The organism is Mesorhizobium sp. M0185, from assembly GCF_040322175.1.
In the GTDB taxonomy this organism is placed as follows: domain Bacteria; phylum Pseudomonadota; class Alphaproteobacteria; order Rhizobiales; family Rhizobiaceae; genus Mesorhizobium.
Map to the genome: position 1 here is coordinate 169,671 of NZ_JAMYSY010000002.1, position 54,997 is coordinate 224,667.

Here is a 54,997-nt window from a genome sequence, read left to right on the forward strand (position 1 = left end):
GCAGCGTTACGGCATATGCTTCAATGCGTTCGCGCTCGGCATCCTGCCTGCGCTGGATCATGGACTTTGCCATGGCCGTTCTTCCTGATTGGAACCCTGTCAGCCGCACGCAATTCCAGCGTCGGCACGGAATGTGTCGATCTGGATCGCCGGGTCATTGACAGGTCTCCTTTCAGGACGACGGATCAGAATGGGCGGCTTCTCTAAGCTCGCCGCCAATTTGACGCAAGAGCCATTCTTTCCATGCCCGCGATGGTCTGACGGGTGTTGCAAAGGTGCATCGTTGTCGCCATCACCGTGTCCGGCCGACGCGTTTCCAGTAGATGAGGGTGCCTGTCAGCCCGCCATGCGGCTTCAGCGCATAATCCGGTATTTCGCCGGCCAGCGTGAAGCCGAGCTTTTCATAGAGGCCGGAAGCTCCCTCCTCTTTTGCCGTGTCGAGGACCAACAGCGTGCGGCCTTTCTCCACGGCAACGGCTTCCGCCGCCTCCATCAGGCGGGTTGCGATGCCCTTGCCGCGATAATCGAGGCGGGTCATCAGCTTGGCGATCTCGGCCCGGTGCGGCTGGTTGGGAGGGCAGTCGAGCAGCAAGGTGACGGTGCCGACCAGAGCCTCGCCGTTCCAGGCCCCAAGCACCGCCCTTTCGCCTCTGGCGGCCGCATGAAGCGACCTGTTCCAGAAGGCCGCGGCCATCTCCGGCGCCAGCGGATGCATGAAGCTGACCGAGCCGCCGGCGGCGACTGTCCCGATCAGCAGATCCGCCAGCATTTTTTGCGTTCCGTCAGTCCTGGTGAGTGGCCTGATTTCGATCGAACTCATGTGGTTCCCCTGCGCCGTCCGTCAATCGAAATGACTGATCCGCTTCCGCTTCCTGGCCCGCCGGATTTCCGCGATGCGATCGGCGTCTTCCTCTTGCAGATGTCGCCCGCGTTCCAGCAGTTCGAGCATGTATTCCTCATAGGTCAGGCCCAGCCGCTCGGCCTTGTGCAGCCGCATCAGCATGATCTCGCGGCTCGGCGCTTTCCATGCCTGTGCATGGGCGGTGCGCCAGGCAAGAAAGACATAGGGGTCGCCCTTGCCCCAGGGCGGACCGTCATAGTCGTCGAGCGGCGGACCGCCATTGTCGGAGCGTTTTGGACGGCGCGCCTTCACCTCAGCTCCTGGCCAACGCAACCAGATAGTCGGCGGCGTCCGGCCCCGGAGCGTGAAAGACGCAATCGGATGGCGCGCCGAGCGCCAGGCAGTCGCCCGGTTCGAGCCGGTGAACGATGTCCCCCTCGGTGAATTCCAGCTCCCCGGAGATCAGCCATATCTGTTGGCTGATGAAGGCATAGGACGCCGCCGGGAAACTTACCTTGGCGCCGGCCGGCAACTGGATCCGGATCAGTTCGAGGGGTATGTCGGAGACCGGCGAAAGATGCCGACGCACATAACCCGTAGCCGGATCGCGCCAGAGCGGCTGGTCACGTTCGCGAAGCAGGCCACCGCCCTGCAATTCCGCCCTTGCGATCAATGTGGACAGCGTCATGCCGAAGGCGGCCGCAATGCGCACAAGGAGTGCCGCCGTCGGGCTGGTCATGCCGCGTTCTACCGTGCTCAGCATGGCTTTCGAAACATCGGACCGCTCCGCCAGCTCTGCCAGGGACCAGCCTCGAGCCACTCTTTCGGCATGTATTCTTCTGCCGATGGTCGAGGAGATGTCGTTCGCTATATCATCCATTAATCCAATATATCGACATTTTTCTACGGAGCAACGGCCGTTTCGTCCAGTTTTCGCAAACTCCTTAATGTCCGCTAAACCATCCGGCCTCATCCCACCTTAACCCCGTTCGCCTAGACTCATCGCTTGGGAAAAGGGATCGGCGTGTCCATGCTCGTTGAACGCGAAGCCTCCATTGGGGAACCGACTTTGCTGGAGCGCCGCAGGGCGGAGCAGAACGACAAGCGCATTCTGGGCAATGTCGTGCAATGCGACGGCGCGCGCGCCACCATCAGCGCCTATGCCGACGATATCGAAGGCACGGTCACCGGCCTGTGGAGCGTCGGCAAGATGATCTCGATCAATCTCGGTACATCACGAACCGTCGGCCTGGTCTATGAAATCGGCAAGTCGGATCGTGCCTGGAGCAGCGAGGGCCAGAATCCGATCGAGGTCAGCATCGAATTGATCGGCGAGGTGCGCGACGGTGCCGAACCCGGCGCGAAGCCGATCTTCGACCGTGGCATCACAACCTACCCGCATATCGGCGCCATTGCCCATCGTATCCGCAGCCGCGACCTGCAGGCCGTCTACGATCTCGCCGGTCGTCATTCGATCACCATCGGCACGCTGTCGCAGGACGAGGCCATCGCCGCCAATATCGCCATCGACGATACGCTGGCGCGCCATTTCGCCATTGTCGGCACCACCGGGGTTGGCAAATCGACCGCCGTGTCGCTGCTCTTGCGCAAATCGATCGCCGCCCGGCCCGACCTGCGCGTGCTCATCCTCGATCCACACAACGAGTTCGCCGCGTCGTTGCCCGAATATTGCGTCAGGGTCGATTCGACGACGCTCGACCTGCCCTTCTGGATGTTCAAGCTCGAGGAATTTGCCGAGGTGCTGTTTCGCGGCCGCGAGACGGTTCCGGAAGAGGTCGACGCCTTGCGCGATCTCATTCCCGCGGCCAAGAACCTCTACCGCAATCCGAACTCCGGCAACTATCTACGGCGCAGCACCGATGTGCTGACCGCCGACGCGCCGGTGCCCTATCGCATTGCCGACCTCATCAAGCTGGTCGACGAACGCATGGGATTGCTGGAAAGCAAGAACGATCGCCCGACCCTCAGGTCACTGAAGACACGTATCGAATCGGCGGCATCCGATCCGCGCTACCGTTTCATGTTCAACTCGCGCCTGATCGAGGACACCATCCACGAGACGATCGGCAACATCTTCCGCGTGCCGCATCACGGCCGCCCTGTGACCTGCTTCGAAATGGCCGGCATGCCGTCCGAGGTGGTCAATTCCGTATGCTCGGTGCTGGCGCGGCTGGCCTTCGACCTGGCGTTGTGGAGCGAAGGCCGCCTGCGGCTGCTCTTCCTGTGCGAGGAAGCGCATCGCTATATGCCGGCCGATCCGCGCCTCGGTTTCGCGCCGACGCGGCACGCGCTGTCGCGCATCGCCAAGGAAGGCCGCAAATATGGCTGTTATCTCGGCGTCGTCACCCAGCGCCCGGGCGAACTCGACCCGACCATCCTGTCGCAGTGCTCGACGTTCTTTGCCATGCGGCTCGCCAACGAGCAGGACCAGGCGATCATCCGCTCGGCGATCGCCGACTCCTCGGCTTCGACGCTGGCGTTCCTGTCTTCCATGGGCCAGCGCGAGGCCATTGCCTTCGGGGAAGGCGTGGCGACGACGATGCGGATGAAGTTCGAAAAGCTCTCCGAGGATTTGATCCCCGGCACCGCCAAGCGCGCAGACGCCTTGCGGTCCGAAACCGGCGACGAGGTCGACCTCGTGGCGATCGTCGAACGGCTGCGCAACGTGCCGAAATCACAGCAGGCAATGCCTTTCGCGGAAGTCGTCGATCCGGGCCGGCAGTCCGGCGATTCGGACTATCGCAAGCCGTCGGCCGCACGCACCCAGCGAAACGACGATTTCGACTTGCGCTACGGCCTCAAGCCGGCGACCTTCGGCCTGCGCCCCCCAGAATGATTGAGCCGAGCGACTTTTAGGCAGCGCTCGCAGATATCAAAGCTGAGTTTCGATGGCTGTCTTGTCTATAACTGACCACACTTGGCGAATTTTCCCTCTCTGAAACTCATAGAATACGTTCTCGGCAAACGAAATTCTCTTCCCGCTTACATCGAGCCCAAGGAACGTTCCCCTTGGCGCGCAGTCGAAGCTTAGCCGGCTCGCTATATAAGGCGGATCGGCAACCAATAGCTGAATGTCGAAGTAAAGGTCCGGAATTTCGTCGAAGTCTCTCACCAACATTTCGAGATAGCCGGACAATCCGAGCTTGCGACCGTTGTGGGTCACTTCATCATGAACAAACCGCCCCAGATTTGGCCAATCCTGCTTGTTCAGGCATGCAATATAGCCTCGGTAAAGACCGGAGAGATCGGATTTAGTCACGGCAACACCTCTATTTCCGGCAAGCCCCGCAAAGGCAGCATCTCGGCTTGACTGGGTGACGTCGGTCTGCGTGCACCGGAAACGCAGAAAACGATACCAGACGGCCGGCATCACGAATTCAATGACGGAATTTCAGGCACAGACGCGGTTGCGCCCTTGCCTCTTCGCCTCATAGAGCTGGCGATCGGCGCGGCGATAGAACTCCTCGGCGGTTTCCTTGCGATCCCAGACGGCAAGCCCGACGCTGGTGGTGATTTTCAGTCGGACATTGCCCGTCAGCACCGCCATGTTGGCGATCGCCTTGCGGATGCGCTCCGCGAATTTGGATAGCAGCTCGGCGTCCATATTGGGCGTGACCACCGCGAACTCCTCGCCGCCCAGGCGCGCCACCACGTCGTGATAGCGTGTCATGTCCTTGAGACAGTTGGCGACCGCCCGCAACACCTCGTCGCCGACATCGTGGCCGTGGCTGTCGTTGACCTGCTTGAAATGGTCGAGGTCGAGGATCATCAGCCCTACTGGTTTCTCGATGCGACGGAACTCTTCGAGATATTCCTTCAGCGCATCGTCGAAATAACGCCGGTTCTGCATGCCGGTGAGGCTGTCGGTGAGCGCCGCATGCTCTAGCGTCTCCGAACGCGCGCTGAGCGAAACGGTCATGGCGCGCAGCTTGCCTTCTTCCGTCGCCTGCTTTCGGATCAGCGGGTAGATGAAGAAAATGCCGAAGAACAGCGCAGTCGCCAGCAGCACGCCCGTCGCAAACAGCAGCTTGTTGAGATAGACGATTTCATCGAGTTCCGAAGGCGTATTGCTAATGTCGGCGGCCAGGGTTTGCAGGAGCCCATAGGCGTAAAGCGTCACCAGGCCGGCGGCCAGGATCACAAAAATAAAGACGAAAAAGGCTGATTCCGCCTTGTGGAAACGCATCTGCTCCCCGTTGGAAAGTTCGTAACGATCTTATGGCATGCGGGAACTTACGGACAGTTAACCTGGACAACTTCAACGCGAAATGTCCCCTCGGTGTCGACTTTTCAGGTTGCGCTCGAAGGAGGGAGTGAGAGCATCGAGTCGATCCCCTCACCAGGACGCAATCTCTGCCATTCCGGGCCCAATTGGTGCCTGAACCAGGTCGCCTGCCGTTTGGCATATTGCCGCGTCGCGATTTTCGCGCGCTCGATGGCCTCGGGAAAACTGAAGGCGCCGGCCAGCGCGGCCTGAAGCTCGCGAACACCGATTGCTTTCATCGCCGGCAGGTCGGGATCGAGGCCGAGCGCTGAAAGCTGTTTCACCTCGTCCAGTGCCCCCTTGTCCAGCATGCGGTCGAAGCGAGCATCGATCCGCTCCACCAGCGCCGCTCGCTCCGGCTCGATGACGAAAAAGCGCGCGCTGCTCCTGTCGATCGACGGCCGGCCACGCGCGGCCTGCCAGTCCAGGATGGAACGCCCCGACGCGTCGAGCACCTCCAGCGCCCGCACGATGCGCTGGCCATCCGTCGGCTTCAGCATCATGCCGGCCGCAGAATCCTCGCGCAACAGGATGCGGTGCAATCTCACTGCGCCCTGTTCCTGGAGCTCGTAACGCCAGCGATCGCGGATCGACTTCGGAATGTCGGGCATCTCCGAGATACCTTCCGTGAGCGCCCGGAAATAAAGCCCGGTACCGCCGACGAAAATCACTGGCCGCTCCGAGAGCGTGCCGTCGTCGATCAGCTTCGTGACATCACGCAACCAGGCGCCGGTGGAATAGGCGGTGGACGGATCGACGTGTCCATAAAGAAAGTGGGGGACGCGGGCGAGTTCGGCAGGACCAGGCCGCGCCGTCAGCACGTCGAGCACCGAATAGCCTTGCATGGAATCGGTGTTGACGATGACACCGCCATTGCGCTCGGCGAGGTCGAGTGCGAGCGCCGACTTGCCGCTGGCGGTCGGCCCGGCTATCAGGATCGCGTTCTTCACGCGGCCTTCGCCCGCCTGTCCGCTGGAATTTTCGATGCCGCTGATCGCCACGCTTCTATCCCATCCCGCCGGCCGCGCATTGACGCCGACGCTAGCGAATATGGCCTCGCGGTCGGTCGGCGCAAGCGCTGTTCGCTGGCTGGCCGAAGGCATTGCCTGCGAACTCGACTTGCCGGAGACCGCCGACGCTTCCGAAATAACGGCGCGCCTGCAGGCCGCGCTTGCTTCCGAACCGATCGACGTGGCCGTCCAGCCGGCTGAGAACAGGCGCAAGAAGATCCTGATCGCCGACATGGATTCGACGATGATCGACCAGGAATGCATCGACGAGCTTGCCGACGAGATCGGCGTCAAGGATCGCGTCGCCGCCATCACGGCGCTATCCATGAACGGCGAGATCGCATTCGAGCCGGCCTTGCGCGAGCGCGTGGCGCTGCTCAAGGGTCTCGATGCCGCAATCATCGACCGCATCATCGACAATCGCCTGACGCTAGCCTCCGGCGGCCGCACGCTCGTCCAGACAATGGCGGCCAATGGCGCCTGGACGGCGCTGATCTCCGGTGGTTTCGACATCTTCACCACCCGCATCGCAGCATTGCTCGGCTTTCACGAAAATCGCGCCAACCGCCTGATCGAGCAGGATCGCCGCTTCACCGGCTTGGTCGCCGAACCGATCCTCGGCCGCGCCGCCAAGGCCGAAGCCCTTATCGAGATTTCCGCCCGCCTCGGCCTGACGCCTGCCGATGCCATTGCCGTCGGCGACGGCGCCAACGATCTCGACATGATCCGTCTTGCCGGCATCGGCGTCGCCTTGCATGCCAAGCCGGCCGTGGCAGCCGAGGCAAAGATCCGCATCGACCACGGCGACCTCACCGCCTTGCTTTATCTGCAGGGTTATCGCCGGGAGGAATTTGTCGAATGACGCCGATCCGCACCGAGCGCCTGATCCTGCGCAACTGGGGAGATCGTCACCGCGAGCTCTTCCATCGCATCAATTCCGACGAGTTGGTCATGGAATTCTTTCCGTTTCGGCGCGACCGTGCCCAGTCGGACGCCAAGATGGAGGAGTTGCGCGCGGCTATCGATCGCGACGGCTTCGGCTTCGCGGCCGCTGAGATCGCAGCCACAGGTGAATGCATCGGCTTCGTCGGCATAACCCGAACCGATCATTTGCCATTCCTGCCGCCCGGCACGATCGAGATCGGCTGGCGGCTGGCACCCGAATTCTGGGGCCGCGGCTATGTCACCGAAGCAGCCGAAGCCTGGCTCACCTATGGCTTTGAAAGACTTGGCCTCGACGAAATCGTGTCCTTCGCAGTCGAGGATAACAGCCGGTCCACTGCCGTCATGGAGCGCCTGGGCATGATCGCCGAGCCGCCTCCGACTTCGACCATCCCGGTGTTCCGGACAGCCACACCGCACTCAGGCGACATGTTTTCTACAGGCTGCCGCGCACAGACTGGCAGGCAAGAAAAAGGGCGGCCCGCTAGCCGCCCTTTTTCGTTTCAACATCAGTGTGTTGCAGGCTCTTCCGGACTCAATCCATCCGGATTGTCACAAACCTCAGCTCGCCTGTCTTCGACGCCAGCATCAAAAGCGCGTTCTTGCGCCCCTGCTCCTTCAGCGCGCCGATCCGGTCCATGACGTCCTTGGGCGTGGCGACCGATTCCTGCGCGATCTCGGTGATCACCTCGCCCGGCTGGATGCCGCGTTCGGCTGCCGCCGAATCCTTGGCGACGTCGGTCACGACGACGCCGGAGACATCGGTGGCAATGCCGAATTTCGTGCGCGTCTCGTCGTTGAGCTCGCCGATCGTCATGCCGAGCACGGCAGCCGTCGAAACCGCAGGCGCCTTGTCGGCATCGTCCTGGTCGGTGTTGCCGTTTTCACCGCCGCTGGCAAGCTTTTCGCCGTCCTCGAGCCGGCCGAGCGTCACCTTGACGGTCTGCTCGACCCCTTTGCGCACGATGATCACGTCGACCGCCTTGCCGACCGGGCTCTCCGCCACGACGCGCGGCAGGTCACGCATTTCATGGATGTCCTTGCCGTCGAATTTGATGATGACGTCGCCGGCCTGGATTGTGCCGTTGTCAACCGGCCCGCCCTTGATGACGCCGGCGACCAGCGCGCCCTTGGCGGTCGCCATGCCCAGGCTTTCGGCAATGTCGTCGGTCACCGGCTGGATGCGCACGCCGAGCCAGCCGCGCCGCGTCTCGCCGAACTGGCGAAGCTGGTCGACGACGCCCGAGGCAAGCTGCGACGGGATCGAGAAGCCGATGCCGATCGAGCCGCCCGATGGCGAGATGATTGCCGTGTTGATGCCGATGACCTCGCCGCTGCTGTTGAACAGCGGTCCGCCGGAATTGCCGCGGTTGATCGCGGCATCGGTCTGGATGAAGTCGTCATACGGGCCGGAATTGATGTCGCGATTGCGTGCCGAGACGATGCCGACCGTCACCGTGCCGCCGAGACCGAACGGATTGCCGATCGCCATCACCCAGTCGCCGACACGCATCGTGTTGGAATCGCCGAACTTCACCGCCGTCAGCTTGTGCCCTTTCGGATCGACCTTCAGCACCGCGACATCGGTCTTGGTGTCGGTGCCGACCAGCGTCGCCTTGAGCGTCACCCCATCGGAGAAATTCACCTCGATGTCGTCGGCATCGGCAATGACGTGGTTGTTGGTCACCACGATGCCCTGCTCGGCGTCGACCACGAAGCCGGAGCCCAGCGACTGCACCTTTTGCCCGCCGCCGCCCTTGTCGCCGCCACGGTTCTTGAAGAAATCGTCGAAGAAGTCCTGGAAGGGCGAGCCCTCCGGCAGCTGCGGCATCGGCACTGCGCCCGGCCCCTCAGTGCCTTTAACAGTCTGCGACGTCGAGATGTTGACCACGGCGCCAAGCAGGCCGGCGGCGAGATCGGCAACCGAGGGCGGCCCGTCGGCTGCCATCGTCGGCGCCACGAACGACGGAACGGCAACGGCGCCGACCAGAAGCGCAGCGGCCCCGGCGATGAACGTCCGCCTCGCTGCACGCAGAAGGATGGTGGATGTCATCGAAAGGCCTCCGGGTGTTCTGAAAAAAACCGCTTCGGCAAAAATGCCGGTCCGCGTCATGTTGGCAAGAAATAAGGCACGTTTGCGGCTATGGCTACCGCCAGAGGATAAATCCTCCGTTACGCCGGCGCCCCTGCACCGGCCCTATTGGCCGGTGCCTGGCTGTGCCGCCGGTGCGGCGGGAGCGGTAGGTGCTGGCGCTGGTGCCGCCGGTGCCACAGGCGTTTCCTTGCTGTTCGGGTCGCGGAAGAAGCGGAAGAACTCGGAATTCGGCGACAGCACCATCGTCGTTCCGGCGCTGTTCAGCGCCGTGCCATAGGCATTCATCGACCGATAGAAATCGAAGAAGGCCGGATCGCGCAGATAGGCCCCGGCAAACGTGGCACTGCGCTGGGCTTCACCTTCACCGCGCAGGATTTCAGACTCTTTTTGCGCTTCGGCGACGATTTCGACCACTTCGCGGTCGGCGCGAGCCCTGATCCGCTGCGCTGCCTCATTGCCTCGCGCCCTCAGCCGCTCGGCTTCGGCGAGACGTTCGGCCTTCATGCGGTCGAAGGTCTGCTGCGAGACTTCGGCCGTGAGATCGGTGCGGCGGATGCGGACATCCTCGATCTGCAGGCCAAGCGAGGTGGCATCAGGCCTCAGCTGATCGCGCACCTCGCGCATCATCACGGCGCGCTCTTCCGAGAGTGCCGCCTCGAAGTCGCGCAGGCCGTAGACGCGGCGCAAGGCGGCGTCGAGACGCGTCCTCAGCCGGGCCTCGGCCAGTTCGATCTGGCCGGAAACCGCGGCGCGGAACACACGCGGATCCGAGATACGATAGGCGATAAAGGCATCGACCTCATAGAACTTGCCGCCCGAAACCTGGACGCGGATGTTGTCGAGGTCGAAGCGCAGCACCCTGTTTTCGATCAGCTGCACGGTGTCGGCATCGAAGAAGGAGAATGGCGCCTTGAAATAGATGCCCGGCTGGTTCTTGACGTCGACGATTTCGCCGAACCTGAGCACCAGCGCCTGCTGGCGCGCATTGACGACGAAGACCGACGAATAGAGCAGGAACAGGATGACCGCGGCGATGACCGCAATGACGGGAAGACGGTTGGCCATCACTGGTTTCCTCCGGTGGCCGGTGCCGGCGCCTTCTGCTGCAATGCCGGCAGCGGCAGGTAGGGAACGACCCCTTGCCCGTTGCCTTGCTCGACGATGACCTTGCTCGAATCCTTCAGCACCCGCTCCATCGTTTCCAGGTAGAGTCGCTTGCGCGTCACCTCCGGCGCCTTGGCATATTCGTCATAAACCGAGATGAAGCGCTGCGCCTCGCCTTCGGCCTCCTGCACGACCCGGTTTTTGTAGGCGGCCGCGTCTTCGCGGATCTGTGCGGCCGCACCGCGCGCCTGGCCGAGCTTCTGATTGGAATACTGATTGGCCTGCTCGACGAACTTGTCCTCGTCCTGCTCGGCGCGCTGCACCTCGTCGAACGCGTCTGCCACCTCGCGCGGTGGCGCGGCGTCCTCGATCGAAATGGCGTTGACGTTGAGGCCGGCCTTGTAACCGTCCAGCGTCGTCTGGATGATCTCACGCACCGACGCCGCGATGCCTTGCCGGTCGTCGCGGAAAATGTCTTGCGCCGGGCGCCGGCCGACCGCTTCGCGCATCGCGCTTTCGGCGACCTGCTGCAGCATGCCGTCCGGGTCGGACACATCGAACAGATAGGCCTTAGGGTCGGAGACCTGATAGGCCACAGAGAACTGCACATTGACGATGTTCTGGTCGCCGGAAAGCATCAGGCCATTGCCGCTGGAACTGCCGCCGCCGATACTGACAAGCTGCTCGGCGATGTTGGCGGTCTCGACCGTTTCGATGGGCCACCAATGGAAATGCAGGCCAGGCTGCGACAGCTCCGCCTTCGGCTTGCCGAACCTGAGTTCCACCGCAACTTCGTCGGGCTGCACGGTGTAGACCGCCTTGAACGCCCATAGCACCACCAGCGCCGCGGCAATCAGCCCGAACACGGCAGGGCTCGCGCCACCGCCGCCCGGCAGCGCGCGCCGCAACCTGTCCTGCCCGCGCCGGATGATATCCTCGAGATCGGGAGGCGAGCCCTGCGGGCCGCTGGGTCCTTTTGGTCCCTGACCCCAAGGCCCCTGATTGTTGCCGCCGCCCCACGGGCCGCCGCCGCCGCTCTTGTCGTTCCAGGGCATAAATGTCCTTTCGCTTGGAATTCCCTCAAGCGCCGGCTCACCGGCGCAAAATCCAATATTATTCTTCTATAGGGATGCAACGGCACGCTTTCAACGCGATCGGCTGCCGCCACTGTCCGCTTTTGGGTCCATCTAGACCTGTCGCGACCCCTTTGTCGCCTTCAATGCACGTCGCGCCGCCGCTCGTAAACCGAATAGCGTGTCGCATGGCTGTCCTTTTCGCCAGCCTCCACCTCCTGCGAGCGGACGATCCGCCACAGCGCCGGATCGATCGGCGGGAAATGGGCATCGCCGTCGACCGCGGCCAGAACATGGGTCACGTGCAGCCGATCGGCCAACGGCAGCGCCTGAGCGTAGATCTCGCCGCCGCCGATGACGCAGATCTCGTCGGCGCCGGCCATGCAGCGCCCGCGCACCGTCGCCAGCGCGATTGCGTCCTCGATCGAGTGCGCGACTTCGACGCCCTCGGCGCGCCATGCCCTGTCTCGTGTCACCACGATATTGAGCCTGCCCGGCAATGGGCGGCCGATGCCTTCATAGGTCTTGCGGCCCATGATGATGGGCTTGCCCATCGTATCGGCTTTGAACCGCTTGAGATCGGTGGACAGCCGCCACGGCAACCCACCCTCGCGCCCGATCACGCCGTTCTCGGCGATGGCGACATAAATCGCGAGGTCCATCAGCCGCCGTTTCCGCCATCGGATGGCTCCAGCAGCAATATGTCGATGTCGTGCTCGGGGTAGAAGTTCTGCGCCTTCATCTCGAACGTCGTCGGTCCGACCTTCCTGACGTTTTCGCCGCAAAACGAGACCAGGTTCTTCGCATCGCCCTTGTCGACGGTCAGCTTGAACGTGCCGATGTTTCCCGACGCCCAGTTGCCACCCGTGGTCAGGATATAGGCGATGCGGTTCTCGAAATATTTGGGGTAGCCGTCGGGATCGTCCTTGGCTGCCTTGCGCACGGCATTCTCGAAGGCATCGTCCATGCAGTAGCGTGTCTTGTAGGCGGCATACTGAGCCTGGAACTGGCCGTCATAGAAGAAGCTGACCGAGGAGGTGCCGCCGACGCTCGGCTTGTAGCGATGCGAGACATGGACCGCCTTGTTGGCCGGAAACGTCGAGCGCCACCAATAGGTCGAGCGCAATTGCCAGAACGGCGTATAGACGGTCTTCATGCCCGAACCGTCGTCGGCAGTGTCCTCGATGATGATGCCGCGGTTGACCCAGTCGTCGGCGACCGCTTGCGGCAGCTTTGCCAGCGCTGCCTTGGCCGCATCGCCGAACGGATAGAACGGCACGCCCTGCGCCTTCAGGTCAGCGCCGATGTCGATGCCGAGCGCGAACACCTTCTGCTCGAGCTGCGGCTTTGCCGGCACCCCGTCGATCGTCACTTCGAAGCCGAGGAAATTGTCGCTCTGCGCCTCCGGAATCGCCGGTATTTCTTCGGGGTCGCCTTCGATGTCGGGCATCGGAAAGGCGACGATCGCATCGACATCCTTGTCGGTGTTGTTGCGGAAGACGTAACCGACCATCACTTTTTCCGGCGAGATGTAGAGATCCTCGCTTTCCATCGCCACCGCATCGCTGCGCGAAAGGATCAGCCCACCGGTGCCGAGTTCGGCGACCGAATCATTGGCGAGCGCAGGCGTAGCCGAGAGCGCCAAGGCTGCGGTCAGGACGTAACGGAACATGGAAACTCCCCCGGCGAGAATGCCAACATGACTCTAGCTGTTCAATGTGGCGTTTCAAAGCCTTTCGGCAAATGCGCCGGCGCCTGCCGGCATGTCGTGTCGGTCTGGACACGCCGGTCCCGATCGGGCAGGAGTTCGCCCATGCGCAAGCTTCTCGTCATCGGCATCGGCGCCGGCAATCCGGAACACATGACAGTCCAGGCCATTAACGGTCTCAATCGGGCCGACGTGCTGTTCATTCCTGACAAGGGCGCCAAGAAGAACGATCTCGCCGAATTGCGCCGCCAGATCTGCGACCGCTTCGTCATTAATCCGAACTCGCGCCGTGTCGAATTCGACGTGCCGGTGCGCGCCGAGCCGGCGCCTTCCTACCGCTCGACCGTCGACGACTGGCACGAGGCGATCGCCGCGATCTACGAAGGCCTGATCCGCGACGAACTCCCTGAAGATGGCTGCGGCGCCTTCCTGATCTGGGGCGATCCGTCGCTCTACGACAGTGCGCTGCGCATCCTCGAGCGCGTGCGCCTCAGAGGCAATATAGCGTTCGAGTTGGAGGTCATCCCTGGCATCACCGCCATCCAGGCACTCGCAGCCAGCCACAAAATGGCATTGAACCGGATCGGCGACGCCATTTTGATCACCACCGGCCGCCGGCTCGCCGAGGAAGGTCTGCCCGAAAACGCCGGCAGCACCATCGTCATGCTGGACGGCAAATGCGCCTTCAACACGCTGGACGACAACGACGTCACCGTCCACTGGGGCGCCTATCTCGGGACGCCCGACGAGATCGTCATCTCGGGCCGGATTGGCGACGTCGGCGACAAGATCGTGAGCACCCGTGAGCAGGCCCGCCGGAAAAAAGGCTGGATCATGGACACCTATCTGCTGCGCAAGCCGGGCGAGCCTAAGAAGTAACAGGGATCACACGCGGCATGAATTCCGCCGGCGTCACGCTGCGTCGATCTCGGCCTGCAGCGCCTCCATATGCGCCGCCGCTGCTGAAGACGCAGCCCGCTCGATCGCGCGGAAGCGGCTGACCACAGCAAGCCCGACCGACGTCAACTGGGCGCCACCGCCTTTTTTGCCGCCCGTCTGTGCCGCAACCAGCGGCTTGCCGAACACCCGGTTCATGTCCTCGACTAGGTCCCAGGCGTGCTTGTAGGACATCTCCATGCCGCGCGCCGCGGCCGAAATCGAGCCGAAGGCGGCGATCTGTTCCAGAAGCTCGATCTTGCCCGGTCCGATGCGGCCATCTGGATCGAGATTTATCCGCAAACTCAGCGACGGCATTTGCTCCTCCGCGGTCACGCCATTCTACAGGTTCTGCAGCGATACCGCTATTCCAAAACGATATAGCGAATCATCGGCCGTTCACTCATCCGCCTCGGCGGGCAGGCCGGCGCCGGTATTCGCCTGGTCGAAGCTCACCGTCTTGACCACGGCGAAGACCTGTCGACCAAGCCGAAGCCCCAGTGTCTGCCGCGACTGTTCGGTGATGCGGGCAAGCACGGTTGCGCCATTGCAGTCGAGGCCAATCTCGACCGTAGGCCCTTCGCCCGGCTCTATCGCCACGATCGTGCCCGGCAATATGTTGAGCGCGCTGAGGCCAACCGGCTGCTCGGTGGCGATCATCACGTCGCGGGCACGGATGCGGACGCGCACCGGCGCACCGACTGGCGTTGCCAGAAGCGGCACCCGGATCTCGCCCGCCAATGAGCCTAGCACCGTCATGCCAAAGGCTTCGTCGTGGCCCAGAACCGCGGTATCCAGCACGGCACCGCCCTCGCCGCGCTCTTCGGCCGGCAATAGATCCAGACGCTGCATGATCGCTCCGGTCGGACCGGAAGCGGCGACCTTTCCTTGCATCAGCACCACGACGTCGCTCGCCAGCCGCGCCACTTCGGCGATCGAGTGGCTGACATAGACGATCGGGATTTTCGTCTCGTCGCGCAGCCGCTCGATGTAAGGCAAGATCTCGGCCTTGCGCCCCTCGTCGAGCGAAGCCAGCGGCTCGTCCATCAGCAGCAATTTCGGACTGGCAAGCAGCGCCCTGCCGATTGCCACACGCTGCTTCTCGCCACCAGAGAGCTTTGCCGGCCGCCGGTCGAGCAAATGGCCGATCCCGAGCAGTTCGACCACGCCATTGATATCCGCGTAACGCTCAGCAGCCGGCGTGAACCAGCGGCCATAGCGCAGATTGCTCGCCACGCTCATATGCGGAAACAGCCGCGCATCCTGGAACACCATGCCGATCCGCCGTTTGTGCTTCGGCACGAACAGACCGGCATCGCTATCGACCAGCACGCGGCCCTCGGCCGCGATACGACCTTTGTCGGGGCGGATCAGCCCGGCAATCAAATTGATTAGCGTCGTCTTTCCGGAGCCGGAAGGCCCGAACAGCGCAGTCAGCCGCCCGGCGCTTTCGAAGCGGGCATTGACGGTGAAACCGCCAAGCCGGTGGCTGATGTCGACCTGAACCGTCATTCGATGTCCATCCGCCGGCCGACGCGCCGCGCCAGCACTTCCGAGGCAACAAGTGCCGCCATCGAGATGACGATCGAGATCAGCGTCAGCCTGAGCGCGCCGGCGTCGCCGCCGGGAACCTGCGTGAAAGTGTAGATCGCCGACGGTAGCGTCTGCGTCTCGTTCGGAATGTTGGAGACAAAGGTGATCGTCGCGCCGAATTCGCCCATCGCCTTGGCGAAGGAGAGGATCGCACCGGCGATCAGCCCGGGCAGGATCAGCGGCAGCGTGATCGTGCCAAATACCCATAGCGGATTGGCGCCGAGCGTGCCGGCGGCCGCCTCGATTTTGCGGTCGACGGCCTCGATCGACAGCCGGATGGCCCGCACCATCAGCGGAAAGCCCATCACGCCGCAGGCGAGCGCGGCGCCAGTCCAGCGGAAGGAAAAAACGATGCCGAAATGTTCGGCCAGGAAAGCGCCGGCCGGACCACGCTTGCCGAAAGTCAAAAGCAGCAAATAGCCGGTCACCACCGGCGGCAGGATCAGCGGCAGATGCACCAGGCCATTGAGCAGCGTCTTGCCCCAGAACTGGCCGCGGGCAAGCACAAGAGCGATCAGAATGCCCGGCGGCAGGCTGGCAATCATCGCCACGGTCGCCACCTTGATCGACAGCCGGACCGCATTCCATTCGTCGGGAGCGAGATCCAGCAGCCAGTTCATGTGCGGTGCCGTACGTCAGTTGCTCGGCGCGAGGATTGTAAAACCTTGCGCCTTGAAGAGTTCGCCAGCCTTGGCGGATTGCAGGCATTTCAGGAATGCCGAGGTAGTTCTGCTCTTCGAATCCGCAAGCTGGGCGACTGGATAGATGATCGGCGGATGGGTACCCGCGGGGAAAGTGCCGACCACCTTCACGCCAGGCTCCGCATGCGCATCCGTGGCGTAGACGATGCCGAGTGCTGCCTCGCCGGTCGATACCAGTTTTAGAGCGGCGCGGACATTCTCGGCCTGCGCCACCTTGCCTTCGACCGAAGACCAGGCACCGAGCGATTCGAGGGCTGCCTTGCCGTATTTGCCTGCCGGCACAGCTTTGACATCGCCCATGGCAAGTTTGCCGTCACCGACCAGCCCGGCAAGATCGAAACCCTTTTCGATCCTGGTCTCGACCTTGGAATCCCGCGGCGCAACCAGCACGATCTGGTTACCGAGCAGTTTCACTTGGGTTTCGGGCTTGGTCAGCTTCCTGTCGGCAAGATATTTCATCCAGTCGAGATCGGCCGAGATGAACAGGTCTGCTGGCGCGCCGCTTTCAATTTGCCTGGCCAGCGCCGAGCTCGCCGCGTAGGAAATGGTCGCCGCCTCGCCGACATCGGCCTCGCAGGCCTTGTTGACGGCATCGAGCCCATCCTTCAGGCTCGCCGCGGCAAACACGACCACCTTGTCATCGGCATGGGCCGCCGGCACCGCGGCCATCAGCATGGCGGCGAGACCCGCGATGGCAATCGTCGTCGAACCTTTGCGCGCCAGCATGAAACTCTCCTCGTCCCGGATCGCCCGAAGCCGTCCATCGATATATCCGTGCGAACATAACAAGGAAAGGCTCTTTACCGGCGACGGCATTCTGAACCGAGGTTTTCCCGGCCTGCGATAATCGTCGTTGGATACAGCGGCGTCGAAGCCGAAGGAAATATTCACATGAAAATCAGCGACCAGGGATTGCCCGTCAAGTCGACGTCGGCCAATCAAGATGGATGCTGACAAGGCCCGAGGGCGCAGCCGCAGTAGGCAATGTCGATATGCACGGTCGGCTATGGTGCTAGACCGCGATCGGCGCCTTGATCGTCGCGTCGGCGAAATAGTTCTCGAGCCGGAAATCCTCGAAGCGGAAGGCAAAGAGATCCTTCACCTCGGGATTGATCCACAGCGTCGGCAACGCCTTGGGCGTGCGCCGCAATTGTTCGCGCGCCTGCTCGAAATGGTTCGAGTAAAGATGCGCGTCGCCGAGCGTGTGGATGAAATCGCCGGGTTTCAATCCGGTCACCTGCGCCACCATCAGCGTCAGCAACGCATAGGAAGCGATGTTGAACGGCACACCGAGAAAGATATCGCCCGACCGCTGATAGAGCTGGCAGGAAAGCTTGCCTTCAGAAACATAAAACTGGAACAGGCAATGGCAGGGCGGCAACGCCATGGCCTCCACCTCGGCCGGGTTCCACGCCGAAACGATCAGCCGCCGCGAATTAGGATTTTTGCGTATTTCCTTCAGAAGATTCGCAATCTGGTCGATGGCGCCGCCATGGCCGTCCGGCCACGACCGCCATTGTTTGCCATAGACCGGGCCGAGATCGCCGTTCTCGTCGGCCCACTCATCCCAGATCGAGACGCCGTGATCGTTGAGATATTTGATGTTGGTGTCGCCGGCCAGGAACCATAAAAGCTCGTGGATAATCGACTTCAGGTGCAGCTTCTTGGTGGTGGTGACCGGAAAGCCGCGGGCCAGGTCGAAGCGCATCTGGTAGCCGAATACCGAGCGCGTTCCGGTGCCGGTGCGGTCGCCGCGATCGGCGCCGTTTTCCAGCACATGCTTCAGAAGGTCGAGATACTGGCGCATCGGCTCCGGTCCGATTCGGGTTGTCAGCCATCATAGCCGAATGACCGTCGGCCGAACACAGCAAAGCGAGACGATTCCAGCAGAAGCCTCACCAGCACCGGCGGCGAGGTTGCTCAGAGCGAGCCGAGCATGCCCAGATCCTTGGCGACGAGGTAATAGAATGTCACCCGGCTCTTGCTGTTGTCGGCCGCCATAGCCTTGCAGGTCTTTTCGATAGCCCCATCCGCCTTGGCACCGTCGGTGACGCCGAGCTTGCCGGCGACCCAGCTGTTCCTGACACGCTTCAGTTCCTCCGGGTCGGTGCAGGACACCAGCGAGGAATCGCGGTTCCTGAGCGCGATGCCCAGATGCTTGACGATCTTGGCGACCGCGTCGGCATCGGCCGCCGCATCATACTTCTTTACGTCTGCGAGATAATCGGCCATCGAATTTCCCCTCGTCGGCGCCACGGGATCCGGTCAGTGAGGATTGTGGCGCGCTGCCGCAAATAATGCGCTAGGTCTCCTCACCGCCACAAAGCTTCGGTTGAGACCGGCTGCAAGTCAACCCCTTGATGATCCACTTTGGCACGGACGAAAGTGGTATTCCGGCCTTTCATTTTCCACCGCCAGTCCCTATATTCGCTTCGTCGGCTCGACCGACTATGGCGATAAACAGGCGATGAAATAAGCCGTTCGGACCCGGGGGCGGTACCCGGCGCCTCCACCAAAAACCGCTGCTCAAGAGCGGCTTTTGCTGGGGGCGAAATAGGATCGACGAAGGTGTAAAGATCGTACTTTTGCCCGGCATTGTACCACCGTTATCGGGCTAAACTTATAGTTGCCAACGACAACTATGCGGAAGCACGTCTCGCCGCGTAAGCGGTGCGATAGCTTCAATTCAAGCCCTAGTGGTTCGCACTTCTAGGCGGGGTTCGGAGGTACCTGGCAACAGAAACCTCCATTTCTCCCTCTCGACATATGCAGAAGCGGGCCCCGCCGGCCGGGCTTTCATGCGCCCTGACGGGTCCAAAAAACCCCTGTCTTCATACTTCCCCCATCCAATCCATGGATCAGAAATGCGAAACGATTCCAATCGGTTTTTCGTGCTGACCGGCGGTCCGGGCCCAGGCAAGACAACGTTGATCGAGGCTCTTAAGGTGGCAGGCCTCGCAACCTCGGGCGAAGCCGGGCGCAGCATCATCACGACGAATTGGGCGATAGGCGCCAAGCCTGCCCTGGCGGCTCTGTTCGCCGAGTTGATGCTGTCTTGGGAGTTGCGCTCCTACCGGATCGCGGGCGAGCAATCCGGTCTGGTCTTCTTCGATCGCGGCGTGCCGGACACTCTTGGCTATCTGCGCCTGACCGGGGTGCCGGTTCCCGATCACGCCACGAATGCCGCCCGACGCTTCCGCTATGCCAGGCGCGTCTTCGTCGCGCCGCCATGGCCGGAAATCTTTCGGCAGGACAACGAACGCAAGCAAACGATGGACGAGGCTGAACGCACCTTTCACGCACTCGTCGCCGTTTACACGGAACTAGGCTACGAGCTGGTGCCGCTGCCCTTGGCGCCCGTCGAAACGCGGCTGCGGTTCGTCCTCTCCGAGACAGCGTCGTAGCGAAGCACCGCAAGCGACGGTTTTGCGAAAGTCCAAGGGCCTCCCATCATCGGAACCTCCGATGGCAGCATTCGTTTCTTCCCGTTTCCCTTCTCTCATGCCTTGCGGGACAAGGCCTCAGTTTCTCGCCGCATATCGGTCAGGCCCCGGCGAGCTATCTGATGGAGATAAGATGAACCAGGAAACCACACCAGCACCCGAACGCATCCTGATCGTTGGCGGCAGTTCCGGCATGGGGCTGTCGCTGGCCGAACAGCAGCTTGCCGCCGGCGCCGAGGTTACGATCGTCGGCCGCTCCGAGGACCGATTGTCGGCCGCACGGCAGCGCGTGCCTCACCCCGAAAGGCTGAGGACGATCGCAGCCGACGTCACAAGCGAGGACGAGGTCCAGCGCCTGTTCCAGGATGTCGGCACGCTCGACCACATCGTCTCGACCGCCGCCGACGTTACGGGCGTCTATGTGTTGCTTCCCGAGATGGACATCTCGGTGGCGCGGAAAGTGATGGATTCCAAAGTCATCGGGCCGCTTCTTCTTGCCAAACATGGCGCGCCTCGTCTGACGCCCGGGGGATCAATCACGCTGACCTCGGGCATCGCCGCCTATCGTCCGGCGGCGAAAGGCGCGGTGGTGGCAGCCGTTAATGGGGCACTTGGCTCACTCGCCTACGCGCTTGCCGTCGAACTGGCGCCGATCCGCGTCAACGTCGTCTCGCCGGGCTGGGTCGACACGCCGATTTGGGATGCCGTCGTCGGCAGCGGAAAGATGGCTGCGCTGGAGGCCATGGCAAAGCGTCTGCTCGTCGGCCGGATCGGCCAGGCAGCCGACATTGCCCAAGCCATCACGTCCCTCATGCACAACGGCTTCATCACCGGAACCGTGCTTCATGTCGATGGTGGCCAGCGGCTGGTCTAGCGATGGCCAGATTTCGCGGACCATTGCAAGGAACAGCCGCAGCACCGGCGCTTGAATGCGCCGGTGGCGCCATACCATGGTGACCGGCGTCACCGGGCTGCTTCCGACCCAGGGCAGCACGACGATATTGGCGTCAGCCGCGGAAGCCACGAGACGCGGGACCAGCGCGCATCCAAGACCGCCTTCAACAAGGCTCCGTATCGCGCCCATGCTGGCGAACTCGCCGACGAGTTTTGGACGGTCAGGCAACGTTGCGGCAAACGTTTCGTCGAACATCCGCCTATAGACGCAACCGGGCTGGGTCACGAGGAAGGCCTCGTCAGCCAGATCGTCGGGCGTTATGGCAGAATATCCGGCCAACCGGTGATTTGCCGGCATATGGTGACGAGCTCTTCTACTGCCACTTGCTCGCTTCGCAGCTCCGGCGCCGCCACTGGGACGGCTCCGAAATGGAAAGATACTTCCAGCGCCCCGCTTGTCACGCCGGCACGCAACCCACTGCTATCGTCCGCCCTGAGGTTCAGTTCCACATCCGGATGGCGCCGATGGAATTCCGCCAGCAGAGCTGGCAAGCGTGTCGAGCAAAGCGTCTCCAGGCCGCCGACAGTCAGGCGACCGGCAACCGTGCCGCTCGCGTCGGCGACTGCGGAACGGGCTTCGTCCGCGAGGTCGAGGAGATCGTTTGCGTAGTCCAGCAGGCGTTGTCCCGCCGCCGTCAGCTTCAAGCCACGCCGTGATCTGTCGAACAGCGACGTGCCTAGATCGCTTTCCAGCGCCTGGATCTGTTCGGTCACGCTCGATTGGGCAAGATGAACCCGCTCGGAAGCGCGCGTGATATTCAAGGTGGTGGCGACCGCCACGAAGGTTTTGAGATGTCGAAGCTGCATGTCCTGAACCCGTCATATAGGCATAGGCTGCTTTGAACCGGGACCGCAAACATGAAAAGGCCGGGAACATCGCCCGGCCTTTTTGTCTCGATAGGCGAAGTTTACTCCGCCGGCGCCTCCGCGACGTCCCGGCTGCGGCCGAGCGTTATTTTGGCCAGTGTGAAGGAGATCGCCGCGCAGAGCGTGATGCCCGCCACCATCGGCAGCGGCGTGCCGTCGAAAAACACGCCGGCGACGCCCATGGCGACCGCGCCGATGGCGAAGTGCAGCGTGCCCATCAGCGCCGACGCGGTACCGGCGATCTCGCCATGCTCTTCCATGGCCAGCACCGACGTCGTCGGGATGACCAGGCCGAGAAAGCCGTAGCCGATGAACAGCAGCGCCGCCATCACGTCGAGCCGGTCGACACCCGATGCCATCACCGCGAACAGCACCACCATCGTCGTCGCATAGCCGGTGACCGCGACACGCACCACGCGCTGCAGCCCGAACCGCTCCGACAGCAACCCGGTCAGCTGCGACATGCCGATAAAGGCAACCGCATTGATCGAGAAGAACACGCTGTAGACTGAAGGCGACAGCCCGTAATGATCGATCAGGATGAAGGACGAGCTCGACAGATAGACGAAGAAGCTCGCAATGCCGAAGCCGGCGATGGCCGTCAGGCCAAGGAAGTTGCGGTCGCCCATCAGGAAGCGGTAGCCGGAAAGTGCCGTCCGGAAGGACGAACCGGCGCGCTCTTCGACCGGCCGCGTCTCCTTGAGTGAGGTCGCCAGCAGGATGGTGGCGAGCACGGCCGCGCCCGTCACCGTCCAGAACACGGCGCGCCAGCCGAAGTTCTCGATGATCTGGCTACCGGTCAGCGGCGCCAGGATCGGCGACACCGAAAACACCAGCATCAGCAGCGACATCAGCTTGGCGGCCTCGGTGCCGGTATGCAGATCGCGCACGATCGCGCGCGGCACGGCCATGCCGGCGCTGGCGCCGAGCCCTTGCAGGAAGCGGAAGGCGATCAGCCATTCGATCGAGGGAGCCAGCGCCGAGCCGACGCCGCCGACCATGAACAGCGCCAGACCGCCGTAGAGTGGCAGCTTGCGGCCGACCACGTCGGAGATCGGTCCGACGACGATCTGGCCGAAGCCCATGGAAAGAAAGAAAATCAGCAGGCTCATCTGCACCGCGGCAGTGCCAGCATGCAGATCCTCACCGATTGAAGGCAGGGCCGGAAGATACATGTCGATGGCAAACGGGCCGATCGCGGACAATAGGCCGAGCACGACCGCAATGCGGAGGAATTTGGCGTTCATGATAGCAGGCTCTTTCGAATTCTGGTTGCCGCCGCGGACCGGCGCGTAACCCTAGGACGTTCCATCCCGTGGAGTTCCGACTCTTCTGCGGAACGAAACCCCCTTCGTGCAGTCCACAAATTTAGACAGGCTTGTCTAATTCGTCAACCACCTCTATATAGTTTTGCATGAAGGCCAACGTTTCTCCTGACATTTTCCCGCCGCGGGGCCATGAGGCCAAGCGGATGTCGATTGTCGATGCCGCCGCCTCGGTCTTCTGCCGCGAAAGCTTTGCCGGTGCCAATATCGACATGATTGCCGCCGAGGCCGGCGTCTCCCGCCAGACCATCTACAATCATCACGGCGACAAGGAAAAACTCTTCGTTGCCATCGTCCGCGACCTCACCGAACGTTGCAATGCCGGCATCTTTGCCACGATTTCCACTTTTCCCGATCAGCCGAAGGATCTCGAGGCCGACCTCATCGCCTTTGCTGTGCGGATGAACCACAACTGCATCTGCAACCGCGACGGCAAATTCCTGCGCAAGCTGATCCAGACCGAGGGCGGGCGCTATCCCGAGTTGTTCGCCGAATGGCGCGAAGAAGGACCGGGCAGGACATGGCCGGCGATCGCCGCCCGCTTCGCCCGCCTCGCTCATGCCGGCTTCCTTGACATCGACGATCCCGATGTCGCAGCGCGCCAGTTCATGGCGCTTGCCAATGCCGAGTTGCAGACGACATTCATGCTCGGCGGCACACCGACCGAGGACGAGGTGGTGCAATCGGCGACAAATGGCGTGCGCACCTTCCTGCGCGCCTTCGGCAAGCGGCAGCCTGTGGCCCGGGCGAGCAAACAGGGCGCGCTCGCCAGCGCTTGACGATCAAAGCCGTTTGACGATCAAATCGTCGCCAATGGGCTTCGCTTCCGCACGCCGGCGATCTATATCCGGTTTACGCCGCGCTCAAGCTTGATTACAGCTATCAGGACGATTCAACGGAACCCGACAGCCACATGGCCGACGACCACATCCGCTACGACATTCTGGCCCAGGAGGCGTTGCGCGGCGTCATGCGCAAGGTCCTGGCCGAAGTCGCGCGCACCGGTCTCCCGGGCAACCATCATTTCTTCATCACCTTTCTCACCGGCGCGCCGGGCGTGCGCGTGTCGTCGCGGCTGCGCGAGCGCTATCCCGAACAGATGACCATCGTCATCCAGTTCCAGTATTGGGACCTGAAGGTGAGCGACACCGGCTTTGAGGTCGGGCTGTCGTTTTCCGACGTGCCGGAGAAACTGGAAATCCCGTTCTCGGCCGTACGCGGCTTTTACGACCCGTCCGTCAACTTCGAGCTCGAATTCGACGTCAAGACCGATACCCCGGCGGAACAGGAGACAAAGGCCAAGCCTGCTCCCGAACCGCTGGCCATCGTCGCCGAGAAAAAGCCCGAGACGAAGAAGAAAACCGCCGAGGCGGAAAAGAAGCCTGCCGCGGCCGACGCCGGCGCCAAGGGCGCCGACGTGGTGTCGCTTGACGCCTTCCGCAAGAAGTGACCCGACGGGCGGCGTGACATGACCGAGATCGTCAATCTCCGTCAGGCACGCAAGCAGAAGGCTCGAGCCGAGAAGGAGCGCCTGGCCGAACAGAACCGGGCGCTGCATGGCCGTTCCAAACCCAGCCGGGATCGCGACCGCCTGATCGCCGACAAGGCCGATAAATTCGTCGCCGGCCATCGCCGCGAAAATTCGGGCGATTCGGACAAATCCGATGCTTGAAGTGTGAGTAGGATCGTCTCGTGAGCCCGGTGGAAAAGCGCTCGGTCACCATTCGCGGCCACCGCACCAGCTATTCGCTCGAAAAGCCTTTTTACGACGACCTGGTCGCCATCGCGGCCGTGCGAAAACTGACGCTCGCCGCCCTTGTCGCCGAAATCGACGAGAGCCGCCCGCGGGATGCCAATCTCTCCTCGGCGCTCCGGCTCTATGTGCTGGATTGGGCCAAGCGCAGCAAGTTGTAGCCTTCAGGCAACGCTATCCTGTTTCCTGCGCCGGATACGGAAGCCCAGCAAAGCCGAGCGGTCGCGTTCTTCGGCCTGCCAAGCAGCGTATCCTGCAGTTTCAGGTCGGCGAGCGTGAACTGGCCAAAATAGGCGATGTTCGTGGCAAGCCGGATCAGCTTCAAGAGGGCAATGCCGGCAAACAACCCCGCCGTCGCAACCACCACCGCTATGCCGGCAATGAGCAGCACCCAGGCATCGGTGGTAAAATCGCGCAGATGGCCGGGGTTGGCGTGATCGGACTTCATTTGCAGACCTTGCTTTCTGGCGGCGTGCCGACTTGCGGATGGGTCGCCGGCCGTGCCACCGAGGATGGCGGGCACGAGCGATGTTGGTGACACCACGCCAGCATCAGGCCCTGCTTGCAATCAAAGGGTTCCCCGGCGGAGGGCCGGTGACCATTGGCGACCTCGCGGAGCGCCTGCGCATCCGCCATCACAGCGCAGTGGAATTGGTCAACCGTCTTTGCGAAGCCGGGCTGGTCGCGAAGGACCACGACGAGGAGGACCACCGCCGCGTGCTGCTGCGGCTGACCGAGCGCGCCGACGACAGTCTCGCCGATCTGTCAGCCGCTCATCTCGACGAACTCGGGCGGATCGAGCCGATGCTGAAGCGCTTGCTTGCTGGACGCGACACATAAGGGATGCGCCGTCACCCGCCATTCAACGATTTCAGCAGATCGTCGATCGACGAGGGATCGAGCTTGAGCTTTGGCGGGGGCTGCACTGGCGGTGGCACGTTATTTGCGGCCGGTGGCGCTCGTTCCGCGCGCTCCGCCGCGGCCTTGCGTTCGGCGTCGAGCCTTGCCTTCTCTTCCGAGGCGATCCGCAACGCCTCTTCCGCCCTCTGGCGTTGCTGTTCTTCGGCCTGCGCTGCTTCCTCGGCAGCCTGTTGCGCCGCCTTGGCTTTGGCTTCGGCATCCGCTTCGGCCTTTGCAGCCGCCTCGGCTTTCGCCCTGGCCTCGGCTTCGGCTTTCGCCGCTGCATCCGCCTTTGCCTTGGCTTCAGCCTGCGCCCTGGCCTCCGCTTCGGCTTGGGCCTGCGCCTCAGCTTCGGCCTTTGCCTTGGCGTCCGCTTCAGCTTTCGCTTTGGCCTCGGCCTGCGCCCTCGCCTCCGCATCCGCCTGTGCCTTGGCGTCCGCTTCAGCCTTCGCCTTGGCTTCAGCCTGCGCCCTCGCCTCGGCTTCGGCCTGGGCCTGAGCCTCGGCTTCGGCCTTTGCCTTGGCGTCGGCCTCGGCCTTCAGCCGCGCTGCTTCCTGTTGCCTGCGCAGTTCCTCCGCCGCTCTTTCACGCTCGGTTTGCAGCGCAGCGTAGTAGCGCACCTCACGCCGCAGCCTTTGTTTCTCGAGCAGTGCGGCTTGCATCGCTTCGACCCGCTGCTGCTCCTTTTCCAGCGCACGCTGGGTCAGGAACTGTGCCAGCGGCTCGCTGTCGAACTGCCGTTTGGTGGCGCCAAACGGCCCGTCGACGCTGAAATTCAAAATCGGTTCGGAGCCGACCAGCGCCTCGTCGCCGGGACGATAGGCGATCTCGCCCTTGGCATCGACGGTGCTGGTGTTCAGATCGGCGGTGATGTCGGCGGACAGCGTCGCGCCCGGGCTTTCGAATTTGACCGGCGGCGCCCTCAGCGTGCCGCCGGCGATGGTGAAGGCAATATCGGTGTCCTGCGCCGGAAAACTGCCCGCCGCGGCGATCTGCGGCACAAAGCCGGCGGTCTTCGACGCGTCGATATCGCGCCCTATCGCGTCGGCCTTGGCAATGAATGCGCCAAAGGCATCGGGATTGAAGCCGGCAATAGTCATGCCCTTCAGCGTCGCCGTGCCGGAACCGGACAGCGCCGCAACCATCGCGTCGACCGATTTGCCGCTGGTCGAAAGCGCCGTCGAGAACTCGCCGCTTCCGCTGATGCCGGCCTCCGGCAGCACGGCTACCAGATCGGCGCCGGCGAGTTTCATCTGACTGGAGAAAAGCCCGGTGCCGTCATTGTTCTTGAGCTCGAACAGGCCACTCAACGCGCCGCCGAGGAACTTTGCCTTGAGGTCGGAAACGCGGATGCCCTCCTGGTCGAGCTGCAGCGACAGCGCAGCGTCATAGGCGGTGGCAAGCGGGCCGGCGGCAAGCGACGCCGCCGTCAGATCGAGATCGGCGGTAAATGGCAGACTGGATTTCTGGCTGAACGGTGCTGTCGGCCAGGTCCTGTCATTGACAAGGAAGGCCTGGTCACCGAACAGCATCACCGCCATCGGATCGAGGTCCAGCTCGTCCAGCGACAGCGCGCCGGCAAGATGCGGCAGCCCCTCTTTGATGTCGATATTTACGTCACCGGAGACCGCCGCTTCGTTGACGGCGCCGCTGAGGCCGCTCAGCACCAGGAGACCATTGCCGTAATCGGCATCGGCTGCAAGCGACGTCGACATGCCGGTGCCCATGCCGGGCAGGCCAACGCCGGTCGTCATCAGCCATGGCTCGATGTCGGCCGTTTCAAGGCTGACCTTGCCCTTGGCGGCCGCGCCTTGAGCCGTGTCGGCAATTGTCCCGTCGAAACCAGCTTTGAAGTCGTTGCCGGCCAGGCTGAATCGTGTCGCCAGGCCACCGCCGAGCGTGCCTTTGGCCGAGACTTCGGTGGTCGCCTCGCCGAGCATGCCGAGCGGCAGTGCCGGCAGACCGTAAAGCGCCAGAAGCGCGGTGGCGTCGGCATTCCTTGCGTTGAAGGTCAGCGTCACCGGCGCTTCGAGAGGCCGGTCGAGCGCCCCTTTGCCGGACAACGACGCCGAAAAGGCCGAGCCACCGGCCTTGCCCTGTGCGCTCATTGCCAGTCCAGTCGTACCGTCGCCATTGTCTGCGGCACTCGTGACCGCATCGATACGCGCATCCTGGAACAGCTCGGGATAGGCAGCAGCACGCTCCGCCAGGCCCTTCAGCACTGCATTATCCGGATAATGCTGGACGGCGACGTCGATCAGCGGCTTGAGGTCGACGGCGATCACCGAGGCGTCGAGCTTGCCGGTCGGGCTCGCCGGGAAATCCTTGATTCGACCGGTAGCGCTGATCGAGGCGCCGGCAAGTCCGCCGACCGACAGGCGATCGATCTCAAGCAGCCCATCGCGCAATCTAAGCGCGGTGTCGACGCTATCGGCGGTCAACCCGCCGGCGCTGACCGGCCCGGCCTTGATCTGGAAATCGAGGTCGCGGTCGGAAAAGCGGTTGGCGCCCTTGTCGCTGACGAAGATCGAGGCGAAGGCGGCGAGCCCGTCGACATCGAGTTCGCCACCTTCCAGTTGCATCAGCACCGATGGCCTTGTGTCGTCGGGCTGGCTGGAATCGATGCGGCCGGAGAACTTCGCCTTGCCGAGGATGAGTTCGAGATCGCTGAAGGCCTGGTGCTTCTCGCTCAAATCCACCTTGGCCTTGAAGCCGGCGGCCGGCAAGCGGCGGATCGCCTCGTCGACGTCCTTCGACAGCCATGCGGCGAAGCCGGAGGGCTGCGCCACCGCCAGAAGCAGCGATCCGGTGAAACCGAAATGGTCCTCGACGCTGACCATGCCGTTGGCTTCCAGCTTGGCGCGGCCGGGCAGCGTGGCGGCCAGCGATTTTACCGCCCAGCCGCCCTCGGCTGGCTCGGCGGACAGGTGCACGTCGCGAACGGTGGTATCGCCTGCCACCACCGCCGGCAGTTTCACCTCGACCGTGCCCGGTATGGTCGGCTTCGGCAGGTCGAGCAGCGCCTGCTCCAGCGCCGCCACCCGCTCGGACAGCGTCAATCCGGCACCGGCCGCCGCCCCCACGGCCTCGTCGAACTGCACCTGCGCGCCATTGGCCTCGATCGAGAAATGCGGCTTCAGCCCAAGGTCGACCGCAGCCTTGCCGTCGGCAGTGTAGGGATTGTCGCGCGGCCCGGTCTCGAAGCGGAATTCGTCGACGCCGAGCTTCTGGTGGTCGAGCGAAAACTTGCCGTTCAGCCTGAAGCCCGGGTCCGGTTTGCCGGCGCTGACTTTCAGCGCCTCGCCGCCGGTGCCCAGCTGCCGCGCCGCAGTCTGGTCTGCGCCCGATATCTTGAACTGGCCCGAATAGACGGCGGCGCCCTCGACGAGGCCCACATTGCCGTCGGTCTCGATGACCAGCGGATAGGCGTCCGGATCGGCCTTGAGCCTGAGCCGCATTTGCCCGTCCGGTTCGGCCTTGCCGGTGGAAGCGGCGATCGTCGTCCGCAACCCGTCCAGCAACAGCGAGCCGTCCAGCCGCCAGGGGCCGGCCAGCGACTTGGCCGAGATCGTCGAGTTGATCTCGGAAATAAGATGGCTGCGCCCGCCGGCGGCGTGGCTGAGCGCGATCTGTCCTTCCGTCACTGTCAGCTTCTCAATGGAGATTTGGCCGGGATCGAAGGGCGAGGACGGCCGTATCGTCCAGTCGACCGTGCCGTCGGCGGCGATGTCGATCGTCGCCTTCGGCCGCACCAGCCGCATGTCGAAAATCAGCACCTCGCCGCGCAGGAATGGCGCGAGTTCTGCATCCATCGAAAAGGTTTCGACGGTCATCGCCGGCTGGCCGTTGGGGCCACCGGCAACGGCGACGTTGGAAAAGGTCACCGAGGGGAACGGCAACAGCCTTGCCGTTGCATCGCCTCGCACGGTCACCTTGCGACCCAGGACGGCACTCGCCTCGCGCTCGAAATCGGCACGGTAACCTGTCCAGTCGACAAAGTACGGCACCACCAGCGCCGCACACAGCACCAGCACAAGAAGCCCACCGAAGATCACGAACAGGCGTGCGAGCATGAACTCCTAGACAGTTGATAGTAAAGTCAGTGGCACTCTACCCGCATCAGCGTGTCGATAAAGAGGCAAATAGGGGCACGGCAGCGACCTGACGTCAGTCCTTTCCCGGTAATATCTTGCCCGGGTTCATGATGTTCAGCGGGTCGAGCGCCTGCTTGATCGTGCGCATGATGTCGACGCCATGGCCGAGCTCATGCCGCAGGAAGCCGATCTTGCCTTGCCCTATGCCGTGCTCGCCAGTGCAGGTGCCGTCCATGGCGATGGCGCGCATATTGAGCCGCGTCACGAATTTTTCCGCCAATGCGATCCCTTTCGGGTCGTCCACGTCCATCAGCACCAGCACATGGAAATTGCCGTCGCCGGCATGGCCGACGATCGGCGCGATCAGCCCCATCTCCGCGATATCCGCTTCGGTCTCCGTGACACATTCGGCAAAGCGCGAGATCGGCACGCAGACATCGGTCGACAGGCCCTTGGCGCCCGGCCGCAGTGTCAGCGACGACCAGTAGGCATCGTGCCTGGCCTTCCACAATTTCGTTCGCTCTTCGGCGACGCTGGTCCACAGGAACGGACCGCCGCCATTTTCCTCGGCGATCATGCCGAAGGTCTCGGCCTGCTCGGCGACGCTGGCATCGCTGCCGTGGAATTCGACGAACAGGCAGGGACTCTCCGGATAGTCGAGCTTCGAATAGGTCTTCATCGCCCGCATCTGCAGTGCGTTGACCAATTCTATGCGCGCCACCGGAATGCCCATCTGGATGGTCGCGATCACCGCGTTGCACGCCGACTCGAGGCTGGGGAACGGACAAACGCCGCCTGAAATCGCCTGTGGAATGCCCTGCAGCTTCAAAGTCAGCTGTGTGATGATGCCAAGCGTGCCTTCCGAACCGATCAGCAGCCGCGTCAGATCATAGCCGGCCGAGCTTTTCTTGGCGCGCTTGCCGGTCGTCACTGCTTCCCCGTCGGCCATCACCGCCGTCAGCGACAGGACGTTCTCGCGCATCGTGCCGTAGCGCACCGCGTTGGTGCCCGACGCACGCGTCGCAGCCATGCCGCCGAGCGAGGCGTTGGCGCCCGGGTCGATCGGAAAGAACAGGCCGGTGTCGCGCAGGTGCCGGTTCAGATCCTCGCGCGTCACGCCGGGCTCGACGGTGCAGTCGAGGTCCTGCGGATTGACCGCAATGATGCGGTTCATGCGTGACGTATCGAGTGAGATGCCGCCGCCCGGCGCATTGGTGTGGCCTTCCAGCGAAGAGCCGACGCCGAAGGCAATCACCGGCACGCGATGCGCCGCGCATGCGCGCACGATCTCCTGCACCTCCTCCGTCGTCTCGGCAAAGGCGACGCCGTCCGGCGCCTGCGTCGGGATATAGGTCGTGGTGTGCGCGTGCTGGGCCCGGATCGCCTGGCCGGTCTGGAATCGCTCGCCGAGCCGCTGCTTGAGGATGCCGAGTACGGCGGCAATGCCTTCTTCGTTGCGCTCGACCGGATTGAGGTCGCTTAGAGCCATCGATTCCTCCGCGAATGGACCAGCGTCCACCTTGTTCTGCATCTACGGATGCGTAGTCTCACCAACCACGCTCTGTCCAGTCCACGCTCATCCCGGCATGACGAGAAGGAAGTTTCCGATGCCCATCCCTGCCCCTTTCGTCTCTCGCGCCATGGACATCGAGGAGGCCTGGATCGACTACAACGGCCATCTCAACATGGCCTATTACAACGTGCTTTTCGATCGTTGCTCCGACGAAGCATTCGAGATGATGGGGATGGGGCCGGATTATGTGAAAGAACGACGGCTGACCATCTACACCGCGGAAGTCCATGTCTGCTACGTCCAGGAGTTGCATCTCGACCACAAGGTCACGGTCTCGTTCCAACTCCTCGACCATGACGAGAAGCGGCTGAGGGCCTATCAGGAAATCCGCCATCTCGACGGCTGGCTTGCCGCCACATCCGAAACGCTGTCGCTGCACGTCGACATGGCTGGCCCGAAGGTCGCGCCCTTCCCCGCCGACGTCCTGGCCAGGGTGGAAGCGATGCGCGCCGCCCATGCCGCCCTGCCGATGCCGGAGCGCGCCGGCCGCTCGATCGGTATTCGTCGTAAGCCGGCTTGAACCACGGTCCAACCGCCGTTAACCTTACCGAGGTTTTAACGTGAACAAGCCGAATTGAGACGTTGAACGACTCAGCGCGGCGTTGGAAAACCGTCCGCATCGAATTGCGATACGGGCGGCGGAGCAGCAGCGGTTCGGGGAACGTGCATGAAAACCGATATCAAGGTCGAGGCGGACAGGCTGGCGGCTGATCCACGCATCACCGACTATGATTTCTGGCGCTCGCTGAAGAACCTCAACAACGAGATCTTCCACATCGCCAACAACAACGAGCCGATCCCCTTCGCCATGATCCGCTGGCGCGCCATCCTGAAGCAGGCGCGGATGAAACGCGGCCACGCCTGAACGGTGCGGGAAGAAACAGACCGGCCGTCCGGTTTGCATTTCTGATGTGCTGACGAACGATCCCAAGCGTCAAGGCTGGCGCTTCACCGCCCCCAGCGGCGAGCGCGGCACCACCGGCGACGACTGGATGATCGCCGTATTGGTCATCGCGAACGGAATGATCCGGTCGATCACCCGCTCGAGCTCGGCCACCGAGGCGACATGCGCCAGCGCGATGAAACAGTCTTCACCGGTGACCCGGTCGCATTGGGCGATTTCCGGTAGGTCGCGGATGATTTCGGCTACGACAGCCAGTTGCCCCGGCACCGGCCTGATCCGCAGCCATGCCGATAGCTTCATGCCGAGCGCGGCCGGATTGATACGCACCGTATAGGCCTCGATCACACCGCTTTCCTGCAGCCGCTTGATGCGCTCGGCCACGCTCGGCGCCGACAGGCCGACCGAGCGCGCCAGTTCGGCGGTGCTGGTGCGCGCATCCTCTTCCAGCAGGCGCAGGATTTTCAGGTCCGCCGCATCCAGATCCGGATTTTCATTTCGAAGGCGTTTCAGCGGAATGCTCCTTGCTTTCGGAAAGGAAATGGCCGCAATGCCCGGCCATCATCCATATCAACGGCAAAAATCGCCTGCGATACTGACCCCATGGAAGATCGGACGCAAGCCCCAGCAGCAAGTCCGGCACTCGCCGGCCCCGCCTTTGCCTTGGCAAACGCGGTCCCGCCGCATCTCTGGTTCGGCGTCAGCGCCGTGTTCCACTATCTCGGACCGGCCTTCGCGGTGCTGCTGTTCCCGCATGTCGGCGTGCTGGGCATGGCTTGGCTGCGCATCGCCACCGCGGCACTCGTCTTTGCCCCATTGACCCGGCCATGGGCGGTCTTCGCCCGCGCCGATCGCTCGACGCGGTTGTTGCTTGTGGCTTTCGGCGTCTGCCTTGGGGTGATGAATTGCTCGTTTTACCTGGCGCTCGACCGGCTGCCGATCTCGCTGGTGGCGGCGACCGAATTCGTCGGCACCATCGGCGTTGCGCTTGTTGGCCTCAGAAGCCCGCGCAATCTCGCCGCCCTCGCAATCGCTGTCGCCGGCACCCTGTTGCTGATCGACGTCAAATGGTCGAGCGATCCCGTCGGCCTGTTCTGGGCCTTCCTCAACGGCACGCTGTTCGTTAGCTACATCGTGCTCGGCCACCGCGTCGCGCGCGGCGGCGCCGGCGATGGCATCGCCGGGCTGGGTGCCGCCATGGCGGTCGCCCTTCTCGTCGTTCTGCCGATCGGTTTCGCCGATGCTCTGCCGGCTTTCTCGGCGCCGCCGCTGCTGCTTGCGGGGGTCGGCGTCGGCATCTGCTCGTCGGTCATTCCCTATATTTGCGACCAGCTTGCCATGTCGCGGCTACCGCGCTCCAGCTTCGCGCTGATGCTGTCTTTGCTGCCGGTCACCGCGACGTTGATCGGCGTCATTGTGCTGCGGCAGGTGCCGAGCCTCACCGACTGCATCGGCATCGCGCTGGTGGTGGCCGGCGTCGCCCTTCACAAACCGGCGCCGGCGCCCACCTGATCAGGCCAGCTTCTCCTTGAGGAAAGCGATCGTCCGGCCCCAGGCGAGGTCGGCCGCCTTCTTGTCATAGCGGGCCGCCGACGTGTCGTTATTGAAGGCATGGTTGGCGCCTTCATAGACATAGACCGAGTATTCGACATGAGCCGCGTCGAGTGCCTTCTTGAAGGCATCGATACCGGCATTGGTGCGGGTGTCGAGCCCGGCATAATGCAGCATGAGCGCGGCCTTGATCTTCGGCACGTCCTCGGCCTTTGGCTGCATGCCGTAATAGGCGACGGCGGCGGCGAGGTCCGGCGCGTTGACGGCCAGCATGTTCACCGTGCCGCCGCCCCAGCAGAAGCCGACGGCGCCGACTTTGCCGTTGCCGTCCTTGTAGCCTTTGAGGTAGGCGACCGTTGCCACGGCATTGGCGGCGACCTGTGCTGGATCGAGCTGGGAAAACAGGTCACGTGCCCTGTTTTCATCGTCCGGCGTGCCGCCGAGCGGTGTCATGAAGTCCGGCGCAAGCGCCACGAACCCTTCCAGCGCAACGCGCCGCGCCACATCGCGAATATGCGGGTTGAGACCCCTGTTCTCGTGCACCACGATGACGGTGCCGAGCTTGCCGGTCTGGTCCGCCGGCTTGACCAGATAGCCCTTCATCTCGCCGGCGCTGCCGGGATAGCTGATGTCCTCGCCTTTCACCCGCGGATCGTCTTCCGCCACGATTGCCGCCTGGGCCGAATTCGCCGCCAGCAGCGGCGCGATCGCGGCCGCTGCCGCACCCGATCCGGCAAGCCTGGTCAATTGCTCCATGAAGCGCCGCCGGTCGAGCGTCAGATGCGTGTATTCGTCATAGGCGTCGATCATCGCCTGGGTAATGACAGGCTCGGCGGCAGTGGGTTCGGCAGGTGTTGTCATGGCGCGCTCCTCGTCGGCGCCCCCCGCGGCAACATAGAGCCGAAGCTTGCCTGGTCCAGTCACGGCTGAGTGAGGCTGCCATAAGTCCCTGCGCGAGGGCCGTGATGCCGCTAGCCCCACTGTCGTTAAATTTTGGTCCTTTGTGGCAATGCTAAATGCACGCACCACAATGTAAAAAGAAGTTACCGGGCTATGCCTCACTCGGGCCATTTGGCGAACGACAATGGCCATTTGGCGGGAAAAGAATGCCTGATTGACGACGAAGGAACACGCCCATGACCTTTCCCTCCCCGCTTCTGGCAAGTGGGTTCGCCCTCGCCGCTATGGCTTTGCTGGCGCTGCGGTTCACTGCCTTCACCGCCTTCAAACGATCGTTGATCAAGATCCGCGCCAACCGGCACCCGCCCGCAAACACCAAAGCCTGAGGAAAGGTCATGGACGTTCAGGACATCATCAACACCGTCTCCCAGAAATCCGGTCTCAACCAGGCTTTGACGGAAAAGATCGCCGGCACGATTTTCTCGGTGCTCGAACACGAGGCGGAAGGCACGACCCTGTCCAGCTTCTTCGCCAAAATCCCGGGAGCCGACGCCCTGGCCAAGCAATATGATGTCATGGCTCCCGGCGCAGCTTCCGGTGGTGGCCTCCTGTCCTCGCTGGAGGGCGCGCTCGGTGGCGCTCTCGGCGAAAAGACCGGCGCGCTGATCAACGGCGTCGCCATACTCAAGGCATCAGGCCTTACGCTCGCACAGATCAGCCAGGCCGGCACGATGCTGGTCCAGCAGGCCGAGGCAGCCGCCGGCCCGCAGCTGACCAGTGAGGTACTTGCATCGGTACCCGACCTGAAAGGGCATCTCGGGCTCTGAAGGAACTTCTCTATTTCGGCAGCGTATAAGCCATCACATAGTCGCCCGGCTTGGTACCGACCGAGCCGTGGCCGCCGGCAACGATGACGACGAACTGGCGTCCGTCGGCTACCGTGTAGGTCATCGGTGTCGACTGCCCGCCCGCCGGCAGCCGCGCCTGCCAGAGCTGTTTGCCGGTCGTCAGGTCATAAGCGCGCACATAGTCATCGACCGCCGCACCGAGGAAGGCGACGCCGCCGGCAGTGATCATCGGCCCGCCAATGCCGGGCACGCCGACCTTGAATGGCAGTGGCAATGGCGTCATGTCGTAGACGGTGCCGTTGCGATGCTTGTAGACGATCTTGCCGGTCCGAAGGTCGGCGCCCGCCACATAGCCCCAGGGCGGCGCCTGGCAGGGAATGCCGAGCGGCGACAGGAACGGCTTCAATATGACTGCGTAAGGCGCACCGTCATTGCGGTTCAGGCCCTGTTCGCTGCCCTTGGTGTCGCCGGGCGGCGGCACGTCGGCGCGCGGCACCAGCTTGGAGATGAACGCCAGGTATGTCGGCATGCCGAACATCACCTGCCGGACCGGATCGACTGCCACGCCGCCCCAGTTGAAGGCGCCGAAATTGCCGGGGTAGATCAGTGAGCCCTGCAGCGACGGCGGCGTGTAGCGGCCCTCATAGCGCAACTTCCGGAGCTCGATCCGGCAGGCCAGCTGGTCGAACATGGTAATGCCCCACATGTCGGCGCCGGTCAGCGGTTTCGGACTGAAGCTGAGGTCCGAGAGCGGCTGCGTCGGCGAGGTATGGTCGCCTTCGATCGCGCCGCCCGGCGCCGGCACTTCCTTGACCGGAACGATCGGCTCGCCGCTGCGCCGGTCGAGCACATAGAGGTCGCCCTGCTTGGTCGGCCCGACCAGCGCCGGCACCACGCCACTTTCCGTGGTGATGTCGACCAGCGTCGGCTGCGCCGGCACGTCCATGTCCCAGAGATCGTGGTGCACGGTCTGCCGCACCCAGCGCAATTGTCCGCTGTTGAGATCGAGCGCGGTGATCGACGAGGAGAATTTCTCGTCATTGGCGCTGCGCCCGGCGCCGAGCTGGTCCGGCGTCTTGTTGCCGAGCGGCACATAAAGCAGGCCGAGCTTCTCGTCGGCGCTTGCCGTCGACCACATGTTGGGTGAGTTGTTGGTGTAGGTCTGGTCCGGCGGCAGCGGCATCGTCTGGTCGGGATTGCCCGAATCCCAATTCCACAACAGCGCGCCGGTGTCGGCATCGTAGGCACGGATGACCCCGGACGGCTCCTGCGTCGAATAATTGTCGTTGACCGCGCCGCCGACGATGATCTTGTTGGCGACGATCAGCGGCGCCGAGGTCGAATAATAATAGCCCGGCTTCGGATATGGCATGTTGGCGAGCAGGTTCAGCGTGCCGCCTTCGGCGAAAGTCGGGCAGACCTGGCCATTCGCCGCATCGAGCGCGATCAGCCGGGCGTCGGATGTCGGCAGGTAGATGCGTGTGGCGCAGGGCTGGCCGGCGGCGACCTTGGCATCGGCATAATAGGCCACGCCGCGGCAGGTCTGGTGCTGGCGGTCCTTGTTGAGCTTGACCTGCGGATCGAAGCGCCATTTCTCCTTACCGCTCGCGGCATCGATCGCGATGGCGAAATTATGCGGCGTGCAGATGTAGAGCGTGTCGGCGATTTTTAGCGGCGTCACCTGATAGGTCGTCTCGCCGATGTCGTCGGGCCCTTTCACGTCGCCGGTGCGATAGGTCCAGGCCGGCTGCAGATTGGCAACGTTTTCGGCGGTGATCTGGTCGAGCGGCGAATAGCGCTGGCCGTATTGCGTGCGACCGTAATAGTGCCATTCGCCAGCCGGCACGTTGCCGCCAAGATCGGCCGTCGGCGTCACCTTGTCGGTGTTGAGTTCACCCGTAATATCCTTTGGATCGGTCGTCATCGAATAGCCGGCGACGGCAAGCGAGGCCAGCACGGCGAGGATCAGCGGCGCGCGTCCGTCGGGACCGGTAAGCCCGCGCCGCGCCCATGGCGTCAACAGCCATAGCGCGACAAGCACGATGATGCCGCCGCGCGGGCCGAGCTCCCACCAGTCGAAGCCGATCTCCCAGACCGCCCAGGCGAGCGTGCCGAGCACGATCGCCGCGTAGAGCCACAGCGCCGTGGATCTGCGCCTGTAGAGCAGCCAGGCCGCGACAAGGAAAGCTAGACCGACGATGACGTAGTACCAGCTGCCGCCCAGCGTCACGAGCCAGATGCCGCCGCCGCCAATCGCCAGGCCGATGAGGAAAAGGATCAGGGAGGTGATGACCACAGCCAAGACGGTGCTCCTTCGACTGGTGCGCTCCGCGACGCGTCCATGGGCAACCCCGCATTGCGTTCCTGCCCCCACGCAACTTTCTCCGGCCCGCTTCCCCTGTCAAGCAAGCTCGGCGTTTTACGGTGCCGGCCCATCGCAAGCCCGGCGTTTTGGTTAGCAGACCCATTCAGATTGTGAGTCTACCGACTGGACAGAGAACAAAACGGAGACACTTCTGGCCTTTCGCTGCCGAATCACTACATTCGGGGGGAGATGTCCGGCTTTTCGGAAGACATGCCCTTTTTTGACGAACCGAACGCGCGGCCCGTGGCCCCGTCGGGCATTGCCGCGCGCGCCATGGCTGCCCGCAGCAACCAGAACAACGCGCCCGATTATCTCAACGGCCTCAACCCCGAGCAGCGGCTGGCGGTGGAAACCACCGAAGGCCCGGTGCTGGTGCTGGCCGGCGCCGGCACCGGCAAAACGCGCGTCCTGACCACCCGCATCGCCCACATCCTTGCCACCGGCAAGGCTTTCCCCTCGCAGATCCTCGCCGTCACCTTCACCAACAAGGCGGCGCGCGAGATGAAGCAGCGCATCGGCCTGTTGATCGGCGAAGGCAATGTCGAGGGCATGCCGTGGCTCGGCACCTTCCACTCGATTGGAGTGAAGCTGCTGCGCAGACATGCCGAGCTGGCCGGGCTCAAATCCGACTTCACCATTCTCGACACCGACGATGTCGTGCGCCTGATCAAGCAGCTTATCCAGGCCGAAGGGCTGGACGACAAGCGCTGGCCGGCCAAGCAGTTCGCCCAGATGATCGACGGCTGGAAGAACAAGGGCCTCGGTCCCGCCGACATCCCCGAGGGCGATGCCCGTGCCTTCGCCAACGGCAAGGGCCGCGAGCTCTATAAGGCCTATCAGGAGCGGCTGAAAACGCTGAACGCTTGCGACTTCGGCGATCTCCTATGCCACCCGATCCGCATCTTCCGCGCCAATCCGGACGTGCTGAAGGAATACCATAAGCGCTTCCGCTACATCCTCGTCGACGAATATCAGGACACCAACACCGCCCAGTACATGTGGCTGCGGCTGTTGGCACAACGGCCGCAATCCTCCCCCCTTGAGGGGGAGGTGCCCGCGAAGCGGGCGGAGGGGGTTGCCGCAGAAGGCACCGCTAGAGCGTCGAGCACTGCCGCCGGTAGGTCGAGCACTGCCGCACGGACCCCACCCGACCGGGCTTCGCCCGGCCACCCTCCCCTCGAGGGGGAGGGAAGCCCGCGCCTGTCCACCGTAAATATCTGCTGCGTCGGCGACGACGACCAGTCGATCTATGGCTGGCGCGGCGCCGAGGTCGACAACATCCTGCGCTTCGACAAGGATTTCCCCGGCGCCACCATCATCCGGCTGGAGCGCAACTATCGCTCGACCGCGCACATCCTCGGCACCGCCTCCCACCTCATCGCCCACAATGAGGGCCGTTTCGGCAAGACGCTGTTCACCGAAAAGATCGCCGAGGACGACGAGAAGGTGCATGTCCACGCCGCCTGGGATTCCGAGGAGGAGGCCCGCGCCGTCGGCGAGACCATCGAGGCCTATCAGCGCCAGAAGCACAATCTCAACGACATGGCGATCCTCGTCCGCGCCTCCTTCCAGATGCGCGAATTCGAGGACCGCTTCGTCACGCTCGGCCTCAACTACCGCGTCATCGGCGGCCCGCGCTTCTACGAGCGCCTCGAAATCCGCGATGCGCTGGCCTTCTTCCGCGTCGTCGCGCAAGGCGCCGACGACCTCGCCTTCGAGCGCATCGTCAACGTGCCGAAGCGCGGCCTTGGCGAGGCCACCATCCGCCAGATCCACGACACCGCACGCGCCCTGCGCATCCCGATGCTGGAGGCGGCGGCAAAACTCGCCGAAAGCGACGAGTTGAAGCCGAAGCCGCGCGCCGCACTGCGCGAGGTATCGGCCAATTTCGAGCGCTGGCAGAAGGCGCTGGAAACCACGCCGCACACCGAGCTCGCCGAGACCATTCTCGAGGAGAGCGGCTACACCGACATGTGGAAGAACGACCGCTCGGTTGAAGCGCCCGGCCGGCTCGAGAACTTAAAAGAACTGATCCGCTCCATGGAGGAGTACGAATCGCTGCGCTCCTTCCTCGAACACGTCGCACTCGTCATGGACGCCGAGCAGAACGCCGAGCTCGACGCCGTTAACATCATGACGCTGCATTCGGCCAAGGGCCTCGAATTCGAGACCGTTTTTCTCCCTGGTTGGGAGGAAGGTCTTTTTCCGCACCAGCGCTCGCTCGACGAGGGTGGCCGCTCCGGGCTGGAGGAGGAGCGCCGGCTTGCCTATGTCGGCTTGACCCGCGCCAAGAAGAACCTGCACATCTGGTTCGTCTCCAACCGCCGCATCCACGGCCTCTGGCAGTCGACCATCCCGTCACGCTTCCTCGACGAGTTGCCGGAAGCCCATGTCGAGGTCGCCGAGAGCGGCAACAGCTACGGCGGTTACGGCAATTCCTACGGCGGCGGCTCGTTCGCCTCCGGTCGCGGCGGCCAAGGGGCAGGCAGGCAGAACCCCTATGGAGCATCGCGCTTCGACAACATTGGCGGCAATAACGGTGCTGAAAAATCCGGCGCTTTCTCCAGCACCTATGCGACACCGGGCTGGCAGCGCGCCCAAGCCAACCGCACCGAGGCCACCGACCGCAATTGGGGCACGCGCTCCGGCCACCAGGTCGAGCGCATCGGCTATGGCGAAACCGACTCCGGCTACGGCGCCGGCCGCACCTCGGTCAAGGGCCGCACAATCGACGGCGAGCTGGTCGCCAAATCCGTCGCCGACACGCCGTCCCCCTTCAGCGTCGGCGACCGCGTCTTCCACCAGAAATTCGGCAACGGCAACATCTCGGCCATCGAAGGCAACAAGCTGACCATCGACTTCGACAAAGCCGGCCAGAAACGCGTGCTGGACGGGTTTGTCACCGGGGTGTGAGGCCGCCGGGCGCTAGCGATACCGCGCCTGGTTCCACTTATGGCCGAGCAGCGACAGGATGATGATCAGGCCGTTGAAGAACTGGACATAGAAGCCGCTCAGGCCTGCCGCCACCACGCCGGTCTGGATGAACGAGACGGTGACCGCGCCGATCGCGCCGCCGACAACAGTGCCGATGCCGCCCCAGGTCGGGGTGCCGCCGACGAACACCGATGCCAGCACCGGCAGCAGATAGCCGTCGCCGGCGGTCGGCCACCAGGTGAAGTTGATCATCACCGAGAACGTGCCGGCGATTGCCGCGCCGATGCCGACGAAGACGAACACTTTTACGCGCACGCGCTTGACGTCGATACCCATCTGCTGGGCGCTGTCTGGATTGTCGCCGACCACCTTGACCTGGGCACCGAAGCGATGGCGGTTGTAAAGCAGCGCCGACAGCACGACGAAGCCGATGGCCCAGAAGATCTGCACCGGAATGCCGTAAAGCTGGCTGGAGAAGATCTTGTAGGCCCAGCTGTCGGCAAGGCCGGTCAGCGCCGTTGACCTGCCCTCGTTGATGATCTGGATCAGGCCGCGCAGCAGGAAATTCATGCCGAGCGTGGCGATCAGCGACGACAGCCCGCCATAGACGACCAGCGAGCCGACCAGGAAGCCGAGCAGCATGCCGGTGACGATTGCGGCGGCGATGCCGAGGAACGGGTCGTAGCCAGCCTGCACGACCAGCGCAAACACCCAGGAGGCAAAGCCCATCGTCGCCGGAAACGACAGGTCGATCTCGCCGCAAGTGACGACGAAGACCAGCGGCACCACCACGAACAGCGCCACCGGCAGCGTGGTGAGTACGGAGCTGTAGAGATACCAGGTGGTGAACACGATCGGGTTGGCGATCATGAACACCGCCATCATGACGATGAACACGGCAAGCGTGCCGAGCGCGGCGCGGTTGTCGAGAATGAACCCGCGCAGCCAATTGTCGGACGGGTGTCTCCACTCTTTCCCGGCGGCCTCATTATGCGTGCCGCCGAGGGGGCTCTGCAGATCGGGTTCCATGGTCTTGCTCATCGTGCCGCCCTCCCCGCATCGCCCGCGTCGTGCAACCCCGGCAATCCGCTGGGGTGGGCGACGTCTTCCATGAAATTGATCAGGTCTTCGGCCGATTTGACCTCGCTGCGGTCGGCGGTGAGCGCGACCTTGCCGCGGTCCAGCACCACGAAGCGATCGGCGATATCGAAGACGTGGTGGATGTTGTGGCCGATGAACAGGATCGAGCGCCCGCTCGCCCGCACCTGGCGCACGAAGTGGAAGACCTTGGCGGTCTCGGTCAGCGATAGCGCGGTCGTCGGTTCGTCGAGGACTATCAGCTCCGCCTTCTTATAGATGGCCCGCGCGATCGCCACGCCCTGTCGTTCGCCGCCCGAGAGCTGGCCGACGATCGACTGTGGCGTGAACACTTTCGAGGTGAAGCCGATCTCGCGCATCAGCCGGCTCGCCTCCGCGATCTCCTTGTTGACCTTCAGCCAGCCAAGCCAGCCGGTGAGCTCGCGGCCCATGAAGATGTTGCGCACGATCGTCTGCTGCACAGCGAGCGCCCGGTCCTGGAACACCGTCTCGATGCCGGCGTCGCGCGAGCGCGCAGGGCTCCATCCGGTCACCGGCTTGCCGCGGACGAGAATCTCGCCGCTAGTCGGTTTGACCACGCCGGACAGGATCTTGATCAGCGTCGACTTGCCGGCGCCATTATCGCCGATCAGGCCGACCACCTCGCCTCGATCGACGCTGAGATTGACCCCGCCAAGCGCATAGACCTGGCCATAGGACTTGCTGATGTCGCGCAGTTCGATAATGCGTTCGGCCATGGCGATCCTCGCTTGATTGTCGCGTGCCGGCCTTTTCGCCGGCGGTCCCGCCGGCCGGGCTCGATCCCGGCCGGCGGCTTGGGAGGTCAGCGCAGCGCCTGCTTGGCGAGCTCGGCGACGATCTCGTAATTCTGCGGCGTGACGAAGCCGGCGCCGGTATCGACATTCATCGGTGCGAGACCCAGCACAACCTGCTGGCAGAGGCTGAGGATCGGCAGATAGCCTTGCAAGAACGGCTGCTGGTCGGCCGTCAGCTGCACCCAGCCGCCCTTGAAGCCCTCGACGATCTGCGGGCTGGTGTCGAAGCCGAAGTTGAAGATATCGCCCGGCTTCCTGCCCGCCGCCTGCATGTAAGTCGGGACGTTGCCCAGCATCTGTCCGCCGGGATAGCCAACCGCCTTGACGTCGGGATTGTTGAGCAGTGCCGCGGTGATCACCGGAAGGGCCAGATTGGGGTCGGAAGCCCATTCGCCGCTCGGTGGCGAGGAGAGCTGTATGACCTCGACGCCCGCTTCCTTGAGGGCAGCGACAGTGCCGCGTTCTCGCGCGCCGCGGCTCTCGTTCTCGAACGGGCCGATCATGATTGCCTTGTCGCCGGCCTTGAGCCCGGCCAGCTTGACCGCCTCGGCGCCAAGCGCGCGGCCCTGCTGCTCCTGCTGGGCACCGACATAGCCGCCGCCGAACGCCGCCGTGACCGTCGGCACCGGCACGTTCTGGTACATCATCTTGATGCCGTCCTTGTGCGCCTGTTCGGCCAGCGGCATGATCGCGGCGTCGCCGGGGTGGCCCATCATGGCGATGCCTTGGGGCTTGACCGCGACAGCCTCGCGCAATTGCTGCACCATCTTCTCGACATCCCACTGGGAAAAGATGTAGTCGACCTTCGGCCCGAGATCGGCCGCCGCCTGCTTGGCACCATTATAGACGATCGTGCCGAAGGCATCGCCCTCGGCGCCGCCGACGAAGAAGCGGATATGGACATCCTTGCACCACTGGGCATCGAGCGCCTGCGCCGGCAAGGTCGAGAGTGCGGCGGCGAGCGCCATCGCGGCCGCCGCGACGGTCGAGCGCAGAACTGTCCTTCTCATCGTAATGCTCATGCACTTATCCTCCCTTTGTTCCCTCGCTAGCCGAGGGGTTTTGACGATCGCTTCGGCATTGCGCCGCAATCTTTCGCTGGCCGGCACCTCCCGCCGGCTTGTCCTGTTTTTATGCATGTCGTCATCGCAAAACCGCTGGGCACTTTTGCGCGACATGCATTAGCCTCACACCGAGTTCGGCAGATAGCTCGCGCCTCCCCGGCATTGTTGGAGATAGTCCAGCGCACGCGCCTGGCCGGTGATCTCGAGATCGCCGCGGTAGACCGGGTCGTGCCAGCCCTCAATGTCGATGGCACCTTTGTAGCCGGCCAGCCGCAGCTCGCTGATCACCCGCGTCCAGTCGCTATCGCCGAAGCCAGGGGTGCGCATCTGCACGAACGGCAGGCGACCGAACACGCCGTGTTCGCGGATCACGTCCCAGCGCACCGTCGCGTCCTTACCGTGGACGTGGAAGATACGCGGCGCCCATTTGCGGATCTGCGGGATCGGATCGATCAGATAGACCAGCTGGTGGCAGGGCTCCCACTCCAGGCCGAGATTGTCGTCCGGCAATTCGTTGAACATCAGCTCCCAGGCGTCCGGATTGTGGGCGATGTTCCAGTCGCCGCTGGCCCAGTTGCCGTCCATGGCGCAGTTCTCGAAGGCGATGCGCACGCCCTTGTCGGCGGCCCGCTTTGCCAGCTTCCCCCAGACCTCGCGGAAGCGCGGCAGGCTGTCGGGCAGCGGCTTGCCGCGGATGCGGCCAGTAAAGCCGCTGACCACATTGGTGCCGAACAGATGCGCGTTGTCGATGATCGTTTCCCACGCCTGGAGCACGCCGCGATCGACTTCACCGCTCTCCAGCGGATTGCCGAACACCCCGATTGACGAGACGACGACATCGGCATCGCCGATCGCCTCGCGGATCTCGCCCGCCAACCGCGGAATGTTCTTGCCGCCCAGCGTCTGCCAGAAGAACGGCTGGATGCTCTCGAAGCCGAGCGGCAGGATCTGCCTGACATAGGCGGCCGGGTCGTCCAGATTGGCCCGCACCATGGTGCCGATCCTGATGTCGAGCAGCGGGTTTGGCATCATGATCCTTCCTGTGAGGCGATAGCGACCCGGCGCCCGGTTTCGGCGCTCTCGATTGCGGCGAAAACCATGGCCAGGCTCTTGATGTTGTCGGCGCCGCGCGTCTCCGGTTCGGTGCCGGTCTCGACGGCGCGGACGAAATCCTGGATGATGCCGAGATGGCCGCCGACGCGATCTGCCGGGTCGAGCGGCGGCACGGCTATCGGTTCGGTGCGGTCGAACAGGCCTTCACGGACCGGCCGCACGACTTCCGCCTTCAACCCGTCCGCGCCATCCCAGACAATGCTGCCGCGCTCGGCGACGATCCGCCATGTGCTGTCCCAGCTGGTACGGAAGCCGGCCGCGCACCAGCTGCCGGCATAGGTGAACAGCTTGCCGCCGCCGAGGTCGAAGCTTGCGGTTGCCGACGACCCTTGCCGATACCAGGAATTGGTCGGCTCCCACTCGTGGCAATAGACGCCGGCCGGTTCGCCGGCCACCATGTAGCGGGCCGCATCGAATGTGTGGATCGCCATATCGAGCAGCAGCACATGGCGCATCTCTTCGCGAAAACCGCCGAAATGCGGCGCCACGAAGAAATCGGCGTGGATGCTGGTTGGCGCACCAATGGCGCCGGAATCGAGAAAGCGCCGGATGCGCCTGACGTTGGCGACATAGCGGCGGTTCTGCACGACGGCATGGATGCGGCCGGCGCTGCGGGCCGCCTCGACAATGGCACGCGCATTGTCCGGGCTGTCGGCCAGCGGCTTTTCGGTCAAGAGATGGCAATGGTGGGCAAAGGCGGAAAGCGCGACCTCGCGGCGGGCGGCGGGAACCACGACGTCGAATACCGCGTCGGGCCTGGCCTGGTCGAGCACGGCGTCGAGGTCGGTTCCGATGACGGCGCCGGAAAGCTCGTATTCGCGCGCCCTTGCCCGCGCCCTTTCGGCGTCGAGATCAACCAGGCCGACAATGGCGAGCCCGTCGATCTGCTTGGCCGCATCGAGCCAGGCCTTGCTCATCGCGCCGCAGCCGACCAGGACGACATTGATCATCCAGCACTCCTCCCTCTCGGCCCCTCCAGACCGATCGTCACGGCGTTCACGGCAGGGCCGCAAACGTTTCTTCCGTAAACGTTTACGAGAACACACCCGATGGCGTAGAATGTCAATTGGCCGATAGCGAAAAACGTGATGCCGGCTTGGCCTGAAGAGCGGCCGGTGCTAGCCAAGCAAGGGGGAGAACTGTCCTTTGGCGTCCAGTATTCACGACCTTGCGCGTCACCTGAATATTTCCATCGGCACGGTGTCGCGCGCGCTCAACGGCCGCGCCGACGTCAATGCCGACACGCGCCAGCGCGTGCTCGATGCGGCCAAGAAGCTGAACTATTCACCGAACCAGTCCGGCCGCAGCCTGCGGCGCGGCGCCACCCATTCGATCGCCTTCATGCTGCAGCCGCATCCGGGCGACCAGGAATATGGCGAGCCGTTCTTCATTCCGTTCCTGACCGGGTTGCAGGCCAAGCTCGCCGAAAGCGGCCTTGACCTGATCGTAGTGATGGGCGCGCCGGGCGACTATCAGCAGGAGCGCCTGCGCCGTGTCGTCGAGACGCGGCGGGCCGATGCGGTGGTGCTGGCCTGGACGCGGCGCGAGGACGAGCGCATCGACTATCTGACCCAGGCCGGTTTCCCGTTCGCGACGCTCGGCCGCAGCCGCTCCGGCGGCGATTCCTATCCCTCGCTCGACCTCGATTTCGAAAAAGCCGGGGCTGACGCGGTCGATCGTCTCGTCGCGCGCGGTCACCGCCGCATCGCCGCCATCCGCCCGTCGCTCGACCTCAATTTCGGCTATCTGTTCCTCGCCGGCTATCGCAAGGCGTTGCGGCGGCACGGCATCGAGTTCGACCCCGAACTGATCGCCGACGGCTTCATCAACGAGGCCGGCGGCTACGCCGTGACGCCGAAGGTCATGCGCTCCAAGGACCCGCCGACGGCCATCATCTTCAACAATGACGCGATGGCGCTTGGCGGCTGCAAGGCTTTGGCCGAGGCCGGCATCAGGCCCGGCCACGACGTCGCGGTGATCGTCATCGTCGACACGCCGCTTTGCCGCTATTTTTCGCCGGCGCTGACCGGCTTCCGACCGGCGCTGGAGCCGATGGGCGAGCGGTTGGCCGAAATGCTGCTGGCATCGATCCCGGCTTACGCCGGCGCCGAAGGCGCACGCATCATCCGTGAAGTCTGGCCGCTGGAACTGATCGCGCGCGACAGCGATTGAATCGCGGCGGTCACTGAGCAGGCTCAGATTGAACAAGACCCCCGCGCTCGCGCTCCGGCGTTGCGACCAGCGAGGCAGCGGCGGCATTGGCGGCGGCAAGTGCCGCCTCGACGGGCTCTCTACGCGCAAGCCACGCCGCAAAGGCGCCGACGAATTCATCACCGGCACCGTGGGTGCTGACCACCTCCACCGGCATCGCCGGCAAGGCGAATGCCTGGCCGTCGCGGTCGCAATAGGCAACGCCCTCGCCGCCGGCCGTGACGATTGCAGCCGGATAGAAACCGACGAGCATGCCGGCCGCCTTCGCAGCACCCTCGAGCGTGTCGACGACCGAAACGCCGGCCAGGAACTCCGCCTCGATGGCGTTGACGATGACGATGTCGGTCAGCGCGATCAGTTCGGCTGTCAGCTTTCGCGCCGGCGCCGCATTGAGAACGACGCGGCCGCCATACGCCTTCACCGCTCGCGCCGCGGCGATATTGGCGGCTTCCGGCACCTCGTTCTGCAGCAGCAGAACCGCCGTTTGCGCGATCAGCTCGGCCGCCTCAGTAATGTCCTTTTCGCCGAGAGTGAGATTGCTGCCCGAGACGATCACCGCGCCATAGTCGCCGCTGTCGTCGAAAATCGCTACGCTCATCCCCGAGCCGGCGCCCGAAGCCACTCCCACGAAGCGCTGGTCGATGCCGTTGCGATCGAGATTGTCGAGAAGCGCGCGGCCGAAATCATCGTCGCCGACAGCTCCGATCATCGCCGCACGCACGCCGGCCCGCGCTGCCGACACCGCCTGGTTGCCGCCCTTGCCGCCGCATTTCGGTTGCCAGGCATGACCGGTCACCGTTTCGCCCTTGCGCGGGCGATCGGCGGCTTCGACCATGATGTCGTAATGCAGGCTGCCGAATACGGTCACCAGCGGCGGGGAAGCCGTCATGTGCCCTTATCTTTCCGTTTCGACGTCACCGCAGACATGGTGCGGCCGAGATTGCGCTCCGCCGCCTGGTAGTCGCGTTGCGCGACCGCGACGAACAGCGCATCGAGGATGTTGAGCTGGGCAATGCGCGCCGCCGCGTTCTCACCCATCAACGGCGAGCCTTGCGCGGTCGAGCAGAGCACGATGTCGGCGACGGCTGCCAATGGCGAGTTGTCATAGTTGGTGATTGCCAGCGTGCGCGCGCCGCTTTTGCGCGCAAGTTGGATGGCGTCGATGACGGCGCTCGTGTTGCCGGAATGCGAAAAGCCGACGGCGATGTCGTCGGCGCCGAGCAGCGAGGCCGACATCAGCATCATGTGCGAATCGTCGTAAACGGAGGTGCGGATGCCGATGCGCAGGAATTTGTGCGAGACGTCGCGCGCGATCTGCGCCGAGCCGCCGACGCCGTAGAAATCGCGATTCCTGGCGCGGTAAAGCAGATCGGCGGCACGGTCGAAATCGTCCATGTCGAGGATGGCGAGCGTCTCCTCCAGCGCCTGGATAGAGGTGCGGAACACCTTCTGCACGATCTCGGCCGAACTGTCGTCCACCGACAGCTCCTGATGCATCTCGGCGGTCGGCAGGCGGCTGTATTCATAGACCGCCGTGCGAAAATCGCGATAGCCGGAAAAACCCAGCTTCTTGGCGATCTTGACCACCATCGCCTCCGAGACACCGGCCTCCTCGGCGATCTGCTTGAGCGGTATGGTCTCGTCGAAGCCGCGCCGTCCGAAGACGGTTTCAACCACCTTCGCCTCGAGCGGCGTCAGATGCGGCATCATCATGCGAATGCGCGGTCCTACTGCTTTCAGGTCCAGCCCGGTCAAGGTCATCCACGTCCCCTCGTCACGCGATCGATAAGCATCGCGGCGAGGATTATAAGGCCAGTTGCCAGGAGCTGATAGAAGGACTGCACGTTCATCAGCGTCAGGCCGTTGCGCATGCTGCCAAGGATGACGGCACCCAGGATGGTGCCGACGACGCTGCCCTTGCCGCCCATCAGCGAGGCACCGCCGATCGCCGCCGCTGCTATGGCGTCGAGCTCCCAGAGATTGCCCAGAATGGGTTCGGCCGCACCCAGCCGGCCGATCAGGATCTGCGCTGCAAGCGCTGCCAGCAGGCCCGAGATCATATAGGCGGCGATCTTGGTGCGGGCGATCGGCACGCCGGCTATGTAGGCCGCCTCCTCATTGCCGCCGACGGCGAGCAGATATTCGCCAAACGGCGTCTTCTTGAGGATGATCCAGGCAATCAGCGCGACCACGGCCACGATGATGACCGCCAACGGCAATCCGAACAGCGAGCCGTTGAAGATGGCACGGAAGCCGGCAGGCAGGCCGAGCACCGGATTGCCGCCGGTATAGATCAGCGCCAGCGCCCGGTAGGTGCTGAGCGTCCCCAGCGTGACGATGAAGGGCTGCAGCCCGACATAGGCAACCAGCACGCCGTTAAGCAGGCCGCAGGCGAGGCCGATGGCGAAGCCAGCGGCGATGGCCAGCGGAAACGGCACACCGGCAACCAGCATCGAGGCCGAGATGACCGCCGAAAGGGCTGCCGTCGGCCCGACGGACAGGTCGATGCCGCCCGAGATGATGACCAGCGTCATGCCCAACGCCAGGCAGGCATTGATGCTCGACTGCTGCAGGATGTTGATCAGGTTACGCTCGGCAAAGAAGCCGGGGACCAGCGCCCCGAAGACGGCGAGGATCACCACCAGGCCGATCAGCGTGCCGGCGTCGCGCACGGAAAACCGGTGCAGGAAATCTGCCCTTGGGCGCGCTGCTGTGTGTTGGGTTATATCGGTCATCCGCTGGTCCTGTCTGTTATGCACCGGCCCGATGGCCTTGCGCCTTGCCGGCCTCAATCTCCGTTTGGGGTATGGCGTACGCGGCGATCGCCTGTTCGCTGAGACTTGCGCGGCCCAGTTCGGCGGCGACCGTGCCGTCGCGCATGACCAGCACGCGGTCGGCGAGCCGGATCACCTCGGGGAGTTCGGACGACACGACGATTACCGAATGGCCTTCGGCGGCGAGTTCCTCGATCAGGTGGTAGATCTCCGCCTTGGCGCCGACATCGATGCCGCGCGTCGGCTCGTCGAACAGAAGGATCCGCGTTCCCGCCGCCAGCCAGCGGCCGATGATCGCTTTCTGCTGGTTGCCGCCGCTGAACAGCCGAATTGGCCGGTCGAGCAGGAACGGCCTGAGATTGACTCGCTTCATCTTCTCGGCTGCGACGCGCTTCAGCCGGCGGTGGTCGATGAGGCCGCGCGGCGCGAACACGCCCATCGAGGCCAGCGCCATGTTGCTGGAGATCGACCGCAACGGCACGATGCCTTCGCGCTTGCGCTCCTCCGGCACCAGGCCGATGCCGGCCGCGATCGCGTCGCGCGGACTGGAAAGCTTTACCGCCTTGCCGTCGATCTCTATTGCGCCTGATGAGGCCCGGTCGGCGCCGGTCAGCAGCCGCAGCAGCTCGGTGCGGCCGGAGCCGACCAGTCCGGCAATGCCCAACACCTCGCCGCGATGCAGGTCGAACGAAACGTCACGGACCTTGGTTGCCGAGGCGAGGCCACGCACGCTCAGCCTGATCTCGGGGGAAGCATGCGAGCGGTGTTGTTCCTGGGCAAGCTCGCGGCCGACCATCATCGAAACGACGGCCTTTTCCGACACCTGCGCGAGATCGACGGTTTCGACCACAACGCCGTCGCGCATGACAGTGGCGCGCTCGCAGATGCCGAACACCTCGTCCAGCTTGTGCGAGACATAGATGACGGCGACACCGTCGCGTGCCAGACCGGCAATGACTTCCGCCAGCTGTTCGAACTCGCTCGGCGTGAGGCTCGACGTCGGCTCGTCCATCGCCACGATCCTGGCGCGGTCGAGCAGCGCCCGGGCGATCTCGACGATCTGCCGCTGCGCCACCTTCAGGCTGCCAAGCGGGGCTGCCGGATCGATGGTTGGGTCGATGGCGGCCAGCGCTTCCGCAGCGCGGCTTTCCTGCTCGCGCCGTGCGACGAAGACGCCGCCGCGCGTCAACGGATGGCCGAGAAACATGTTCTGGGCGACGCTGAGGCGTGGCACCTGCTGTAATTCCTGATGGATCATCGCCACGCCCGCGGCGCGTGCGGCGACCGGATTGTTCAGCATCACCGGCTTGCCGTCGATCAGCACGCTTCCCGCCGTCGGTCGGTAGACGCCTGACAGTATGCGCAGCAGCGTCGATTTGCCGGCGCCGTTTTCACCGAGCAGGCCATGGATCTCGCCGGCGCCGACCGAAAACGACACTTCGCTCAGCGCCCGCACAGCCGGAAACTCTTTGGAAATGCCCTCGAATTGCAGCCGCGCTGACATTGCTTCGGTTCTCCAGGCAAGGTGCCGACCCAAGGCCGGCACCTGCCGGCCCTGCTCTACTGGCCCGCTGCCGCGTCCTCGAGCAGCGCCTTGCGCACGGCGTCGCCGGCGCCAGAGTAACGGTCGGCATTGTCCTTGGTGATCAGCGCCTGCGGCGTGGCAACGACGCGCGGCAGCTTCTGCCCGGCCACCAGCCGCAGCGCCGATTCCAGCGCCACCTCGCCGGTCAGCACCGGGAACGAATCGACGGTGCCGGTCAGCTCGCCGGCGCGGATCGAGGCATAGGCGTCGGAGATGCCGTCGGTGCCGAAGACCGCAACCTTGTCCTGCAGCCCGGCAGCCTTGACCGCCTCGACGATGCCCAGCGCCATGCCGTCATTGTTGGCATAGAAGCCGATCAGGTCGGGGTGCTGCTGCAGGATGTTGGTGGCCGCGTCGTAGGAGGTCTGGCGATCCCAGTTACCGGGGACGCTGGCGACGACGTCGAACTTGCCGGCCTCGGTGATCGTTGTCTTGAAACCGTCGGTGCGCTGGACGGCGGCGTAGACGCCGGCCTGGCCTTCGACGATGGCGACCTTGCCGCCATCCGGCCGGTTCTTGATGAACCATTTGGCGACGCGCACGCCGTTGTCGCGCTGGACATTGCCGACATAGTGCTCGGCCTGCGGGATGACCGCGTCGTTGACGTTGACCACCGGCACATTGGCTGCCTTGGCCTGTTCCATGATCGGCTGCAGGTTGGAGTCGGTCTGCGGCGAAACGAGCAGCACGTTGTAGCCTTGCGTGACCAGGCCTTCGGCGATGGTGAGCTGGCCGAGCTGGTCGCCCTCGCTCTGCGCCGCCTGGTAGACCACGGGCACGCCGGTGCGGTCGCCGAACGACTTGTAGCCCTCTCCCAGCGAGCGCCAGTATTCGTTGGTCAGCGTCTTGGAGACCGCACCCGCCTTGGTGCCCTCGGGCAGCTTGGGGAAGGCCCCGAACTTGGCCTCGAGCTGCGACCAGTCGATGCGATCCTTCTCGGTGTCGGAATTGAGCGGCGCGAGGTCCGCGGAAAACGACGAGCCTATAGACAGCGCCATCAGGGCAGCGGTGGCGGTGGCAAGCAGAAATTTCATGGTCTTTCCTCCCTGGTTGAAAACGGTGATGGCGCCGGAGCTTCAGCTGTCCGGCCCGAGCATGGCTTCCTGGACGATGGCCTGCGAGGCGACCGCGTCCTGACGGTCGACGGCGGCTGACAGGCGATTGTCCTTTTCCAGCCGATCGACGACGCGCAGCATGCGCTTGACAGTCGCGATGTTGACTTCGCATTCGTGGACCGGGTCGAGCCCGGTCATGTCGGGGAACGTGTCGAAGTAGATGGCGCCGGCATAGCCGTCTCGACGGATCTGCCTGAGCAGCTCGATCGTCTGCAGCGTATGCACGGCCCCGACCATCAAGCCGTCGTCGCGCTTGGCGTAGCCGTCGTTGAGATGCACGCCGAGCAGCTTGCTGTGTCGCGCCACCAGCGCAGCGGCAAAGGCCGGCTGCTCGTCGGCGTAGAGCACATGGGCGAAATCGAGCGTCACGCCGAGATTGGGCAGGCCGATCTCGCGGATCGCCAGCAATGTCGTCGCCGCATCGGGCATCAGGCTGTAGGAGCGCGGCTCGTTGGGTTTGTATTCAAGGCTGATCTGACAGCCCGGATCATGCGCCGCTACTTCACGAACACCATCGATTTCGTGTTGCCAGAGCGTCGCATAATCCGCCTGGAAAGCATAATCGAAGCCATCCTGCCCGAGCCACAGCGTCATCAGGCCGGCGCCGGCCTCGCGGGTGGCGTCGATGCCGGCCTTGGTCAGGTCGATGGCTTCGCGGCGAATAGCGGGATCTGGATTGGTGAAGGCACCGAGCTTGAAAGCCGAATTAGAGTAGTAGCGCATGGCGAAACCATTGATCGAAAGCCCGATGTCGCTGAGTTTGCGCGCCATTTCCGTAGGTTTTTCGCCGACATGGTCGGGGAAGTTGAGGTCGAGATCGGTCAACTCCGCAACCTTCGCCGCACGTGCCGCCATCTGCAGCATAGACGGTTTGCCGACAAGATCGGGCCACTCGGCCTGTGGCCGCGAGGCAAAGGAATTGAGGCGGGTGGCGAAACGATAGGCTGTCATCGGGGACCTTTCATTGTCATAACTTTACATAAAAATGATTATTTGTAAAGTTGTTAATTGCTCGCTCGGCGACGACGAATTCGCCCATACCCAGGCCAGTTGCGACCACGGGGGACAAGCAAGCGCGGCACTGTCACGCAAGTATCATGCTCGCGTCCTAGATCGCTTCTCCGAAGGCTTTCGCGGCATCCTTGATGCGACGCGGCGCTTTTTCGGGCCCCGGCAGCTTTGTCACAAAGAGGATTTCCATGGAAAACCTGCACCGAACCGCGTCCCTCGCCGTCGCGCTGGCGATGTTCACCGCCTTGACTCCGGCCTTGGCAGAAAACGCCGCGACCGTCGGCGGCGTCAGCTTCGTCAACAAGGGCTTGGTCGGTGTCGGCCGCATCCCGGCCAGCCAGAAGGACAAGTTCGGCGAGACGTTTGGCTCCGGCTCAGGCATGTCGATCGACGCTGCCGGCTGGACGCACGGCGCCGATGGCTACAAGGGCTCGTTATGGCTGCTGCCGGACCGCGGCTACAATGTCGTCGGTACCACCGATTACCGCCCGCGCCTCAACACGATTGCCCTCGAGTTCGCCCCGATCGCGCCGGGTGCAGTGCCGGCCGCCGGCCAGGAACAATCGGGCCTCAAGGCGACGCTTGCCGACACCATGCTTTTGACCGACGACAAGGGCGCCGACGCAACCGGCCTCGATCCGCTCAACGGCGTGCGTGCCGCGACCGACGACATGCCGATCCTGCCCGAAGCCAACGGCAAGCTCGCGCTCGATAACGAAGCGATCGCACGGCTGCCCGACGGCACGCTGTTCATCTCGGACGAATACGGTCCGAACATCTACCGCTTCTCCGCCGATGGGCGTCTGATGTCGGCAACGCAGCCGCCGGCGGCGCTTGTCCCGATGCGTCACGGGACGCCAAACTTTGCTTCCAACAATCCGGGACCTGGCGCGGCAGACCCAGATCCGAAGGATCCCGAAACCGGCCGTCAGAACAACCAGGGCCTCGAAGGCATGGCGCTGACGCCGGACGGGAAGTTCCTGATTGCCGTGCTGCAGTCGGCCCCAAGGCAGGATGGCGGCGATTCCGCCTCGACGCGTCAGAACACGCGCGCGCTGGTCTACGATGCCTCGGATCCCGGCCAGCTCAAGCTCGCGCATGAATATGTCGTGCCGCTGCCGGTGTTCACCGATGCCAAGGGCAAAACCAAGATCGCCGCGCAGAGCGAAATCGTGGCGCTGTCGGACAAGACCTTCCTGATGCTGGCGCGCGACAGCGGCAACGGACCGGGGCTGAAGGGCGACACCTCGCTCCATCGCGAGATCAGCGTCGTCGATGTGTCTGCGGCAACCGATGTCGCCGGCACAGAGTTCGACAAGGACAAGCCGCTGGCGCCCAAGGGTGAGCTCGATCCATCGGTGACGCCGGCCAAGCTGACGCCGTTCATCGACATCAACGACAAGACCGAGCTCGGCCGCTTCGGGCTGCACAATGGTGCGCCCAACGACCGCAACAACCTTTCGGAGAAGTGGGAGGCGATGTCGGTGGTGAGCGTCCTCGATCCAAAGCTGCCCG

General features: G+C 63.7%; 53 protein-coding genes, 1 other RNA gene and 3 pseudogenes (2 of these 57 only partly in view). 20 read left to right on the plus strand and 37 right to left on the minus strand.

Going from position 1 to position 54,997, the window contains the following annotated elements; all coding sequences use genetic code 11:
- The 4 genes from NKJ20_RS02595 to NKJ20_RS02610 form a co-directional block, all read right to left on the minus strand.
- Positions 1-73 carry the start of a PcfJ domain-containing protein gene (locus NKJ20_RS02595; protein ID WP_352680218.1) on the minus strand. It extends 1,088 nt beyond the left edge of the window, so only the first 73 of its 1,161 coding nucleotides appear in the window; its start codon is at positions 71-73; its stop codon lies off the left edge, out of view.
- A gap of 219 nt (positions 74-292) precedes the next feature.
- Complete coding sequence (locus NKJ20_RS02600; protein WP_352644864.1) at positions 293-820, minus strand: GNAT family N-acetyltransferase; 528 nt, start codon at positions 818-820, stop codon at positions 293-295.
- Positions 821-841: 21 nt separating this feature from the next.
- Positions 842-1,153 carry a hypothetical protein gene (locus NKJ20_RS02605; protein WP_352742402.1) on the minus strand — a complete coding sequence of 104 codons (312 nt, stop codon included), beginning with the start codon at positions 1,151-1,153 and terminating at the stop codon, positions 842-844.
- Between the two features lies 1 nt (position 1,154).
- Positions 1,155-1,721, minus strand: a complete 567-nt coding sequence (locus NKJ20_RS02610; RefSeq protein WP_352742404.1) for a helix-turn-helix domain-containing protein — start codon at positions 1,719-1,721, stop codon at positions 1,155-1,157.
- Positions 1,722-1,871: 150 nt separating this feature from the next.
- On the opposite strand from NKJ20_RS02610, the gene NKJ20_RS02615 reads away from it, so the two are divergent.
- A complete protein-coding gene (locus NKJ20_RS02615; RefSeq protein ID WP_352742522.1) occupies positions 1,872-3,698 on the plus strand; it encodes an ATP-binding protein in 1,827 nt (608 codons plus the stop codon).
- 36 nt (positions 3,699-3,734) lie between these two features.
- On the opposite strand, the gene NKJ20_RS02620 is transcribed toward NKJ20_RS02615, so the two are convergent.
- The 3 genes from NKJ20_RS02620 to miaA all read right to left on the minus strand — a co-directional run bounded on the left by NKJ20_RS02620 (position 3,735) and on the right by miaA (position 6,121).
- Positions 3,735-4,121 carry an ester cyclase gene (locus NKJ20_RS02620; RefSeq protein ID WP_352471649.1) on the minus strand — a complete coding sequence of 129 codons (387 nt, stop codon included), beginning with the start codon at positions 4,119-4,121 and terminating at the stop codon, positions 3,735-3,737.
- Positions 4,122-4,253: 132 nt separating this feature from the next.
- The gene (locus NKJ20_RS02625) at positions 4,254-5,048 is read right to left on the minus strand and encodes a GGDEF domain-containing protein (protein ID WP_352471623.1); all 795 of its coding nucleotides are present in this window, start codon (positions 5,046-5,048) and stop codon (positions 4,254-4,256) included.
- A gap of 104 nt (positions 5,049-5,152) precedes the next feature.
- Positions 5,153-6,121, minus strand: coding sequence for a tRNA (adenosine(37)-N6)-dimethylallyltransferase MiaA (miaA, locus tag NKJ20_RS02630; protein WP_352742524.1), 969 nt, complete (start codon positions 6,119-6,121; stop codon positions 5,153-5,155).
- Here miaA and serB point away from each other — a divergent pair.
- Together serB and NKJ20_RS02640 are read left to right on the plus strand one after the other, a co-directional pair.
- A complete protein-coding gene (gene serB, locus NKJ20_RS02635; protein WP_352450067.1) occupies positions 6,111-6,998 on the plus strand; it encodes a phosphoserine phosphatase SerB in 888 nt (295 codons plus the stop codon). The two genes, miaA and serB, sit on opposite strands and share 11 nt — an antisense overlap.
- Positions 6,995-7,566 (plus strand): annotated as a pseudogene (locus NKJ20_RS02640) (GNAT family N-acetyltransferase). Before serB ends, NKJ20_RS02640 begins: the two are co-directional and overlap by 4 nt.
- 47 nt (positions 7,567-7,613) lie before the next feature.
- Here NKJ20_RS02640 and NKJ20_RS02645 read toward each other — a convergent pair.
- The 5 genes from NKJ20_RS02645 to NKJ20_RS02665 form a co-directional block, all read right to left on the minus strand.
- The gene (locus tag NKJ20_RS02645; protein WP_352742406.1) at positions 7,614-9,131 is read right to left on the minus strand and encodes a DegQ family serine endoprotease; all 1,518 of its coding nucleotides are present in this window, start codon (positions 9,129-9,131) and stop codon (positions 7,614-7,616) included.
- A 144-nt stretch (positions 9,132-9,275) separates the two neighbouring features.
- Positions 9,276-10,238, minus strand: coding sequence for a protease modulator HflC (gene hflC / locus NKJ20_RS02650; RefSeq protein WP_352705116.1), 963 nt, complete (start codon positions 10,236-10,238; stop codon positions 9,276-9,278).
- Entirely contained in the window at positions 10,238-11,332 is a 1,095-nt protein-coding gene (hflK, locus tag NKJ20_RS02655; protein ID WP_023676693.1) for an FtsH protease activity modulator HflK, read from the minus strand. The genes hflC and hflK overlap by 1 nt, the downstream gene beginning before the upstream one ends.
- A 161-nt stretch (positions 11,333-11,493) precedes the next feature.
- Positions 11,494-12,012: a dihydrofolate reductase gene (locus NKJ20_RS02660; RefSeq protein ID WP_023676694.1), complete on the minus strand. Its 519-nt coding sequence runs from the start codon at positions 12,010-12,012 to the stop codon at positions 11,494-11,496.
- Positions 12,012-13,022, minus strand: a complete 1,011-nt coding sequence (locus tag NKJ20_RS02665) for a DUF4424 domain-containing protein (protein ID WP_352450070.1) — start codon at positions 13,020-13,022, stop codon at positions 12,012-12,014. Before NKJ20_RS02665 ends, NKJ20_RS02660 begins: the two co-directional genes overlap by 1 nt.
- A gap of 141 nt (positions 13,023-13,163) precedes the next feature.
- Between NKJ20_RS02665 and cobF the strand changes: the two genes are divergently transcribed.
- The gene (cobF, locus tag NKJ20_RS02670; protein ID WP_352450071.1) at positions 13,164-13,937 is read left to right on the plus strand and encodes a precorrin-6A synthase (deacetylating); all 774 of its coding nucleotides are present in this window, start codon (positions 13,164-13,166) and stop codon (positions 13,935-13,937) included.
- Positions 13,938-13,970: 33 nt separating this feature from the next.
- On the opposite strand, the gene NKJ20_RS02675 is transcribed toward cobF, so the two are convergent.
- The 6 genes from NKJ20_RS02675 to NKJ20_RS02700 all read right to left on the minus strand — a co-directional run bounded on the left by NKJ20_RS02675 (position 13,971) and on the right by NKJ20_RS02700 (position 18,520).
- Positions 13,971-14,312 carry a winged helix-turn-helix domain-containing protein gene (locus NKJ20_RS02675; RefSeq protein WP_023676697.1) on the minus strand — a complete coding sequence of 114 codons (342 nt, stop codon included), beginning with the start codon at positions 14,310-14,312 and terminating at the stop codon, positions 13,971-13,973.
- 81 nt (positions 14,313-14,393) lie between these two features.
- Positions 14,394-15,506 carry a molybdenum ABC transporter ATP-binding protein gene (gene modC / locus NKJ20_RS02680; protein WP_352742409.1) on the minus strand — a complete coding sequence of 371 codons (1,113 nt, stop codon included), beginning with the start codon at positions 15,504-15,506 and terminating at the stop codon, positions 14,394-14,396.
- On the minus strand, positions 15,503-16,207 hold the full coding sequence (modB, locus tag NKJ20_RS02685) for a molybdate ABC transporter permease subunit (protein ID WP_023676699.1): 705 nt from the start codon (positions 16,205-16,207) through the stop codon (positions 15,503-15,505). Before modB ends, modC begins: the two co-directional genes overlap by 4 nt.
- 15 nt (positions 16,208-16,222) lie before the next feature.
- Positions 16,223-17,014: a molybdate ABC transporter substrate-binding protein gene (modA, locus tag NKJ20_RS02690; protein ID WP_352742411.1), complete on the minus strand. Its 792-nt coding sequence runs from the start codon at positions 17,012-17,014 to the stop codon at positions 16,223-16,225.
- 286 nt (positions 17,015-17,300) lie between these two features.
- Positions 17,301-18,095, minus strand: a complete 795-nt coding sequence (locus NKJ20_RS02695) for a thymidylate synthase (RefSeq protein ID WP_023676701.1) — start codon at positions 18,093-18,095, stop codon at positions 17,301-17,303.
- Between the two features lie 113 nt (positions 18,096-18,208).
- On the minus strand, positions 18,209-18,520 hold the full coding sequence (locus NKJ20_RS02700; protein ID WP_352705123.1) for a DUF2853 family protein: 312 nt from the start codon (positions 18,518-18,520) through the stop codon (positions 18,209-18,211).
- A 163-nt stretch (positions 18,521-18,683) separates the two neighbouring features.
- On the opposite strand from NKJ20_RS02700, the gene ssrA reads away from it, so the two are divergent.
- The 3 genes from ssrA (at position 18,684) to NKJ20_RS02715 (ending at position 20,605) form a co-directional block, all read left to right on the plus strand.
- Positions 18,684-19,039: a transfer-messenger RNA gene (gene ssrA, locus NKJ20_RS02705) on the plus strand.
- Between the two features lie 113 nt (positions 19,040-19,152).
- The gene (locus NKJ20_RS02710) at positions 19,153-19,692 is read left to right on the plus strand and encodes an AAA family ATPase (protein ID WP_352742413.1); all 540 of its coding nucleotides are present in this window, start codon (positions 19,153-19,155) and stop codon (positions 19,690-19,692) included.
- A 172-nt stretch (positions 19,693-19,864) separates the two neighbouring features.
- The gene (locus NKJ20_RS02715) at positions 19,865-20,605 is read left to right on the plus strand and encodes an SDR family oxidoreductase (protein WP_352742415.1); all 741 of its coding nucleotides are present in this window, start codon (positions 19,865-19,867) and stop codon (positions 20,603-20,605) included.
- 72 nt (positions 20,606-20,677) lie between these two features.
- Here NKJ20_RS02715 and NKJ20_RS02720 read toward each other — a convergent pair.
- Together NKJ20_RS02720 and NKJ20_RS02725 are read right to left on the minus strand one after the other, a co-directional pair.
- Positions 20,678-21,492: pseudogene (locus NKJ20_RS02720) on the minus strand (LysR family transcriptional regulator); the annotation flags it as partial.
- Positions 21,493-21,593: 101 nt separating this feature from the next.
- Positions 21,594-22,799 (minus strand): multidrug effflux MFS transporter, encoded by a 1,206-nt coding sequence (locus tag NKJ20_RS02725; RefSeq protein WP_352742416.1) that lies wholly within the window; start codon positions 22,797-22,799, stop codon positions 21,594-21,596.
- A 167-nt stretch (positions 22,800-22,966) separates the two neighbouring features.
- Between NKJ20_RS02725 and NKJ20_RS02730 the strand changes: the two genes are divergently transcribed.
- From NKJ20_RS02730 to NKJ20_RS02745, 4 genes are all read left to right on the plus strand, one after another.
- Entirely contained in the window at positions 22,967-23,656 is a 690-nt protein-coding gene (locus NKJ20_RS02730) for a TetR/AcrR family transcriptional regulator (protein ID WP_352450076.1), read from the plus strand.
- Between the two features lie 134 nt (positions 23,657-23,790).
- Complete coding sequence (locus tag NKJ20_RS02735) at positions 23,791-24,327, plus strand: SspB family protein (RefSeq protein ID WP_023676707.1); 537 nt, start codon at positions 23,791-23,793, stop codon at positions 24,325-24,327.
- Positions 24,328-24,345: 18 nt separating this feature from the next.
- Positions 24,346-24,549: a DUF4169 family protein gene (locus tag NKJ20_RS02740; RefSeq protein WP_352705129.1), complete on the plus strand. Its 204-nt coding sequence runs from the start codon at positions 24,346-24,348 to the stop codon at positions 24,547-24,549.
- Between the two features lie 20 nt (positions 24,550-24,569).
- Entirely contained in the window at positions 24,570-24,791 is a 222-nt protein-coding gene (locus NKJ20_RS02745) for a ribbon-helix-helix domain-containing protein (RefSeq protein ID WP_352539555.1), read from the plus strand.
- Here NKJ20_RS02745 and NKJ20_RS02750 read toward each other — a convergent pair.
- Positions 24,755-25,078, minus strand: a complete 324-nt coding sequence (locus NKJ20_RS02750; protein ID WP_352742418.1) for a hypothetical protein — start codon at positions 25,076-25,078, stop codon at positions 24,755-24,757. The two genes, NKJ20_RS02745 and NKJ20_RS02750, sit on opposite strands and share 37 nt — an antisense overlap.
- An 86-nt stretch (positions 25,079-25,164) precedes the next feature.
- Between NKJ20_RS02750 and NKJ20_RS02755 the strand changes: the two are divergent.
- Positions 25,165-25,470, plus strand: a pseudogene (locus NKJ20_RS02755) (MarR family winged helix-turn-helix transcriptional regulator); the annotation flags it as partial.
- Positions 25,471-25,481: 11 nt separating this feature from the next.
- Here NKJ20_RS02755 and NKJ20_RS02760 read toward each other — a convergent pair.
- Both NKJ20_RS02760 and NKJ20_RS02765 read right to left on the minus strand, forming a co-directional pair.
- A complete protein-coding gene (locus tag NKJ20_RS02760) occupies positions 25,482-29,603 on the minus strand; it encodes an AsmA family protein (protein ID WP_352742420.1) in 4,122 nt (1,373 codons plus the stop codon).
- 94 nt (positions 29,604-29,697) lie between these two features.
- The gene (locus NKJ20_RS02765; RefSeq protein WP_352742422.1) at positions 29,698-31,113 is read right to left on the minus strand and encodes an FAD-binding oxidoreductase; all 1,416 of its coding nucleotides are present in this window, start codon (positions 31,111-31,113) and stop codon (positions 29,698-29,700) included.
- A gap of 118 nt (positions 31,114-31,231) precedes the next feature.
- Here NKJ20_RS02765 and NKJ20_RS02770 point away from each other — a divergent pair, with 118 nt between their 5' ends.
- Positions 31,232-31,717 (plus strand): thioesterase family protein, encoded by a 486-nt coding sequence (locus NKJ20_RS02770; protein ID WP_352450083.1) that lies wholly within the window; start codon positions 31,232-31,234, stop codon positions 31,715-31,717.
- A gap of 147 nt (positions 31,718-31,864) precedes the next feature.
- Positions 31,865-32,062 (plus strand): hypothetical protein, encoded by a 198-nt coding sequence (locus tag NKJ20_RS02775; protein ID WP_023676715.1) that lies wholly within the window; start codon positions 31,865-31,867, stop codon positions 32,060-32,062.
- A gap of 69 nt (positions 32,063-32,131) precedes the next feature.
- Here NKJ20_RS02775 and NKJ20_RS02780 read toward each other — a convergent pair whose 3' ends face one another.
- On the minus strand, positions 32,132-32,611 hold the full coding sequence (locus NKJ20_RS02780; protein WP_352742526.1) for an Lrp/AsnC family transcriptional regulator: 480 nt from the start codon (positions 32,609-32,611) through the stop codon (positions 32,132-32,134).
- Positions 32,612-32,701: 90 nt separating this feature from the next.
- Between NKJ20_RS02780 and NKJ20_RS02785 the strand changes: the two genes are divergently transcribed.
- Entirely contained in the window at positions 32,702-33,610 is a 909-nt protein-coding gene (locus NKJ20_RS02785; protein ID WP_352742424.1) for an EamA family transporter, read from the plus strand.
- Here NKJ20_RS02785 and NKJ20_RS02790 read toward each other — a convergent pair whose 3' ends face one another.
- On the minus strand, positions 33,611-34,510 hold the full coding sequence (locus NKJ20_RS02790) for a dienelactone hydrolase family protein (RefSeq protein ID WP_352742426.1): 900 nt from the start codon (positions 34,508-34,510) through the stop codon (positions 33,611-33,613).
- 275 nt (positions 34,511-34,785) lie between these two features.
- On the opposite strand from NKJ20_RS02790, the gene NKJ20_RS02795 reads away from it, so the two are divergent.
- Together NKJ20_RS02795 and NKJ20_RS02800 are read left to right on the plus strand one after the other, a co-directional pair.
- Entirely contained in the window at positions 34,786-34,935 is a 150-nt protein-coding gene (locus NKJ20_RS02795; RefSeq protein WP_023676719.1) for a hypothetical protein, read from the plus strand.
- Between the two features lie 9 nt (positions 34,936-34,944).
- Entirely contained in the window at positions 34,945-35,376 is a 432-nt protein-coding gene (locus NKJ20_RS02800; RefSeq protein ID WP_023721154.1) for a hypothetical protein, read from the plus strand.
- Between the two features lie 10 nt (positions 35,377-35,386).
- On the opposite strand, the gene NKJ20_RS02805 is transcribed toward NKJ20_RS02800, so the two are convergent.
- Positions 35,387-37,699: a glucose/quinate/shikimate family membrane-bound PQQ-dependent dehydrogenase gene (locus NKJ20_RS02805; protein WP_352742428.1), complete on the minus strand. Its 2,313-nt coding sequence runs from the start codon at positions 37,697-37,699 to the stop codon at positions 35,387-35,389.
- Between the two features lie 252 nt (positions 37,700-37,951).
- On the opposite strand from NKJ20_RS02805, the gene NKJ20_RS02810 reads away from it, so the two are divergent.
- Entirely contained in the window at positions 37,952-40,675 is a 2,724-nt protein-coding gene (locus NKJ20_RS02810) for an ATP-dependent helicase (RefSeq protein ID WP_352742430.1), read from the plus strand.
- Positions 40,676-40,687: 12 nt separating this feature from the next.
- Here the strand turns inward: NKJ20_RS02810 and NKJ20_RS02815 are convergent, their stop codons facing one another.
- The 5 genes from NKJ20_RS02815 to NKJ20_RS02835 form a co-directional block, all read right to left on the minus strand.
- On the minus strand, positions 40,688-41,737 hold the full coding sequence (locus NKJ20_RS02815) for an ABC transporter permease (protein WP_352450091.1): 1,050 nt from the start codon (positions 41,735-41,737) through the stop codon (positions 40,688-40,690).
- On the minus strand, positions 41,734-42,531 hold the full coding sequence (locus NKJ20_RS02820; protein ID WP_352450092.1) for an ATP-binding cassette domain-containing protein: 798 nt from the start codon (positions 42,529-42,531) through the stop codon (positions 41,734-41,736). The genes NKJ20_RS02815 and NKJ20_RS02820 overlap by 4 nt, the downstream gene beginning before the upstream one ends.
- Positions 42,532-42,617: 86 nt before the next feature.
- Positions 42,618-43,631, minus strand: coding sequence for a substrate-binding domain-containing protein (locus NKJ20_RS02825; RefSeq protein WP_023676725.1), 1,014 nt, complete (start codon positions 43,629-43,631; stop codon positions 42,618-42,620).
- A 165-nt stretch (positions 43,632-43,796) separates the two neighbouring features.
- Complete coding sequence (locus NKJ20_RS02830; RefSeq protein ID WP_352742528.1) at positions 43,797-44,702, minus strand: sugar phosphate isomerase/epimerase family protein; 906 nt, start codon at positions 44,700-44,702, stop codon at positions 43,797-43,799.
- Positions 44,702-45,736: a Gfo/Idh/MocA family protein gene (locus tag NKJ20_RS02835; protein ID WP_352742432.1), complete on the minus strand. Its 1,035-nt coding sequence runs from the start codon at positions 45,734-45,736 to the stop codon at positions 44,702-44,704. The genes NKJ20_RS02830 and NKJ20_RS02835 overlap by 1 nt, the downstream gene beginning before the upstream one ends.
- 196 nt (positions 45,737-45,932) lie before the next feature.
- Between NKJ20_RS02835 and NKJ20_RS02840 the strand changes: the two genes are divergently transcribed.
- Entirely contained in the window at positions 45,933-46,958 is a 1,026-nt protein-coding gene (locus NKJ20_RS02840) for a LacI family DNA-binding transcriptional regulator (RefSeq protein ID WP_023676728.1), read from the plus strand.
- 10 nt (positions 46,959-46,968) lie between these two features.
- On the opposite strand, the gene NKJ20_RS02845 is transcribed toward NKJ20_RS02840, so the two are convergent.
- The 6 genes from NKJ20_RS02845 to NKJ20_RS02870 are packed head-to-tail and all read right to left on the minus strand — an operon-like array spanning position 46,969 to position 53,422.
- Complete coding sequence (locus tag NKJ20_RS02845) at positions 46,969-47,886, minus strand: ribokinase (protein ID WP_352742433.1); 918 nt, start codon at positions 47,884-47,886, stop codon at positions 46,969-46,971.
- Positions 47,883-48,758 (minus strand): MurR/RpiR family transcriptional regulator, encoded by an 876-nt coding sequence (locus tag NKJ20_RS02850; protein WP_023676730.1) that lies wholly within the window; start codon positions 48,756-48,758, stop codon positions 47,883-47,885. The genes NKJ20_RS02845 and NKJ20_RS02850 overlap by 4 nt, the downstream gene beginning before the upstream one ends.
- Positions 48,755-49,732: an ABC transporter permease gene (locus NKJ20_RS02855; protein ID WP_352456543.1), complete on the minus strand. Its 978-nt coding sequence runs from the start codon at positions 49,730-49,732 to the stop codon at positions 48,755-48,757. Before NKJ20_RS02855 ends, NKJ20_RS02850 begins: the two co-directional genes overlap by 4 nt.
- A gap of 16 nt (positions 49,733-49,748) precedes the next feature.
- The gene (locus NKJ20_RS02860; protein WP_352742435.1) at positions 49,749-51,275 is read right to left on the minus strand and encodes a sugar ABC transporter ATP-binding protein; all 1,527 of its coding nucleotides are present in this window, start codon (positions 51,273-51,275) and stop codon (positions 49,749-49,751) included.
- A gap of 56 nt (positions 51,276-51,331) precedes the next feature.
- Positions 51,332-52,390 (minus strand): sugar ABC transporter substrate-binding protein, encoded by a 1,059-nt coding sequence (locus NKJ20_RS02865; RefSeq protein ID WP_352501042.1) that lies wholly within the window; start codon positions 52,388-52,390, stop codon positions 51,332-51,334.
- 42 nt (positions 52,391-52,432) lie between these two features.
- A complete protein-coding gene (locus NKJ20_RS02870) occupies positions 52,433-53,422 on the minus strand; it encodes a TIM barrel protein (RefSeq protein ID WP_352742437.1) in 990 nt (329 codons plus the stop codon).
- A 248-nt stretch (positions 53,423-53,670) separates the two neighbouring features.
- Here NKJ20_RS02870 and NKJ20_RS02875 point away from each other — a divergent pair, with 248 nt between their 5' ends.
- A protein-coding gene (locus NKJ20_RS02875) for an esterase-like activity of phytase family protein (RefSeq protein ID WP_352742439.1) crosses the window boundary here: on the plus strand, positions 53,671-54,997 show its 5' portion. The gene runs 152 nt beyond the window's last position; the window shows 1,327 of its 1,479 coding nt (coding positions 1-1,327); its start codon is at positions 53,671-53,673; its stop codon lies off the right edge, out of view.

What these genes read in the sequence shown, in the direction of transcription:
- NKJ20_RS02600 (WP_352644864.1), bottom strand. Translation starts at nt 820, where the DNA reads ATGAGTTCGATCGAAATCAGGCCACTCACCAGGACTGACGGAACGCAA.
- NKJ20_RS02610 (WP_352742404.1), bottom strand. Translation starts at nt 1,721, where the DNA reads ATGGATGATATAGCGAACGACATCTCCTCGACCATCGGCAGAAGAATA.
- NKJ20_RS02615 (WP_352742522.1), top strand. Translation starts at nt 1,872, where the DNA reads ATGCTCGTTGAACGCGAAGCCTCCATTGGGGAACCGACTTTGCTGGAG.
- NKJ20_RS02625 (WP_352471623.1), bottom strand. Translation starts at nt 5,048, where the DNA reads ATGCGTTTCCACAAGGCGGAATCAGCCTTTTTCGTCTTTATTTTTGTG.
- serB (WP_352450067.1), top strand. Translation starts at nt 6,111, where the DNA reads ATGCCGCTGATCGCCACGCTTCTATCCCATCCCGCCGGCCGCGCATTG.
- NKJ20_RS02645 (WP_352742406.1), bottom strand. Translation starts at nt 9,131, where the DNA reads ATGACATCCACCATCCTTCTGCGTGCAGCGAGGCGGACGTTCATCGCC.
- hflC (WP_352705116.1), bottom strand. Translation starts at nt 10,238, where the DNA reads ATGGCCAACCGTCTTCCCGTCATTGCGGTCATCGCCGCGGTCATCCTG.
- hflK (WP_023676693.1), bottom strand. Translation starts at nt 11,332, where the DNA reads ATGCCCTGGAACGACAAGAGCGGCGGCGGCGGCCCGTGGGGCGGCGGC.
- NKJ20_RS02660 (WP_023676694.1), bottom strand. Translation starts at nt 12,012, where the DNA reads ATGGACCTCGCGATTTATGTCGCCATCGCCGAGAACGGCGTGATCGGG.
- NKJ20_RS02665 (WP_352450070.1), bottom strand. Translation starts at nt 13,022, where the DNA reads ATGTTCCGTTACGTCCTGACCGCAGCCTTGGCGCTCTCGGCTACGCCT.
- cobF (WP_352450071.1), top strand. Translation starts at nt 13,164, where the DNA reads ATGCGCAAGCTTCTCGTCATCGGCATCGGCGCCGGCAATCCGGAACAC.
- NKJ20_RS02675 (WP_023676697.1), bottom strand. Translation starts at nt 14,312, where the DNA reads ATGCCGTCGCTGAGTTTGCGGATAAATCTCGATCCAGATGGCCGCATC.
- modC (WP_352742409.1), bottom strand. Translation starts at nt 15,506, where the DNA reads ATGACGGTTCAGGTCGACATCAGCCACCGGCTTGGCGGTTTCACCGTC.
- modB (WP_023676699.1), bottom strand. Translation starts at nt 16,207, where the DNA reads ATGAACTGGCTGCTGGATCTCGCTCCCGACGAATGGAATGCGGTCCGG.
- modA (WP_352742411.1), bottom strand. Translation starts at nt 17,014, where the DNA reads ATGCTGGCGCGCAAAGGTTCGACGACGATTGCCATCGCGGGTCTCGCC.
- NKJ20_RS02695 (WP_023676701.1), bottom strand. Translation starts at nt 18,095, where the DNA reads ATGCGCCAGTATCTCGACCTTCTGAAGCATGTGCTGGAAAACGGCGCC.
- NKJ20_RS02700 (WP_352705123.1), bottom strand. Translation starts at nt 18,520, where the DNA reads ATGGCCGATTATCTCGCAGACGTAAAGAAGTATGATGCGGCGGCCGAT.
- NKJ20_RS02710 (WP_352742413.1), top strand. Translation starts at nt 19,153, where the DNA reads ATGCGAAACGATTCCAATCGGTTTTTCGTGCTGACCGGCGGTCCGGGC.
- NKJ20_RS02715 (WP_352742415.1), top strand. Translation starts at nt 19,865, where the DNA reads ATGAACCAGGAAACCACACCAGCACCCGAACGCATCCTGATCGTTGGC.
- NKJ20_RS02725 (WP_352742416.1), bottom strand. Translation starts at nt 22,799, where the DNA reads ATGAACGCCAAATTCCTCCGCATTGCGGTCGTGCTCGGCCTATTGTCC.
- NKJ20_RS02730 (WP_352450076.1), top strand. Translation starts at nt 22,967, where the DNA reads ATGAAGGCCAACGTTTCTCCTGACATTTTCCCGCCGCGGGGCCATGAG.
- NKJ20_RS02735 (WP_023676707.1), top strand. Translation starts at nt 23,791, where the DNA reads ATGGCCGACGACCACATCCGCTACGACATTCTGGCCCAGGAGGCGTTG.
- NKJ20_RS02740 (WP_352705129.1), top strand. Translation starts at nt 24,346, where the DNA reads ATGACCGAGATCGTCAATCTCCGTCAGGCACGCAAGCAGAAGGCTCGA.
- NKJ20_RS02750 (WP_352742418.1), bottom strand. Translation starts at nt 25,078, where the DNA reads ATGAAGTCCGATCACGCCAACCCCGGCCATCTGCGCGATTTTACCACC.
- NKJ20_RS02760 (WP_352742420.1), bottom strand. Translation starts at nt 29,603, where the DNA reads ATGCTCGCACGCCTGTTCGTGATCTTCGGTGGGCTTCTTGTGCTGGTG.
- NKJ20_RS02765 (WP_352742422.1), bottom strand. Translation starts at nt 31,113, where the DNA reads ATGGCTCTAAGCGACCTCAATCCGGTCGAGCGCAACGAAGAAGGCATT.
- NKJ20_RS02770 (WP_352450083.1), top strand. Translation starts at nt 31,232, where the DNA reads ATGCCCATCCCTGCCCCTTTCGTCTCTCGCGCCATGGACATCGAGGAG.
- NKJ20_RS02775 (WP_023676715.1), top strand. Translation starts at nt 31,865, where the DNA reads ATGAAAACCGATATCAAGGTCGAGGCGGACAGGCTGGCGGCTGATCCA.
- NKJ20_RS02785 (WP_352742424.1), top strand. Translation starts at nt 32,702, where the DNA reads ATGGAAGATCGGACGCAAGCCCCAGCAGCAAGTCCGGCACTCGCCGGC.
- NKJ20_RS02790 (WP_352742426.1), bottom strand. Translation starts at nt 34,510, where the DNA reads ATGACAACACCTGCCGAACCCACTGCCGCCGAGCCTGTCATTACCCAG.
- NKJ20_RS02795 (WP_023676719.1), top strand. Translation starts at nt 34,786, where the DNA reads ATGACCTTTCCCTCCCCGCTTCTGGCAAGTGGGTTCGCCCTCGCCGCT.
- NKJ20_RS02800 (WP_023721154.1), top strand. Translation starts at nt 34,945, where the DNA reads ATGGACGTTCAGGACATCATCAACACCGTCTCCCAGAAATCCGGTCTC.
- NKJ20_RS02810 (WP_352742430.1), top strand. Translation starts at nt 37,952, where the DNA reads ATGTCCGGCTTTTCGGAAGACATGCCCTTTTTTGACGAACCGAACGCG.
- NKJ20_RS02815 (WP_352450091.1), bottom strand. Translation starts at nt 41,737, where the DNA reads ATGAGCAAGACCATGGAACCCGATCTGCAGAGCCCCCTCGGCGGCACG.
- NKJ20_RS02820 (WP_352450092.1), bottom strand. Translation starts at nt 42,531, where the DNA reads ATGGCCGAACGCATTATCGAACTGCGCGACATCAGCAAGTCCTATGGC.
- NKJ20_RS02825 (WP_023676725.1), bottom strand. Translation starts at nt 43,631, where the DNA reads ATGAGCATTACGATGAGAAGGACAGTTCTGCGCTCGACCGTCGCGGCG.
- NKJ20_RS02830 (WP_352742528.1), bottom strand. Translation starts at nt 44,702, where the DNA reads ATGCCAAACCCGCTGCTCGACATCAGGATCGGCACCATGGTGCGGGCC.
- NKJ20_RS02835 (WP_352742432.1), bottom strand. Translation starts at nt 45,736, where the DNA reads ATGATCAATGTCGTCCTGGTCGGCTGCGGCGCGATGAGCAAGGCCTGG.
- NKJ20_RS02845 (WP_352742433.1), bottom strand. Translation starts at nt 47,886, where the DNA reads ATGACGGCTTCCCCGCCGCTGGTGACCGTATTCGGCAGCCTGCATTAC.
- NKJ20_RS02850 (WP_023676730.1), bottom strand. Translation starts at nt 48,758, where the DNA reads ATGACCTTGACCGGGCTGGACCTGAAAGCAGTAGGACCGCGCATTCGC.
- NKJ20_RS02855 (WP_352456543.1), bottom strand. Translation starts at nt 49,732, where the DNA reads ATGACCGATATAACCCAACACACAGCAGCGCGCCCAAGGGCAGATTTC.
- NKJ20_RS02860 (WP_352742435.1), bottom strand. Translation starts at nt 51,275, where the DNA reads ATGTCAGCGCGGCTGCAATTCGAGGGCATTTCCAAAGAGTTTCCGGCT.
- NKJ20_RS02865 (WP_352501042.1), bottom strand. Translation starts at nt 52,390, where the DNA reads ATGAAATTTCTGCTTGCCACCGCCACCGCTGCCCTGATGGCGCTGTCT.
- NKJ20_RS02870 (WP_352742437.1), bottom strand. Translation starts at nt 53,422, where the DNA reads ATGACAGCCTATCGTTTCGCCACCCGCCTCAATTCCTTTGCCTCGCGG.